The organism is Streptomyces sp. ID05-39B (assembly GCF_033794725.1).
Lineage (GTDB): Bacteria > Actinomycetota > Actinomycetes > Streptomycetales > Streptomycetaceae > Streptomyces > Streptomyces bobili.
Genome location: NZ_JARGEF010000034.1, coordinates 1 through 47,407, shown reverse-complemented (window position 1 = coordinate 47,407; position 47,407 = coordinate 1). Strand labels below are relative to the sequence as shown.

Here is a 47,407-nt window from a genome sequence, read left to right as displayed (position 1 = left end):
ATCCGAGACGACACTCGGGCCCTCAACCTGCCCAGCCTCAGCCCACAGCACGAAAACGGTCCACCGACTCCGTCGGCGGACCGTCACGCAAGATCGAGGTTAAGCGCGTAGGCGTAAGCCAGCATGGCATCGCGGTAGTTCCGATCATTGGCGTTCAGCTGGATGTAACAGCTGCGAAGTTGATCCGTCTTGCGCTGCTTCTCGGCGGCCTCTTGCTCAGCGAGGCTTCGCCGTTCCGCATGTTCCAGTTCTAGAGTTTTGGCCCGCTGCGACAAGTGCTGGGTGAAGATCGCGGACGCTAGCGTCCCGCACACCCCGACAATTGCAATGACGAGTGACACGATCGCACTGGACATTCCCACCTCGTCTAAACGCACCATAGGCGCTGTTGGCTGGACCGTAACTTGTTGCCCATCCGCGAGTCAGCTGATTCCCGTGGCAGACGGCTCATCGAACGACAGCCCCTTCGCTGAAAGACTCTGGACACCAGGTCTTGGATCTGTCGCGGCTGTCAGGTGGGATCCGTCGAGCTGTTTGGTGGGGGGTGTCGCAGTGCGGCCCGTGATCTCGCGGAAGGTCGGGATCCCGAGGCTGATGGTCGTGGCTCGGCGTCGACGGTCGTCGAGCTGAGCGAGCTTGCTCTCGGTAGCGGCAAGGCTGACGCGTAGACCCTCGGCCTCGCCGAGCCAGCCTTCGTGTTCGGCCTCAGTAGTCCGCTCGTGCAGGTTGCTGCGGATCTCTTCCAGGCGAGGTCGCTGGGTAGGGTCGACGCGGAGAACTGGGCAGCGGACGCAGCTGTTTTCATGCTGGCAAGTTGTGCCGTAGGCACGACCGCAGTCGCCCAGAGCGACCTTCCTCCGCTCGAAGTGGCCAAGGAACTCCTCCCACTCCGCATCGGTGGGAGTGCGGTACTCCTCACTGGGCCGAAGTGCCCTGCGGCGGGCGATGAAGGCCCGGTGGCCATTGATTGCTTCCTCGGGATAGACCGCCTTGTAGCCCATGGTGGTGTTGATGTTCTTGTGGCCGAGGACGAGCTGGGCGATGTCGGGTGGCATCCCGTTCATGATCGCTTCTGTGGTGAAGATCCTCCAGAAGTCGTGTGGCTGATAGTTCAGAGGCTGCCCGGCGGCGTTGGTAAGGCCAGTGGCTTGGAGGATCTCGTTGAGCGCCTTCCGGATGGTCTTGGAAGAGACAGCCGCCGCTGGCCACCGCTGGACCATTGGAAAAGCAGTGGAATTGGCGGATGCCAGATCTTCTCCAGGCCGTCGTAGAAGGGGATCAAGGGGATCGCCCCGCTGGCCTCACGGACCCGGCTGACGATCATGCTGAGGACGTCGGCGAGTTCCGGGCTGACAACCAGGAGCCTCTCTTCGTGGGTCCTGGACGGGGCGATCTGCAGAAGCGGGATGAGCTCGCCGGTCGAGGGGAGGGTGTACTGGGTGATGCTGGTGGTGACTGCTCTCCAGCATCTCCTCGATTCGGACGCCCGTGTGCCGGAGGAACTCGATCGTGGCCCAGCCCCAGAACGCGCGGTGCTCGGCCGGGGCGAAGTGGTGCCTGCGGCCCGACGCGTCATAAGCGCAGGCAGAACCACTGACGTCGAGCCGAGTCGACTTGCCGGCCTTGGTGAACGTCTCGCCGAGGACCGTGAAGACGCCGCCGCTTGGTGCTTGGCGGATCGCTTCCAGCCGGGTCCGCGCCTCCTGGAGACGGTTCTCGGCAGCAGCGACCAGGGTCGGCAGCACTGGCAGCGTTCGCGGGTGCGCTGGTCCATCCGCGCCTTGCGGCGTCGGATGTCCTTCTTGTAGGTGATCTCATTCCCGCTGATCGGGCTGGGCGCCGCCCACGGTCCCCATCTGGTCGGTTCTTCCAAAGCCCACTGCGAGATGTCGAGGTAGAAGGCGCGGACGTAACCCAGTAGGGATGCATAGCTGGCCCGCGGGGTCGTCACCTCGGCCATGGTTCCGTCGGCCATCCGGCGGCGGGCGGTCTTGGTCCGGAGCCGCTCGTTCCAGGCCGATGCGACGCTGCGGTCCAGGTGGAGAGAGGAGATGCCGGGGTGGTGAGTTTCCAGATTCTTCCAGAAGTACAGGGCGAGCACTCGCGCGAGATCTTCGAAGCTGGCGTAGTCCAGGGCCGGTTGGCGTTCGGCGAGGTAGTCGACGATGAGATCGCGTACTGGCTGGCATTCGAGCTGATAGCGGTCGACCAGCTCAGCGGGGGTGAACTGCCCGGAGAACACGGTCAGCGCTCGCAGGGTGGCGGGGGCGTCCGGCGGGAACTGCCCCATGTCTTTGAGGAGGGAGTAGAACAGGAACCGGCTGTCACCGCCCCTCTTCTCCAGGGCGACGGTCTCGGTCTGCCGCAGTTCGATGCAGTCACCGACGGTGATGTCGCTGACTCCACCGCCCTTGGCGAGGAGGATCATCGCGATCTGAGTGCAGGCCTTGAGCCCGGGCCTGGAATTCAGCACAACCGGGTCGGCGGATTCTTCGATCCGGGCGAATCCCGCTGGGTCGCGGTGTTCGACCACGGCCTCGCGCCAGTAGCGGGTCTGGACGATCCGCAGCAAGAACGGCAGGTCGGGGCGGATTACATCCGCGACGAAAAGGCAGAGCAATCCACTTCGCAGTGCCTCCTCCCGGGCGCTCTCTCCGCGCTCGGTCAGCCAGGGCAGCACCACGTCGGTCCACTTCAGGCCCAGCATGCTCGCCGGGCTGGCCTGCCATCGCTCCTGCCACGTCGCCCCCGGGAAGGTCTCGAGCCAGCTGAGGATCTTGCGGGCGCCGTACCAACGGATTTTGTGCGTCGTTTTGACGCGTGCTCGCAGTGGCGGTCGGTCGATCCTGGTCAGGACTGACTCGCGGGTCTCCTCGGTTGTGGCCCAGGTGGAGGGACGCGGCCGTGGCGGGAACTGCGTGAGCAGCCTCCGGGCCGCCTCGCCGTGTGACTCGGAGGTGGGGCTTCCCGCCCGAGCTGGTTGGGCAGCGATCGCTGGCGCTGTGGTCACGGGAGTCCTCCGAACAGGGTGTTCAGCGAGGCCGGGTTGTAGCCCGGGGCGGGCGCCGGCGGCTTCGCCGGTTGCTGTGCCCGGCGGGCGTGGTGGGCGAAAACTTGCTCGATGACCTCTTCCTGGCTCGCGGCCAGGTAGATCTCAGTGGTCGACAGATGCGCGTGTCCGAGGACCCACTGGACATCGGTCAGTGACATCTGCGGATCGTGGGCCATCCGATAGGCAGCGGTGTGCCGCAGGTCGTGAAGGGTCCAGTTCGACCCGAGCAGGTCGTTGGCTCGGTTCAACATGGCCCGGGCAGCGTGGTAGTTCAGCGGCCGCCATGGGCGTCGCAGGGTCCACCACAAGCTGTAGTTGCGACCGCGGGGTGCCCCTTTGCGCCAGGCTTCCTCCTGGGCCAGCCGCAGCCAGACAAACGCGTCCGTGGAGGCGAGGATCTGCTGGTAGGCGCGGGTTCCCTTGCGGACCACGCCGATGAGCTGCTGCCCGGGCGAGATGTCCCTCACCCGGCTGGTGAGCAGTTCCTCGGCGCGGGCGCCGGTGGAGACCCAGAACGCGAGCAGGGCCCGGTCGCGGTTGTACTTCAGCGCGGCGAACAACGCGTTGAACAGCTCATCCGGGATCCGCCGCGGGATGCGCTTGGGCACCTTCGGCCGGTAGCGGCCCTGCCGTTCGGGACGGAACGTCTCCAACGGATTGTGGTGTGCGTGAGCCCGAGAGTTGCGACGTGAGCGGTCCAGCGGGAAGGGGGTTGATGATCGGGCCGGTGCCTTCGTCGAGGTGAAAGTCGTAGAAGGTCCGCAGCACCGTTTCGCAGTGGGCCCGCGTGGAAGGCGCGTACTTCCGGCCCGGTGCGGCTCTGCCGGTGACCGGGTTCGGCGTCCCCGGCTCCATCCTCGGGGCCGGCACTGTGGGCGCCGTGATGCCTTTGCGCTGGTGACGCCAGTGCACGCGTACCGGCTTGTCGGCGAGCTGGGGCCACCGGCAGAAGTCACGAGCCTCGGCCCTGGTCGCCTGATCCCAGCACATTTCAACGGCCCAGAGGAACCGGTACCACCGCAGCAGGTCCATCCCGTATGAGCGGATCGTCGTTGCCGACTTCGACGCGGCCTGCAGGTCAGCGAAGAACATCGCCACCGGTACAACAAGCTGCCCGATCGGGATCGAGCAGTTGGTACGGCTCGACAGCTTCGCCGGTCTCCTCCAGGCGCCCGATCTGCGGCACGACGAAGGCCGCCACGTTCCGGCTCAGCCCTTCAGCATCCTTCATGCACCAGCTAACGCCAGCACTCCGAATAGGTCACTGAGCTGCAGAAACATCGGAACTAGTTCAGTCAATACACCCCTTCTGCCCGTCCCGGCCGGCCGGACCAAGACCGGCGGGCACCCGGAAAAGTGGCCGCGGCGCGAGATCGTCGACGGCATCCGCTACATCGTCGACAACGGCGCGAAGTGGCGGGCTCTGCCTGCGGACTTCCCACCCTGGGAGACGGTCTACGGGTTCTTCTGGAGGACACTCATCACCACGATGACCCGGCGGCTCACCCGCAAAAAGCCCCGCACCAACTGGACCAAAAAGTTCAGGTCAGCAGGCTAGCCGCTTGTCGTCCACGCCAAAATCAAGGGTGCCCTCCTCATCGGCCGGCCAGCCCAAGCTGGACGGATGCCGCGTCGACCGTCTGCGCCAGCAGGACTGCGATGGTCATGGGTCCGACCCCGCCGGGGACCGGCGTGATCAACCGGGCACGAGTGCGGGCAGTGTCGAAGTCGACGTCGCCCACGTTGCCGGGGTTGTATCCGGCGTCGATCACGACGGCCCCTGGCTTGACGTCCTCGCCGCGAATAAGACGAGGCCGTCCCACGGCCGCCACAACAACGTCCGCTTCCTGCACGATCGCGGCCAGATCGGTCGTACGGGAGTGGCAGTAGGTGACCGTGGCGTCCCGGGCGAGCAAGAGCATTCCGACGGGCTTGCCGAGGATCGCACTGCGCCCCACGACAACGGCATGCTGCCCAGCAAGATCGACCCCATACTCGTCCAGGAGCCGCATAATCCCGCCCGGGGTGCACGATGCGAATCCAGGCAGTCCGAAGCTCATCGCCCCGAAGGAGCTCATCGTGACCCCGTCGACGTCCTTCTCCGGCGCGATAGCCTCGAATGCCGCCCGCTCATCGATGTGAGGGCCTACCGGGTGCTGAAGCAAGATGCCGTGCACTCCGGCGTCCTGCGAAAGGGACTGGAGGGTCTCCACCAGCTCAGCGGTTGCAGTGGCGGCCGGCAGGCTGACAAGCCGGGACTCGATGCCCGCCTTCGCGCAACGGGCCCGCTTCATCCGGACGTACGTCACCGAAGCCGGGTCCTCACCTACCAGCACCGTTGCGAGGCAAGGCGTCACGCCGACACGTCGCGCAAGCTCTGTCGCCTTGCCTGACGTCTCCTCAACGATGCGTCGGGCAAGGCCCACGCCGTCCATGAGCCGGGCTGTCTGTGTCTGGGACATGGTCGCCTCCAGGCGTCGCTGACCACTCGCCCAGGCGCACGGCATCGACCGATTCGTCAGACCGCTCCCCGGTGGTGCTCCACCTCAGCGCCAGTCACGGCCCACGCACCACTCTAGTGGCACCCTTCCGTTGATCAGGAGCGGGAATGTCCCGTCTCAAATGATCTGGTCTGCGAGTAGGGCTGTGACCTGCGGCGACCAGATCAGTTGAGACGCCGGGCCGCCGAAAATCTCAAGTGATCTGGTCCCGGAAGCCGGGATGCCAGGTGTTGTCTCAGTTGTTCTGGTCTGTCCCTGCTGTTTCGAAGTGATACCAGCTTTGGGTGTTCAGCCAGGACTGGTAGTCCCTGAAGATCCTTGCGAGGCTGTCGGGTTGCTCTCGCTGGTCCAGAAATTCGCCCAAGAGCTGGAAGAGCGTCGCGACGGCTTCGATGTCGGCGTGGGGCGTGAGCGGATGGATCCATCCTGCTGGGGCGAGGTGGCGAACGAGGGCAGGCCAGGTGAGGTCGTGCCCCCTGCCGGGCCGGACGACCAGCCACTCGTGGAAGCCGGCGAGCATGCTCCAGGAGGTCCCGGCGTCGCAGCCCAAGACGAAGGCGGTGGTGGTTGCGAAGGAGCCGTCGATGCCGTGCATCGCGGGCTGTTGGCGAATGGCGGCCAGCAGGCCGCGGTGGTTCCTGATGACGTTGACCTGCAGGGCCTGATGGGTGGCGCCGAGGAAGTCTCCCGGTGTGCGCCGTGGGGTGCCGGCGACGCCGTTGGGGTTCGTGAGCGGATGACCGACGAGGAAGCGGCGCACGGTGGCATAGGAGACGTCGGCGTCGTGCTCGTCCAGAAGCCTTTCCCAGATCAGACGGGTCGGAGGGAGTTGGCCGCCGTTCGTTGCCGCGTATTCGTCGAGGATGGCGTCGAGGGCGGGCCGGATGCGGTCCAGGACCGGGTTCTCCTTGACGGTGCGCGGCTTTCGAGGCGGCGGTGTCGGGGAGGCGAGGGCTTGCAGAATGGTGCGGCTGTGCACGTGGTGCCGTTTCGACAACGCCGCGACCGACAGGTGTTCCTTGTGGGCGTCGCGTCGAATGGCGGCGAAGAGTGCGGGCTTTTCCGCGCTGAGGGTGACGTGTCTTTTGGGCTTCCCTGGCTCGTCCGGTTCAGCCGATTTCCTTGCGGCGAGGTCTGGCAGTGCCCGTTCGAGCGCGCCTTGCTGACGTCCGGTCACTGCGGCGAGCCGGTCGCCTCGTGGGCGAGTTCCGTAGCCGTAGTCGGGTGCCGGCGAGGTATCCACGCAGGTAGCTGGGTTTGAGGTGGTTGGCGCGGGCCAGGCGGCGGATGTAGGAGTCGGTGCTCTCCCCGCTCTTCGGGCGGGGCCGGGCTGGCAGTGGGCGGAGCCGGTCGCCATCGTCAACGCTGGTGGTCATGAAGCCGATTTGGTCGTGCGGGTCTGGGCGGCGCGGTCGAGTTTGACGCGTTCCAGCGAACTTCCGGGTGATCTTCTCTGTGCCGTCGAGGATGGCGTCGATGGCGGCCCCGCGGATGAGGTGGGACAGGCTGCCGATCATGCCGCCGGTGCGTTGGTGGAGGTAGTGGGCCAGCCCTTCCAGGGTCTTGTGCTGGTGGTGGTGCAGTCGCAGGGCCTCTTCGAAGGTGCTGACCAAGCCGGTCCATTCCGCAGTGCGGGGGAAGGGAATGGTGTCGATGACCGCGAAGCGCCCGGCGATCTGTCGGCCACGGGTGCCGTTGAACAGCCCGTTCGCCTCCAGGTCCACTCCCGCATAGACGAAAGTGGCCGGGATCCGCTCCGAGAAGTACTTCAGCGTGTCCGAGACCTCGGCGCCGTTCCTGGTCGCCAGTGAGAGATTGTGCAGCTCGTCGACACACACGACGCTCACTCTTGCGTCGATCAGGACGCCGCAGACGGCCTCGATGACGTCGGTGATGTTGGCGCGGGTGGTAACGGGCAGGCCCAGGAAGCGGGCGAACTCGACGGCCAGCATGCGTGAGGTCGCGGCGGGCGGGACGGTGACGTAGCCCACCGGGATCCGGTCGACGCCGGGGTGCTGGCGTCGGTCGATGACCTCGATGGTCTTGCCGAACTGGGTGAGCGCGGTGGTCTTGCCGGTCCCGGCCGCGCCGGACAGGATCAGGCCCCGGCGGGCGCTGATCGCGTGCCGGTCGAGCAGGGTCAACCGCCTGCCGGCATGGACGACGGTGCGCAAGGTGGAGGTCGCGGCCACGGTCAGGCGGGTGTGGTAGTCGAGGCGGACGTCGTCGTAGTCGAGCCGTCCGTCGTCGTCCAGGTCGGTGAGTTGGTTCTCGGTCAGGAGGTCAGCAGGTGCCGGGTCCTGGGTGGTGAACTCCCGCCAGCCCTCCAGGGTGGTGAGGTAGCGGTGCAGGTCTTCGCGGTCCAGGGCGCGTCGCCATCCGTGCTGCCGACCTGGGTTCGTGTCCTGGCCGGGGGTGGGTCCGGTCGCGGTCACCATCGCTTGTCCGCCTCCTTGAAGGGGTCGAAGATGCCGAGCGGGATGACCTTCGCGTTCGGCTCGTCATCTGTGCTGTCCACCGCCTCGTCATCGTGGAGAGACAGCTCGTTCTCGGTGGCTGGTGGTGGTTCTGGCCTGGGCGGACGCGGTCCCGTGCTCTCGGCGGCGGCTCGGGTCCTGGCGGCGACGCGCCGGTCGCGCTTGGACGGCCGCGCGGCAGGTTCGTCGTCCTGGTCGGGTGGTCCCTGGTTGGCTCTGACCAGCAGCTTGGCGACGGCCTGGGCGATCTCCTGTTCGGTCGGTGTCGGGTTGCCCTTGCTCCGCAGGTCGGCTGCCGCGTGGTCCCATGCCAGGTCGCCGAAGGGCTGCGGGACGCCGCCGAGGTGCTTCCAGGGGACCGGGATCCAGCCGGTCTCCCAGTGGTGGCGCATCCAGATCCAGGCGGCGTCGTAGGGGTCGCGGTGGATTTCCCACAGGTCCCGCTTGCGTGTGACACCGGAGGGCTGTCGCCGGAACGGGGCCAGGTCGGGGCAGTCGTAGACCCGGTTGTTGATTTTGATCCCGTAGGAGTTGACGGCCCGCCAGGTGGCGGGCAGCAGTTCGACGTAGTCGTCGCCGCCAAGAGCAAGGGGGACGTAGCCGGCGCTCTCGACCAGGGCGGCGTACTTCTGGTTCGGGGTGAAGGTGCGGCCGGGAACGCCCGGGTCGCGGAGCCCGTCATGGGGTCTGGATTGCCACTTGGCGACAAGCCACTCGTCGAGAAATTCCTGGATCTCCAGCATTGACCACAACGGCTCGTCCTCCACGCCTCGGCCGCGGTGCTCGGCGGTGCCGCCGAGGTAACCGGGCAGGAACTGGCAGAACAGCGTGGCCACTGATTCAAGTGTGCGTTCGATATGGGGATTCTCCGCCGGGGAACGTGGGTGCCAGGGCTGGAAGGTGATCTCCAGGGTGCGGCAGGCGGAGCGGGAGTTGTCCGAGATGAACGCCTTGCCCCGGTCGCAGACGATGGTCTCAGGGATGATCACAGGCCGGGCCGCGGCGTGCTCCAAGCGCTCGTCCAGGGTTAGCAGCCGGCGGTGCGGCAGCACCGAACGGGACATCGCCAGGGCCTGGACCCAGCCCGGCCGCATCGGCTCCGGGGTCAGCGCGCGGGCCAGCAAAAGGGAGGCGTCCACCGACTTGGTGGTCGGCCGCACCACCGCCGCGGCGACGGTCCGCGTCGCTAGGTCGATGAGCGCGCAGAGCTCGACTCTCCCGGGGACCCCGTGGTCCAGCCGCACCAGCACGTCCAGCGGGGTGGAGTCGATCTGCATCAGCTCGCCCGGGGCGGCGACCGACTCGTAGCGGAACGGCCCCTCGGGCTGGTCGGCCAACGAGCGGCGGGTGCGGGCCGAACCGGTGACATGGACCCCGTGCGACAGCTTGTCAAAGAGCTGGTGGAACGTGGCCCGCGACGGCATCTCCACCACGGCCAGGCCATGCTCGGCCTCCAGGATCCGCTCGGTTCGCCATCGCGCATGCTCGATCGTGCGGGTGGAAGCCGGGATGCTCTCGCCGATCGCCTGGCGGATCGCCGCCACCACCCGCGGGTCGGCCCGGCCGACCCGCGAGGCGTGCGGGGCGAGCCGGTGGTCCACCACCGCCGTGATCCCGCCGGCCTCGTACTGCTAGCGCTTGCGTTTCACCGTCCGCGCCGTGACCTCCTCGCCCAGCGCGACCAGTTCATCCGCCTTCGCCCGCTCGCGTTGCGCCAGCGATTGGCAGGCCGGGTCGTACTCGGGCTTGAGCCGGGCCCCGGCCGGGGCGTCGGGGGGCAGGCCGGTGAGGAGTTCGACCAGGTGCCGCTGCCACCACAGGGCGCGGGCGGCCACCGGGCCGGGCAGTCTGCTGCCAGAGCAGGTGGTAGAGCACCGGCAGCACGGCCAGCCGGTCGCCGACGTGCTCGGCCCCGGCGAGCAGGGGCAGGGGTTCGGCGAAGACTTCCCGTAGCCGGTCAGCCGATGGCGCGTGATAGCAGCGGCCGTGGCGGTAGCGGGACAGCCAGCGCAGGTTCACCCGGTAGGGCTGGCGCAGGTCGCCAACGTGACGAAACTGCCAGCCCACCTCCTCGCAGACCCGTGCGGTGAACGCGAAGACCTCGGCGGTGTCCTCGTCGACCAGATCTTCCAGTCGCACGTCGACAACGACACCGGTGCCGTCCCGTAACCGGACAAAGTAGTCCGGGGTATGCCCTCGCTCCCGCTTCCCGTCCGTCCAAGTAAGCCGGAAGGGCTGCGAGGACAGCGCGACGACAGCGGGATCGAAGTCCAGCGCCATCGCCGCGTCCCGCTCCACTCACGACTCGTAGCCCACCTGGGTCCGCGAGGTCGCCGCCCAGTACTCACCGGTGAAGTTCTTCTGCCCGAACGAGGCGAACGACCTCACCGGCGAGGCCGGCTCGAACGCCTCGGTCCAGCAGCGTGCCAGTGGCCCGGAACGCTCGACACCGTCGGCGTCGACAAACCCGATCTCGATGCCTGAGGCGTACTCCGGGGCAGAGGCCCTCAACGCCGATCCGTCCATCGACACCCCCAGCCGCGATCTCCCCGTCGCTGCGAGGGTGATGCACCCCGTGGGGGCCCATGGCGGAGAGTTGGTTGCCGTCACTCGAAAAGGTGACGACCCGTCTCAAACCATCTGGTCGACGCAGGCCAGCAGGGATTTGACGACTCCGTGCCGGGCCGTGGCCGCTGGGGAGTCAACGCCCGGCTGGAGAGAGGAGCGCGTAGTTCGACGCGCAGTCGGATGGACGTGTCGATGGGCAGTCCCAAGCCGGCGTGGCGAAGATCCTTTGAGTAGCGTGCGATGAGGTCCAGATCCCGTAGTTGCCGCTGGAGCTCGGAGGCGAGTGCCTCGTCCGTGTCGACAACGGGGAGTTCGTCTTCTTCCTGATCGGCCAGGTACTCAAGGTGCTGGTCGATCGCCTCAACCGCCCGGCTGCTGGTCCAAGCGGCGAATTCCTGGCAGCCGAACAGGTAGGCATGTGCGGCATACAACGCCGCCGCTGCAGCCGACTCGTCCGCGTCATCCGGCCCGTCCTGGCCGTCGTTGTGGCAGTACTCGCTGAGCATGTACTCGCCGACACCGCGCTTGACGGCCGAGAAGGCCGTCGAGTCGCCGAGGACGCCCTCCCATACGGAATTCAGCAGAGGTCGCAGGCTCACGGTGAACGGCGCCTGCTCGTCCTCGGGCAGTGCCTCGTGCCAACACATCAGGCGCTCCGCGACACCGGCGGCGAACACACCACGCTCGCCGGACGACACCGCCTTCAGACGCTCCTCCACCACCGCAGAAAGCTCCCGCCACCTATCCATTTGAAGCCACCCCAGATTCGCAATGCCAGCGTGCTCACGCCAGCCGAGGCGATCATCGCAGTCACCAGTGACAGCTCCACCCGTGAGCCCTCAGCGGCCCGTACTCTCGTCGACGCCGCTGTGTCCCACTCGCGCTTCTAGCTAGTCTGCGGGCATGACGGAGCACCCCGGATTCGGCACGATGCTGGCGTGGCTGCTGGACCACAGAGAGCTCGGCGCGCAGGAACTGGCCGACCGCGCCGGGCTGAACGCAGACGAGGTCCGCGCAGTGCTCGCGGGAGAGCCCCGGCGAGGAACTCCTCCGACGGCTCGGGCCCGCACTGGGCTTCCACGCCGTCGATCTGTTCATCCTCGCGAGGCTGGCGGTCCCGGACGACATGGCGCCATGCGGGGTGACTCCCACGACGCGCACCTCATGGAACCGCCCGGATCCGACACCTGCTGACAGTCCCGGCGGACCAGATCATCTGAGACGCCGAGAGAATGGAACCAGATCATTTGAGACCGGGACCAGATCGCCTGAGACGGGACACGGAAGTTGGACAACACCTACTCCGTGCACTTGAGCCGTAGCACGATAGTTGTCACCATCGGTCTCCGCTGACCTGCGACTTCGACTGGGCGAAGCACGATGATTGTCACCAGGGCGGCGCGCCATCTGGCACCAGCGGCGCGTAAAGGAGGATCGGTGTCACCCGCTCCGGCTCTCCGCCAGTCGTCTGAGCTGCCCAGCAGCCCTGACGGATGGAAGCTGTGGCTGTGTCAGAAGCCGTGCGCCCGGCCATGACAGAAGCCGCTTCAACCGGTCACAGACCGGGGACATCCCTGGCTCTCTTGAGCACCGAGCTGAACGCGTCCACCATGGCGTTGCGCCGCCTCGCGTGTGCCGCCCGGTCCGCCGACACCAGCCGCGCGGCCGCGTGCACGGCGTAGGCGTCCGGATCACCGAAGGCGGTCTGCGGGTGCTCTCCCGTATCCGCGCAATGCACCGTGACATCCTTGACCGCCCGGAGCACGACTGCCCGGTCCACGCCGGGCTGCATGGCCAGCCGTACTTGGAAACGCGCCATCCACTTCTCGCGGTCCTTCTCCCTTGCCGCGTGCGTCGTCTGGTCCTTCTTCGCCACGTGCTCTCCCGGGTGATCGGCTTGCCGTCCGTCGTGGAGTTGGACGCCGAGGCATCGACTTGGGTTGCGGAAGCGAGAAATGGTGACGGTATGGGAGGCGCACCAGCTCTACCGACCGGTCCACTGTTACGGAACGTCACAGACCACATGTTCTGGCGCTGCGTGCCCTGCCCGGAAGTCCTGGTGACCACAGCCTGCCTTGGTGACAGCTATCGTGCTTCGGCTCAGCACTCGGCCCCTCAGGCCGACGGCGCATGGCCGCTACAGGTCGAACTCGAGGTGCTCGATGTCGGTGAAGCGGACCTCTTCCAGCTGGCCGGCGCGGCGGCCGCCGTCCTGGAAGTACACCTCCTTGAGTGCCTCAGCGGCCAGCCCCTGCAGGCGTTGTTCGGTGGCGCCTTGGTCCTGGGCGTCGAGGAGGCGGGCGGCGTGCTGCGGGGGCAGGGCGACGGTGAGGTGGCGGATGCGGTCCTGGTCGGTCGATCCGATCGGCGCGGTGTAGCCGAGGCGGGCGCGGGTGTCGATGACGATGCCGCCGGTGGTCGCCGCCCGCTCCTTGGCCCTGGCCCGGATCTGCGGCTGCCAGCGGGCCTTCACCTCGCGTTCCAGGCGCGCGGCGAGGTCCGGGCGGGGCTTTTTGATCTGGTCCTTGACGTACCGCTCGACGGTGCGCTGGGAGATCCGCAGCATCTGGGCGACGACTTTGGTGCCTTTGTACTGTTTGACCAGGTACCGCATCTGGGCGCCGGCTGACTTCGGGATCGGGCGGGTGAACGCCTTCTGCACCGCGGCGTCCAGGCCTTCTGCGAACATGCTCATCGCCTGCTACTCCCCGCTGTCCTTGTCCGTGACCTGCCCGTCCTTGATGTAGCGGGCGAGGTTGAGTTCGGGGGCGTCGAACCGCTCGCGGACCTCTTCGCCCCACAGGACGGACTGGGTGCCCTCGTGCTTGACCAGGCCCGGGTTGATGCCGAGCTTGAAGCCGCCCGGCAGCGGCTTGCCGTCCTTGTAGGGCAGGAAGTCCAGGGGGCTCTCGCCGTTGGCGGCGTAGACGACGCAGTCGGAGAGGACCGCGACCGGGTACTGGCCGGTGAACGCCGCGTGCTTGACGATCTTGCGGTGCAGGTTGACCCTGGTGCGGGAGATGACCGCCGCCCGGATGTCGGGCCGCCACGTTGGGCGGGACAGCGCCCGCCACGGCTCGCCAGGCCGCCAGCCCTCGCCCCGCGGGCGCTCGCGCAGCTTGCCCAGGCCGCCCTTGACCGTCGCCTTGGCCGCCGAGACGACGATCGCCAGCTCCGGGTCACGGCTCTTGTAGTCGTCCATCGCGGCGAGGAAGTCGGCCGGCGACAGGTCTGCGTGCACGCCGAGGTCGGCCATCGTGGTCAGGAAGGCGTCACGGAGGCGGTTGTACCAGCCGTCCAGGTAGCGGCCGTTGTCGTAGCGGACCCACGCCTCGATGGGAGTGATGTCGTAGCCGAGCTCTTGGGCATAGGCGACGGTCGGCGTCGCATACCAGGCCGGACCCTGAGGCCGCTCGCCCGACGGCGTGAACGGGGAGGGCAGCAAACTGGCGTCCAGGTCCGCCCACTTGTCCTTGCCGATCTTCACTCTCGACAGGTCGACGTGGGAGAGGTCGACCAGCCACGAGCCCGGCAGCTTCGCATCGAACCCCGGCGCCTTCACATGCGTCGGGCCACCGAGACCGAGGACGAGACCGTTGGCGCCGGCGGCGAAGGCCATGTTCACGTCGATGCCGACCAGATGCCGCAGGGTGCACTCGTCATCGGTCATCGGCCGCGCCCAGTCGTACGCCTCCTCGAACAGCTTCTCCGCGGGGCCGCGGACGTGGAAGCGCGGCAGATCCTTGAGGAGCGGGTGACCGTCGGGGGCCTCGCACGGCGCGCAGTTCACCGGGTCCTTACCCAGGCTGCCGGGGTTGTGCTCGGAGTGCCGCTGGCCGTCGGCGTCGGGCTCGGAGGCGCGGGTCGGCGGGTGCAGCGCGGTCATCAGCTCCAGGCCGGTCACCGCGGTCGAGCCGCGCGGGGTCATCACCCGCGACGCGTACACACCCAGCACCCGGGCAAGGTCCGCCGGCGGGAGCTGTCCGGCGTGTCCCCAGCTGCGGGGATCGAGCGCGTTCCATGAGGGGATGCACAGCTGCACGCACTGGCGGTCCGAACCGGTCGCGGGGCGGTAGATCCTCGCCCACGGCCCCAAGCCCCGCTTGGTCAGCTTCCAGTCGGTGCGCACCAGCTGCTTGATGACCTTGTGGTCTTCGGGGAGCCGCCCGGCATGGCGCTCCTCATCGGTGAGGGTCGCGGGCAGGCCGTAACGCTTCAGCGCAGATGCGGTGAGGACGATCAGCGGATCGGCGTCCTTGCCCGGACCCGACAGCCTCGGCGCCCCGAGCTTCGCCTCACGCAGCGTCCACTCCACCAGAGCCGACAGGGACTTGGCGGGCACGTCCAGGACCAGACCGCCCGTGCAGTACGCAAGGACCTGCCCGTCGGTGTCGACGTCGACGACCGCCAGAGGACCGTTCTCGAACCGCGGATCCGTGCCACCCACCGGGCTTCCGGCGGGGGCCGCCTCGCTCGCGACAGGGCGGCGCGACGTCGACGACGGCCTGGCGGTGCCCGCCGGACGTGACGCAGCGGCCGGAGCTGGGGCGACGGGAGCAGGCGCAGAGGCAGGGGTCTGGGTGTTCCCGGTCTGGGTGTTCTCCGTCGCCGTCACGACCGCGGCCTCGGCGACCGGCGCTCCGGCCCGGACTTCCGGAGCGGGGGCGGGCTCGCCGGCGGAACCCTCGGGCACCGCCGTGTCCTTCTCAGGGGCGGCGGGGGTGGTGGGGTAGAGCTCCGCAAGCTTGTCCAGCAGTCGGGCGTACGCGTCGCGCTCCGGCGGCCGCGGCTCGGTCTTACCCGCCTCCCAGCCCGACACCGTGGCCCGGCGCACCCTCAGCGCGGTGGCCACTTCATCGATCGTCAGACCGTGCGCGGCCCGCAGCCGCTTACGCTCCGCCGGCAGCGGCAGCACAGACCGGGACGCCACCAGCGCGTCGACCGCGTCGAACAACTCCGACATACAACACCTCCTGAGCAACACCATATACCTCATGGAGCGTACATGCAGCGCACAAATGCCGTATGGAATGCGTACACATGGCGTGCAAGGTCGGCTCATCATGCCGTGCCCTTCGCTGCTGGCACTGCCGTAGCGCGTTGCAAGGCCGTGCCTGGCACAGGCCATCTCGGTCTACGAGTGAACACCATGAGGAGCACAGGACGCCCGGACCCCAGGGCTCAATCGCCAGTGCTCGGCCCTGGCCGCGCAGCGCCTAGATCGCGCTCCGCACGTCAAGGGCCCGGTCCCGCTTCCGCGCCGTACTCAACTCGGTGGCTGGCGGACGCCGGTGCGCAAAACCTCGCCAAGGTGGCCCGGGCTCGAGGGCGGCACGATCCGAGGGGCGTTCCGGTAGCGCTGGGTCCCGGTCTGCCAGGCGTGGTATCCGCTCATCCACGCGGTCATGCCCCGCACGTAGCTGGCGACGTCGGCCCGCTCCCGCTCGGAGAGGGCGAGCTGCGCGCAGACGGCGGGCACCTGTCCGGCCAGGTCCTGGAAGCGCACAACGCGCCGGTCCACCTCGTTCCGGGCCGCGATGAGGGCTTCGCCGCGGGTGAGGTGCCGGGCCCGTTCGAGGACGAGGACGAGGTTGTCCATGTCGCCGCGGGCCTCCTCCTTCTCCAAGGAGTACACGTCGTTGCAGATCAGGGTGACGTCGATGGCGGCCCGGCGCATGATGCGCAGCTCGGGACTGTGGAAGGCGGACGCGGGGAGGGTGAGGCCGGCCGCGCGTTCCCCGAGTGAGAGGGGCAGGTCGGTGGCGGCTATGCCGCGCCTGACCTGTAAGTAGGCGTCGAGGTCCGCCGGGGTGCCGCGGAGACGTCCCCGCGCTTCGTGGGCATGCGCGGCGAAGTAGTACTCCCATTCGTGTGCGGTACGGGTGGTCCAGGCCGGGTGGGCACCGTCGGTGCTGCGGGCCCGGATGTCGGCGAATGCCGTTGTGCAGGGGTCCGCTCCGGGCGGCGGCGGGGCGCCGTGCGCAATGTCGATCAGGGCTTGGCAGACGCGGGCGGTCTCGGCGGGGTCCCGGCCGAGGGGACCATCGAACTGGTCGTCGAAGACGAAGAAGAACCCCATCGCGTCCGTCAACAGGTTCAGGGCCGAGCCCCGGGCGGCCGGGAAGCCGAGCGCGGCCAAGCGCGGCATGTCCCAGGAGGCGTACCAGGCCAGAGACCGGTCGTCACCGGCTAGACCAGTGCGGCGTATCCAGTGCGAGTTGTGCCGCCGGGCGCCTTCGAGGTCCGGGCTGATTTCCGTGGCGGCGGGGAGGTCGAAGTCCATGTCCTGTGGCACGGGTCCTCCTGGAGCCGTAGAGGGCGGCGCGGCGCGGGTGTGCGCACGTCATGCGCTGGCGGCTGGGGTCGTAAGGTCGAGGGCCGACGGCCCGGCGGCCCCAGCGCCCAACCGGGTTGCGGGAGAAGTCCATAGACTCGCTGACGCTCCCCGGTGTGCGCAACGCTCCGATGTCGGGATCCGGATCCGCGGGAAGCCGTCCCGGATCATCTCCGGTGTGAGGGCTTCCGTCCATACCACGCCCTCGGTGGTCCCCAGGAAGATCCGGGCGGTGCGGCGGCTGGCCGCGTGGAGGAGTTCGCCGGTGCAGGAGGCGCGTTGAGCAGCGCGGTCGCCCGTTGTCGTCCCGGCCGCCTCCAGGGACGTGCGGGTTGCCGCGATGGGCACGATCGCGTTGGCCTTGATGCCGTACGCGGCGCCTTCCGCTGTCGAGGAGGTGGTCAGTCCAGGCACGGCGCCTTTACCCACTGCGGACGCGCTGAGTCCGGTGTCGCCGAACAGGGCGTCGGAGGACATGTTGACGATCCGCCCGTACCCGGCGGCGTGGTCCCTGGCGATGACCGAATTCCTGTCACCTCGTGCGAACCTCCGCCCGGCCTCCAGCCGGATCCCTTCACGCGCGGCCCGCCGCTCAGCAGTCAGGTCCCCACCATCCGCGTACCGCATAACACCGGCATACCCCAGGAATCACCCAACGTCACCACCCGACGGCAACCCTAAAGGTCAGTAGCTGTCCAGCGGGACCCAGGCTCGCTCCCCCGCGTCGTTCCTGCCGTACCAGTAGTGCGGCATGCCCTTGATGCTGGTGGTGTGGAACGGGCGGCCGTCGTCGTCGATGCGGATCGTGCCGGTGCGGCCCTGGGAGGACCAGTCGAGTTCAAGGTACCAGCGGGCGTTGTAGGCCTGTGTCGTCGCGTGGACCTCCAGCACCTCCGGGTCCTCGGCGGAGACACGGTACGGGAAGCGTACGGCCGGGATGGTGTGCCCGCCGTCGGCACTGTTCGCGCCGTCCTTTGGCTGGGCCAGGGGGCGGTCCTCGTCGAGGTTCACGGTGAAGTGACGGGGAGTGAGATCGCTGCCGCAGCCCTGGCCCATGGAGTAGGCGTTCCCGACGGCGGGAGTGCCGAGGCTGACGACCCGGACGTGGATCGCCTTCAGGACCACGGCCGTGGACGACCGTCCCTGCACCGAGATCTGCACCTTCGTCTGTCGCCCCTGCACCGCGCCTTGCGTCGTCGCCCACATCTCGGTGTCCTGCGGGAACGGCGGCGGAGGCACCTGCGCGGACGGCTTGTCGAGGACGTAGTCGTGGTCGCAGCCCTTGTCCCAAACCAGGGCATCGACGCTCCAGGTGAGGGGCGGGTCGGCGGCGGGCTCGGTGGCCGACGGTTGCGTGGCGGACGGTTGCGCCGAACGGCCGGGTGCGCCTGTGGCGGTTGGCCCGGCGCTCCCCCCGGGGCTCATGGAGCGGGACGACGTCTCCGTCCTGGAGGAGTTCCCGTCCGAGAGGGCGGACAGACCCGCGACGCTGATGACGAGCAGCGCGCAGACGGTGGTGGTGGACGCGAGGACCCGTCGACGGCGGTGTGCGGAGCCCTCACGGTCGCCGTACCTGTCTCGCTCCCTGCCGCCGCCCCCGTCCCCATCCCCGTCGGCGTCCGTTTCCCTGTCCGGTGCGGGTGACGGAATTGCTGCCTCCGGTGAGTCGGCCGTACGCACCCGCTGCCGGGCCGCCACCGCCGACAGCCACAGTCGGTGCAGTTCGAGCCGCTCCTGAGGCGTCGTCCCGCAGAAGGTCGCGAGCCGCTCGACGGGTGCGAAGTCCTGAGGAACGCCCTCTCCCATGCAGTACCGGTGCAGTGTGGAGGCGTTCATGTTCAGCTGGCGGGCGAGGGAGCCGTAACTCCGGCCAGTGCCGTCTTTGAGCTGACGCAGCAACGCCGCGAACTCCTCGGCATCGTCCCTAACCGACATCGTTCCCCTGTCGTCCGCCCGCGATTCCGCATCCCAGGCCCTGATATCACTGCACGTCAGGTGGGCATGGGATGGTTCCTTGTTGCCCGAAGGACGGCAGTCGTCGCGCCGGCCGCCGATGGTCGACGACGTCCGATACGCAGACGCCGACGGTCGCGTTCATGGCCGCCGCGCGCTGGCCTTGGCCGCTGCCCAGCCGGACGGGGCGGGTGCCCCGTCCGGCTGGGCAGGGCAGGGCGGGCTCCGCCGTCAGTGGGCGCTCTGGGTCGCGATGTCGCTGATGTGGTTGTACCGCTCCACCAGTACGAAGAGCTTGGTCTCTTGCGTGTTCCTCCCACTGCCGAAGGTCAGCGTGACGGTGACCTCGTGTGAGTGCCCGAAGGTGCCGTTGTCCTTCACCGTCCACCGCGTGGGAACGTTCTGGGCACGCAGAACGCCGTCCACCCCGTTCTTCTCCTCCCAGGCCACCAGCCGCTTGGCGAAGTCGGGCGTCAGGTAGTGCGTGCGGAGCGCCTTGGCCAGCGCGGCGTCCGGGTTCTCGTAGTCGCCCTTCGCGTCGATGTACGCGCCATAGAAGTCGGCGACCCGGGTCACCACCTGTCCGGTCGTACCGGTGACCGACTTCGGTGCCGCGGCGGCCGGCTTCACGGCCATGGCCGACTTCGAGGCGGCGGCGGGCACCTTCGCGACGGTATGGACAGACGCCTGCGCCGATCCCTGCGCCGACACGCCGAGCCCGACGGCCAGCACGAGGCCGGCAGCAGCCACGCGGAGGCTGCTCGGACGACGACGGCGTGCGGGGGACTTCCTGTTCATGAGCGTCTTCTTTCTCTGATCCGTGTGTGATGGCTCGCGGCAGGCTCCGGCTTTCACCCCGAAGACATCTGCCGCCGTTCACCACCTCGTCCCGCGCCCGATCCCGACCCCGATCCCGGTTGCCGAACTCCGCACCTCCGGTGCCCGGACACACAAGTGCCGGTGCGAGGGTGCGGGGTGGATGTCGTCGCCGTGCCACTGCTTGCGCCTCGGCCGGTGCGACACCCAGAGCTTCGAGGACGCCTGCGGTCCCCCACAACAGCAGCCCCCGCATCCCCGACGGCAGATCGATCCCACCCACGCTGACCTGCGGAAAAGGCAGTATCGGGAATGCCCTGGGACACGTCGTCAGTCCCCTGCGGGACCGCCCGATGGCATCGTCGTTCGGCTCACGAGCCGGAGGCCCTTCTCGCGGGCCCCTTTCGCTGGACTGTAGGAAAAACGGTGTAACTTCGATCATGGAAGAGTGCACCTGTGACCAGCGAGAACATAGCCAAGCCGTCCGGGGCGGGGGCCACGTCGACAGTTGTGGATGACCGGTTCCTGGACGAGCTCGTGGCCCGTGCTCAGGCCGAGGATCTGCAGTTGACCGGTGAGGGTGGTCTGCTCCAGGGCAGTTGACGAAACGGCTGTTGGAGTCCGCTCTCGAGGGCGAGATGACAGATCATCTCGACTATGACCGGCATGACACGACCGGGAAGAACAGCGGCAACTCGAGGAACGGGGCCACCACCGCCGCGGGGTATGCCGCGGCGCTGGCCTTCCTGACCGCGCACGGCCACGTAATCGTGATCGGCGTGGAAGGCACCGCCTCCTACGGGGCGGGCTTCACCCGGGCCGCCCGCGCGGCGGGCCTTCACGTGGTGGAGGTCAACCGGCCCGACCGGGCCGAGAGGCGCCGCATCGGCAAGTCCGACCCCATCGACGCCTACGCCGCCGCCCGGGCGGCCCTGTCCGGACGGGCCTCCGGCGCGCCCAAGGACGACACCGTCGCCGGGATACGTGTCCTGCGCAACGCCGCCCGCTCCGCCGTCAAGGCCCGCACCGCCGCGCTGAACCAGATCGGGCACATCCTCATCAGCGCGCCCGAGGTCATCCGCGCCAAGTACGGCCGGCTGAAGGGAACAGAGCGCACCGACGTCCTGGCCCCGCTGCGGCCGGGCGGGGACGCGGTCCACACCGCGCTCAAAAGCCTCGCCCGTCGTGTCAGAGAGCTGACCACCGAGCACGAAGCCCTGACCCGGGCCCTGGACAGCGAGGTCACCGCCCACAACCCCGGCCTGCGGGCCGTCTACGGAGTCGGCCCCGACACCGCGGCCCAACTGCTGGTCACCGCCGGCGGCAATCCCGAACGCATGCGGACCGAGGCTTCCTTCGCCGCCCTCCGCGGAGCCGCCCCGGTCCCCGCCTCCAGCGGCAGAACGAACCGGCACCGCCTCTCACGCGGCGGCGACCGGGCGGCCAACGCCGCCCTCTACCGCATCGCCCTGGTCCGCATGTCCAGCGACTCCCGCACCCTCAGTTGCGGCGGACGTGAGCGGACGGGACTCAACTGCGCCGGCTTCAAGCCGTTTTGGCCGAGACTCCTTGGTTAGGGTTTGTGACTCCCGTCACCTGAAGCTGCCTCACGAAGTGATTCTCCGCCTCCCCGTGAGGAGCGACGTCGCAGCTCGCGCAGGGTTCGCTTCCCGCTTCATGATCACTTTGCGCGACTGTTGAAGTTCGTACGGTCACATTGGGGGTCGTCCCCGCCGCCATAGGCCAAGCCGCGCCTGCCGCACGACCGCAGCCACGCGCCCTGTCGACCCAAGAGCGGGCCACCGTGCAGTCGCCGCTCAGCACCGGCGACTTCGCCGACACGGCCCCGGCATCGGTATACCACCAGCTGCTCGACCAAGGCGTGTGCGTGGCCGGCGTGTCCACCATGTACCGCATCCTGCGCGAGCACGACGAGGTCCGTGAGCGTCGCCGCTCCGCCGGTCATCCCCACCAACGTATGGATCAACCAGCCGGACGACCATGCCGCCACCCAGTGATCACCTCGGACGCCGGCGACCCCGGCTCACTCGACAAACCCTGAAACCGACCGACTCACCAGGCTTGACACGTTCCGCGTCTCGTGGTCGACCAGGACGAGGCCGCCACCATCCGGGTTCTCCACATGCACGGGCGGGCTCGGCCTTGCACCGAGCCCGCCGCTCCAACTCCACCGTTCCTGATCGCTCGCTGTGACGCTCACCTTGTTCGGCGTACGTCGTTGCCCGCGAACGTCAGGACCGGAGCCGGACCTGTGTCACGCCACCGGCTAGCGCTGCAGTGTCAGCACTCCCGGCCGGTACGGCAGGAGGCCGTAGTCCCCGCCGTCGGTGCTGGGGTCGCGCCCCTGGTAGAGGAACTGCAGATTGCAAGGGTCGATGGTCTTGGTCTGATCGGGGTTGGTGCGAACCAGATCGCCGTGGCTGATGTCCCTGGTCCAGGTCGCGCCGCTGTTGGCACTGCCGGCGAAGGGGCTGGTCACGGTGTTGGCCTGCGGTGACGGTATCCAGGCGCCGTTGAGGCTGGTGGCCGTGAACGCGCGGAAGTAGCGACCGTACCCCGTGTAATTCTGGGCCTCGACCATCATGAGGTACTGGTTCTGGCCCTGGACCTTGTAGACCTCCGGCGCCTCGAACAGGTCGAGCGACGATTCGCTCATGATCTTCGTGAACGAACCGAAGGTGCCTGGGAAGTTGCCGATGGGCATGCTGGCGCGGTAGATGCCGCCCTCGTCGTCGGCGAAGAACATGTACATGTTCGTGTCGTCGCCGATGAGGGTCACGTCGAGGGGGCCCCTCTTCCGGGTCGTGCCGTCGGGATCGACAACGTCCGGGAGGGTGGTCGTGAAGAGGTCCTGCTGCGGGCCCCAGCCGTTGGGGTTGGTGGGGTCGGCCGAGGTGCGGTAGGAGAAGCTGTAGGGCCAACCCCCGTTGTAGGCGAGCACCCAGAGGTTCTTCGGGGCGAAGTAGAACAGCGTCGGCGCGATGCCGTCGAAGGGGATCGTGGTCTGGGTGGCGGTGGCCATGTCGGACCAGTTCGTGAAGGGGCTGAAGGTCGCCAATCCCCAGCGACCGTCGTTACCGGCGAGGTTGTTGTGCGACGTGGCATAGACGACGTGCTTGCCGTTGTGGACGACACTGGTGAAGTCCTTCAGTGCGGACCACCCCGCCTTCGGCTGCGCCAACGGGCCGGTCGATGTCCAGCGGTACGTCGACGGAAGAGCACACGAGTTGCTCGCCCCGGCAAGGCCGGTCCACTTCTGGTTGGTGCCGCCGTGGCACGACCAGATCTGCACCGCCGTGCCGTTGGTCTTACCCCAGCCCGCGACCTCCAGGCACAGCCCGGACCGCACGCCGACGATCGTGCCGTCGGCGCTGACCCGCCACTGCTGGTTGTCACTGCCGTTGCACGACCAGATCTGCACCGGGGTCCCGTTCGTGGTACCGCCGCCCCGGACATCCAGGCACTTGTTGCCGTATACGGTCAGCTGGGCGCTGTCCGTCAACGTCCACTGCTGGTTGATCCCACCGTGGCAGTCCCAGATCTGCACGTTCGCGCCGTCGGCCTGGCTGAGGCCCGACACATCGAGACACTTGCCGGAATCAACACCGCGCACGTCGCTGGTGATGGCCGCCTGAGCCGGGCCGGCGACGAGCAGCGCCACCAACGCGGCCAGGGCCGCAACCACGGCGGCGAGCACCGCAGGCGGACGTCTGCGGCTGAAAATACGTCTGTGCATAAGGACCTCGTCATCCTTGAGCAAGCGACTCCGGTTTGGCCCGTCAGGGGCTGTCCGGAGGCGGTGAGGTGCGGCCCTGGAGTGTTCGACATAGCGAACGCGGGTCGAAGTGTCGAGCAACTGGATAATAGGGTTCCGGTGATCAGCGTCAATACCTCTCGCAAAAATCGCGGCACAAACGTTCGCAGGCTGAAACCAGGCGGCTTCAAGTTCCCTGGTTGTACGGGTCTTGGGCGTGAGGGGCAGGTAGCGGTGCGGGCACGGGCTTGGTGATCATTACGGACCCCGACCAGATCGCTCACCTGAGCCTCTGGTTCGGCTCGGTGCCCGACCCGCGCTCGCGGCGGGGCCGGTGGCACTCACTGACGCCGGTCCGGTCGACGTGTGCCTGCGGCGGTCGTCTGCGGAGCGGGGAGCGTCGAGAACTCGCCGAGCGAGGTGCGAGTGGCCGGGCGAGCAGTCCTGCTCATCCCGCACCGCAGCGACGCGGCCGATTAAGGCGCTGCCCGGCGACTACCGCAAGATCCTGGCCATCGTGCGGGAGGCCGACGGCCCGGTGCAAGTCAGGGCGGTCGGCGAGCGGATGGGACTGGATGCCTCGGTGCGCGGCAAACTGGAGCCGCTGCGGGCGAAGATGACCAAGCTCGCCGACCGCGGCCGTCTGCACAAGCGTCCCGACGGCAGGTTCACCGCACGCGCGCAGGCCTAGGGAGGCGAGCGCCGACGGGGCGTAACCCGCGGACCCCCGGCGGCAGTCAAGTTCGGTGTGAAGAAAGCAGCCATCCCGTCGAGGGCAGGGCCCACGGCGGGGCATCGACGCGCAGTCGGTGCGGGCCGCCGCGACGGTGTCGGCAGCCTCACGCGGATACGACGGTGGCAAGAAGGTGCCGGGCCGCAAACGGCACATCATGACCGACACCCTCTTGCGTCAGTGGCCGCATCATCGATGTCATCATCGGCCTCGCGGCGTCGTCGGCCGTGTTGTCAGTGGCCTGCGGCATGATGCGGGGCACGTGACGGCCTGCCCGACAGGGGCTTTGAGGTCGTCCTCGGCGAGGGGAGTGCTGTGCGTAGGCCGGTCGCAGGCGAGGTGCGAGTTCACGATCGTCAGATCTACGTCGAGAGCAATCCGGACTGTGCCAGACCTGACCTCGCCAAGGCGCTCGCGTACCAGATCGGGGGGTTGTGCGGGGCTGCGGTCCCAGGTGTGATCGTCCTGTCCACCGGGCTGTACGCGGGCGACGTCGGCTTTGTCGTGGAAGTCCACGACGCGGCCCCTGTGCTGGACCCGGTCTGGGATGACGTGATGGAGGTGTCCTTCCGCCCCGAGTCGGAACGCACAAGTTTGGTGCAGGGGGACGGCGAGGCCGCGTGGGACCTGGGTCTCGCCCGAACCGACTACCGGGTCCGGTACTGCGCCCGGGGGATGGACGAGGGACGGGAACTCTCCACCAGAGTGGCTGGGGAGTCCCGGGCGGACAGCTACCTCCTGCAGTTCTGGCCCGCCCCACCCCGCCCGGACGAGGTGATCCGCCACACCTCGCGGATGGCCGGGCAGCTGCACGGCTACGCGCGCGCGACGGCGCGTACGCCCGAGCAGCTCACCGAGGCCGAACGCCTGACTCGCCAGGTGTTCCAACGGGCGGCCGAGGAGCGGGCCGAACAAGCCGCCGAGGGGCGCCGCCTGCACCACGAGGAGTGGGAGTGGGGCGGGCGGCTGCCGAGCGAGAGGCTGCGCGGTGCCCGCGAGAGCAACGTCCTCGGTCTGCTCCGCTTCGACAGCGACCTGGTGCACGCCCTCGATGTCGTGGGTCCCGAGGTCCAGCGTGCAGTGGCATTGCTGGCCGCGCGGCGGGCCTGCGAGGCTGCGGGCCTGACCGATGTGCCGTGGGTCGCCCAGGCGCTCTCGGAGTCGGCAGAGGGACGCCCTCTGCCGCCGCCGTTCGACGACCCGGCCCGGATGCGGGAGGCCCTGCGCTCCGACCCTCGTGTACCGGACAGGACGGTGCTCGAAGCGATACCTCCGGAGTGGCCGCCGTACGTCCCGCCGCCGTTCGCGGACACAGGGCGCAAGGTCGTCGTGGTGCCCCTTGCCGTTACGCCGCGCATCCCGGGACGGATCTCACAGCCGCACTTCGCTCTTCCCGCCGTGCTCGCCGCCGCCAAACCCGCCCCGCTCATAGCAGCACTGGACGCGATGTGGCATGCGCTGAACACGTACGGCGAGCACTACCCCAAGCTGCTGGACGAGATCCGGTCGGTGTGCGCCGAGCGGGCAATGAGCATTGCCGCCGCACTCCGTATCCGTACCACCCCGCCGCGGCTGGTCGACGTCACTGCGGTCGCCCCGCAACTGGCCCCGCTGGCACGCACGGCGACCCGGCTGCATCCCCGCCCCGGGTCGCCCACACCGTACGACAGCTCCGTCGGCGGGCCGCTGCTGTGGCCCGCCGACGAGCCGTGGCCGCACTGCGAGGGACCGCACGGGTGGGACGGGTGGAACGAGATCCTCTCGCCCGAGGACGTGCGGCAGCGGCGACGCCTCCGGACAGCGGTGGCGAACCGGCCGGGCGGCGATCCCCCGGGGACCCGGCACACGCCCGAGGAGCTGGCGATCGAGGAGCGGATCAAGGCCGGCCGCCCGTGGCCCGAGGGCCCGATCGCCATGCTGCCCGTGGCCCAGTTGTACGTACGCGACGTCCCCTTGCTGCGCCCGCCCAAGCAGGCCGAGGCAGATCTGCTCCAAGTGCTGTGGTGCCCCTTCGACCACCCCGCGCAGCCCGAGACCGCGCTGTTCTGGCGGTCCGCCGCCACAGTCACCGACATCCTCGACACACCCCCCGAGCCGCCCGCGATCCAGTTCCCCGGCTACCTGCCGGAGCCGTGCCTGCTCGCGCCGGAGCAGATCACCGAATACCCCAACATCATGGAACTGGGCAAGGAGCTCCAGCGGCAGCTGGAAGACTGGCGCAGGTGGCAGACGGCCGGCGTTGCTCTGGACAGCTTTGACAACACGCCGTACCCGCTGGACAGCTCTGACACGCCCTGCTCGAAGGATTTCTACAACGAGCTCTACACGGGCAGGATGTCCGTCGCTCCCGGCTGGAAGGTCGGTGGATGGACCCGTTGGGGCCTCACCGATCCCCTACCCCGGCTCTGCCCCTCATGCGGCACCGAGATGGATCCGCTGCTGACCATCGCCTCGGGCGAATGGAACTCCAACTATCCCGACTGGATTCCCGACGAGGACCGAGCCCGCTCTCTGTCATCCACCACCCATCCCGAACCGCACAACCCGACCATGCTCGACCTCGCCCGAGGCTACGATCTGCAGCTGCACGTCTGCCCGGTATCCCCGGACCATCCGCACATCGAGCTGATCCAGTGAGCCGTTCCCCAGTCAGCGGCTGCGCCGCCGTCTGCCGGACTTCGGCGGCAGCCGCCAGCTCCAGTTCCAACAGGTGATGCTCTGGCGTCGGCGATCTCCAGCCGACCCGCCAGGCAATCCGTGGCCTTCACCGGTACCTCGCACGGATCCAGTAGGAACCGCGCGAGGTGAATGCCCGTCAGTTCAGGCGTCCGGCCCTGGCCGCGGAGGTCGACGAACGCGGACGCACCGCGGTCGTGATCGACGAGTCGCACCTGCTGGACCACCGGGAGTTGATGCGGACGATGACCACCAGGCCGCCCACCAGGAACACTGCTTTCCGCCGGGGTGATCTTCCTGTTGTGCGCGCACGGCGAACCTCACGCCGGATTCATCCGGAGTCACAGCTCCCGCCTCGTGGCGGTGTCCGTGTCGTCGACCGGTGCGGGAGAGCTCAGTCGGAGGCGAGTTTGCTCAGGGTAGCCGTGACCGGCCCTTCGGCCTTGAGCTTTCGAATCAATGCCTTCTTCGTCCGGTGGGCGACAACGAACTGGTCGTAGCTCTGAGCGAAAGCGCGCACGGCGCCGTCTCGTTCGGCCAGCGCAGCCAGGTCCCCCAGGAGCCGGACGACTTCGGGGTAGTGGCGGGTGCCTCGGATGGAAAGGAGTTCCGCGACGCGGGCCCATGCGGCTTCGGGATCGTGCTGCAGTTCAGCCACACGCTGGTCCCGGGCGTGCTGCGCCTCACGTTCTGCGCGCTTCCCGGCTTCGGCTTCCTTCTCTTCCTGAAGGGACTTGCGGCGTTGCTCATGCTCCATACGGGTTTCCGCCCGGGCGCGGCTCTCTTCGCGGATCGCGGCCACCGTACGAACTGGCGGAGAGGAAGCGAGAGCCGTCTGATCATGCAGAAAGTGTCGTCGCAGTACGGACAGAGCCTGGTCGCCTTCGTCGTGGAGCAGTCCGGCCAGGACCCTGTCCTTCTCCTTCGGGGCAAGGACGGCAGCCCAGTCCCGGGAGGCGCCGAGAGAGGGACGTGGTGCGGGGGGTGGGGAGTTCCTGGCTGCGGCTTCGACGAGGTCTTCATCGATGCGCAGGAACGTGGCCAGGTCGGACAAGGGTTCGGGCAGTTGAGCCAACCCCGGTGGTACCGGGGGCTCGTGTTCGCCGTCATCGAGTTCGTCGTTGCTCAGGCCCAGGAGCCAGGCGAGGTAGAGCAGGCACAGGTCGCCTTCGGCAACCTGTTCGCGGGCGCGGGTGATGGAGGGCAGCCATTCCTGACTTCTGTCTTCGTCGTATTCGTGGTCGAGGCCGAAGAGGTCCTCGAAGTCCTCGACACAGTTCTCGGGGTCGGAAGTGAGGGTGATCAGGACGTGCGGTCCGCTCTGCCGGCTGGTCGCTGAGCCGCCGGCGCAGTACGTTCTGGCGACAGCCAGGGGCAGGACGGTGGCGGGCCAACGCAGGATGACTTGACGGGTACCCCAGTTGGCGAAGTACAGATGGGCGTCGTAGCAGTCTTCCACGAGTTTCTGCGGGTCACCTTTGAAGTCGCCCCACTGATAGGTGTTCACGAAGCTGTGCCGCGTGAGGTCGGCACGCGTCGACAACGCCCGGACGTGAGCGAGCTGCCCGTCGGTCAACGGCTTGTCCGCCATGAACTGATAGTGCTGGTACTCCGACACCAGTGATCCTCCGCCTGCCGTGCTCCACTCCCCCGGTAATTCTGCTCCTTCACGGGCGGAGGATCTCAGCCTCGCGCCTGTCAACAGCTCGGGCCTCACGGCCTGCTGGTGTCGACCGGGTCGACGAGGGCGAGCAGGTGCATGGCCTTGTCGATGCGGCCGTACTCGGCGAACGCCGCCCCGAGCGGGGGTGGGGTGGCCCTCGCGGACGAACATCCGCAGACGCGGCGCCGCGCCCCGTCATCGACGACAGCCGATCCCTTCGCTGATGTATCCGGTGTCGTTGTCGGACATGAGGCAGGTCCGGTAGGGACCAAGATTCTGTCCACTGCGATCAGAGGCAATGCTGCTGGCCAGGAAGGGCGCACCGGCGTCATCCACGCGGACGGTTCCCGTCGCGTCTCCCGATCTCACCTGGACGGCAAGCCTCCATCGACACTGGCGTCGAGTCAGGGCCCGCACTTCATACACGACTGATTCTCCTTTGCCCAGCTCGTAGAAGTTCTGCGAGAAATAGGGTCTGTCGTCGAGGGAGCCGTCCTTGAGGAGAGCCTTCGCGTCGTGGTGTCCGTGATCCAGATCGACAGCAAGCGATGGGATCTCTCCTCCACCCTCCAGACCATGCTTCACGATCCCGCCGGTCGGAGCAGGAACGCACTCGAGGTTCTCCGCCTTCATGCCCTCGATCAGCGTCGGCTCTCCCCTGGCCCCACGCAGCACCAGTCGGATACGCAAAGAAAAGCCACTTTCGCTGACGCGCACACCCCCATAGGAACGTGCCATGTGATCCGCCCTGTCAACGTCCAAAAAATCGAGAGACTCGATCTTGCGCACCTGATCCGGCTTCAGTTTTCTGTGGAAGACCCAGGTCGCGCCGTCCATGTCCGGGTCCCACGACACCTGCGCGCTGGTATGGACGAGGGGGGAACCTGCCTCCTGCACATAACTCTGCAACGGCGAAACAAGCAGGAATACGAGGCCGACCGCCATGCCACCGACAAAGCCGTTGCTCCTGAGTGACGTCCTGGAGCGGGCAGCCGCCGAGGCCGCGCTTCGCCCCGCACGGCGTACGCCCGTACTGCCCCGTTCGCGCAGTGACCGCCGTCCCGGTGTTGCGTCCCCATCGGGATTGCCGTCGCTATCGTCGCTGTCGCTACCTGACACCGCTTTCTCCCCTTCGTACAGGCTCCGGCAGGTTCTTCACCTCGATGCTGCCGGAACACGACGTCCGTGACCCTACGGTGTCCAAATGTGACGGAGGGTATCGTTTCTTTCGTCACACCAGGCTGGCTACGACCGCCCGAGCGCCGGCGCAAGGGGAGCGATCGCGGCCGTCTGACCGAGCGCCACCATCACCACGCTCCGCCTGCTCAGTGCTTCCAGAAGGCAGAACACGCGCCTGGGCGTATGAGCCTGCCGGCGGTACTTCCGCTTCATGGAGGAACGCCGTGCATATCCGAGTGACCTGTCCGACGCCCGGTGGGAGTTGGTCGAGCCCGTGCTGGCGGCCTGGCGGGCCGAACGGAGCCGGCATGCCCTGGACATCGGACGCCCGCCCGAACATGACCTGCGCGAGATTCTGAACGCGATCCGAGTTTGTGGACCTCACCGGGGTGCAGTAGCGCTACCTGCCGCACGACTTTCCGCCCTGGGAAGCCGTCTACGGATACTTCGCCAAGCGGCAGAAGGACGGCGTGTTCGCCCAGCTCAACGGGCTGCTGCGAAAGTTGGTACGGCAGAAGGAAGGCCTCAGGGCCAGCCCGTCCGCCTGTGTGATCGACGCGCAGAGCGTCAAGACCTCCACGAGCGTGCCAGCCGCAAGTCAGGGCACGGACGCGGGCAAGAAGATCGTGGGCAGAAAGCGCAGTCGTCACCGACACACTCGGACTGCTGCTGGCCGTGCTGGTCACCGCGGCCAGCGTTCAGGGCTCCGCGGCCGGCGCCCTCCTCCTCGGCCAGGTCGCCACCGACCACCCGACCGTCCGCAAGGTCTGGGTCGACTACGGCTCGAAACGCTGGGCGGTCGAGCGGACCTACGGATGGCTCATGGTCCACAGGCGTCTGGCCCGCGACTGCGAATCCCTCCCGGCCCGATCCGAAGCCATGATCCAACTGGCGATAGCCGATCTCATGGCCCGACGCCTCACCGACGAGAGCACCATCTCCCGGCGCGACCCCGCAAAGCCCCACCAACTACAGAATCCGGGATGAAACAACGGGAGAAAACGACCTCTAAAGGCGCGTCACTCCTATCGTTGAGCATTAGCGAAGTGACGGTCGGCACCGAGGCGGGCAGTACATGAGGAAACAGCAGATCGACTACGCGGCGGTCTTCCACGCTCTGCCCGGCATGGTGGCTCTACTCACTCCCGACCTGGAGTACGCCGACGCCAATGAAGACTTCCTCCGCCTGGCCGGGCGTACGCGCGAGCAGTTGCTGGGGCGATACATCTTCGACGTGTTCCCGCAGAACCCCAACGATCCGGCCGCAGCCGGTCTGCGGGAGACGCAGGCATCGATGCTGCGGGTGGTGGCCACCGGAGAGCGCGACACCATGGCGCTGCTGCGCTACGACATCGAGGACCGTGAGCGGCCCGGCCATTGGGTGGAACACTTCTGGAGCCCGGTCAACGCCCCCGTGCTGGGCCCGGACGGGGATGTGGTGCTGATCGTGCACCGGGTGGAGGAGGTCACCGAACTCATCCGCGCCCGCGGTGGCACAGGCAGCGACAGCAGCCGGGCCCGCGTACTGGAGGCCGAGCTCTACACCCGCGCCCGTGAGCTGCAGGAGCTCAACGAACGCTTGCGCCGGGCTCAGGCACGCGACCGCGAGGTCGCCCTCGCCCTGCAGGAGGCCATGCTGCCCGCTCCCACTCCGGTCGGGCATCACAGGGCAGCCGTCCGATACCGGCCCGCAGTTGGCTCCCTGAACGTGTGCGGCGACTGGTACGACCTGGTCGACCTGCCCGGCGACCGCATCGCGGTCGCCGTCGGCGACGTCGTCGGCCACGGCCTGAGAGCCGCCGGCGTCATGGGGCAGCTGCGCAGCGCGCTGAGCGCCGCTGCCCGTGTCGCCGACGGCCCCGCCCGGGCGTTGGAGGCCGTCGGACTGTACGCCCGCCATGTCGAGGGAGCCGAGTCGACCACCGTGGTGAAGACCTACATCGACTGGGACACCCACACCCTCACGTACAGCAGCGCGGGCCACCTTCCTCCCGCCCTGCTCCACCTCGACGGCACCGTGACCTTCCTCGACCGGGCCACCGACCCGCCTCTCGCCGCACGCCCCGAACACGTCCCGCGGCCGGAAGCCCGTACGGCCTTCGCCGAGGGCTCTACCCTGGTCCTCTACACCGACGGTCTCATCGAACGCCGGCACGAGGACATCGACACCGGTCTGGCCCGCCTCGCCGACTCCCTCGCACGCCATGGCGAAGCCGACCCCGAGGCTTTGGCGGACGCCCTCCTGGCCGACCTCCTCCCACCCGCCGGCAACACCGACGACACGGCGCTGGTCATCATCCGCCTGTGACCCGCGGGGTCCAGAGTCCATCGATCCGCGCGCGTTCGCCGATCGGAACCTCCGTGATGCGGCGGGCGAGCAGCAGGATGCCGAGCACCATGCCGACCTCACCGGCGCACACCCAGCGCCAGGAGAAGTACGTGGTCGCGAGACCCCCGATGAGCGGCCCCACGCGGCGGCCACGGCCTTGCGGCCGCTCGTCGATCCCGCCAGCACAGCCCGGCACCTCGTCGAACTCGTCACTGCGACTTGATCCACTTCCGATACCCGCCAGGGGTCTTCGCATGCCCGCGCAAAGGCCCTGTGCGGCAGGAACTATCGAGCGTGCACCCGCGCGCCTCGGCCTCGCGAAAGGCGAACCGCACCGCCTCACCGCCGGCTGCGGACTCCGCTTCGTGCCGGCCGCCGCGGGCGTTCAGGCGTCGTCGGCGGGAGTGATACGACGACCGGTCAGTTGTTCGACGACGATGACCACCCACAGCGTGCGCCGTCCGCCGGCCCACGGACCCGTGTGTGCCCGCTCGTCGAGCCGGCGTACCGCGTCAGGATCGGTGACGGCCCCCGCCCGGCCCACCGCCAGCACACTCCAGCCCTGGCTCATGGCCTCGTCGATCTGGTCGGCCTCGAAGGCCACCTCGTGGCCGGCCGCGGCGGCGGGGGCGGCGTCGGAGGACGTACGAAAGGCGATCGTCCGGTCGACCACCTGGTAGTTGACGGGGAACACGCCGGGACCGTGTGACGTGGTCAGTGCGACGCGCCCCACGCCCTGCGTGGACAACAGGGACCGGCACTCGTCCTCGGTGAGGTCCCGCAGGCGGGGGTGGTGGAGCGCCTGGCCCTGTCCCGGAGGCCGTTCCTGGCCACCGCCCTTGAGTTCGAGGAGCGTGGTCCCGAGCGCGTCGGCCAGACGAAGCAGAGTTCCGTGGCTCGGGTCGGACGGCTGCGTCTCGACGTAGTGGAGGTAGTCCGGTGAGATGCGGGCGCGGCGGGCGGTCTCCTCCAGGCCGAGGCCCTGCCGACGGCGCGCCTGCGCCACCCGTCGGCCCGCGTCACCAGGGCCTCCGGCGGTCATCTCACCCACCGCGGGCTCGGCGGGCGTGTTCGCCGACATCGGTGTGCCCGCTACCGCCTGGTCCTGCCCAGGGTGGCGGATGTGGGCGTCCGACCCGGGAAAGATGAGCGTGACGTCGCCCGTGTCCGACCACCGGACGTCGTACGGCGGCGTCCCATCCTGGTGGTGCAGGCCGACAATCTCCCCGTCGCGCCGGACGGCACCGGCGGCCGGGCTCCCGACGAGCAGCCGGTCGCCAACATGTGCGCGCATGACCGTACCCTCTCCGTCCCTGCGGATCTCCTTCCAGCATCACTCCGCGACGCCGCCGACACCACACGGGCGGTCCTCAACCGTTCCAGACCGCCGGTCACGTGATGTGCGGAGACGCGTCCCGGCGACATGGGACGCCCATGCCCCGCGCCGGCCAGCCACCTCGGTCATCCGGTCGATCTCGTACGACGGGTCGCCGACCACGGCGGTGCGCTCGCCGCCCGCGCTACAACTCCGCTCACCGATACCCGGCGGAGCAGCGTCCTTCTCGGCGCAGTCGCCTGTCTGCGCGCAGTTGTGCCCCGGGCCGGCGGCTCCGGTGGTTCGCCAGGCTCCCGCACTGCTCCACCGTGCCCTCGCGGCGTCGGGCGGAAGCCGCCAGGCTGGTCATGAGCCCACTCGGCGACACGTACGCCGGGGCAAAGGAGCTGATCACCATGACGAACCCAGTGGGATTCCAGGAGCGCCCGGTCCGGGTCCATGCCCGTATCGACTCGCCACTGTCCCGATGGCTGTGGCTCGTGAAGTGGCTTCTCGCCATTCCGCACTACGTCGTGCTGTTCTTTCTCTGGATCGCTTTCACCGTGGTAACCGTGATCGCCTTCTTCGCCATCCTGTTCACCGAGCGCTACCCCCGTGCCCTGTTCGATTTCAACCTAGGGGTATTGCGCTGGAGTTGGCGGGTCTCGTACTACTCGTACGACGCCCTTGGCACCGACCGGTATCCCCCGTTCAGCCTGGGCGAGGAACCGGACTACCCGGCACGGCTGGACATCGCCTACCCGGAGCGGCTCTCCCGCGGCCTAGTGCTGGTGAAGTGGTGGCTCCTGGCCATCCCGCATTACATGGTCATCGCCTTCTTCCTCGGCGGCGCCCACCTCGGCTGGTGGTCCGGTGGCCTGATCGCCCTGCTGACGGTCATCGCGGCCGTGACCCTGGCCTTCACCGAGAAGTATCCGAAGGATCTGTTCGACCTGATCATCGGCCTCAACCGGTGGGTCCTGCGCGTCACCGCCTACGCCGCCCTGATGACGGACAAGTACCCACCGTTCCGCCTGGACCAGGGCGGCTCGGAGACGACCGATCCGCAAGAGCGGACGTGATCGCCGCGCTGGTGGCCGCATTGCCTCCTCAGCGAAGTCGACGCAAGTACGGGTCCTGGGCCCGACGCGGTAACAAGCGAACGCATGCGTCGAGCGCGGCAAGCTGTGGCGGGTCGCTCGCCATCCGGGACAACCGCAGGAGCAGCTGTTCGAGCCCTTCGAGGTCGACCGGTTCGCCCTCGTGCGTGCCGAACAGCAGGGAAGCGAGCGCGGTGCGGTGATGAGGTCGTCCACGTCGTGTTCGGTCAGCGGCGCGAGCCGTGCGGCATGGTCGGCGAGGACCCCGGTCGCGGTGCCGCCGACCCCGAAGAGCACGAGCGGGCCAAAGACCTGGTCCTGCACGACACCCGCGAACAGCTCGGTGCCGCGCGCGGCGCGCGGCTGGACCACCACGCCCCTCATGAGCCCGGCGAATCAGGTCTCGAAGTCCCGGAAGGCTGCACGCACCTGGGCGTCGCTCTGCAGATCGAGATGAACGTCACGCTGTCCACTCCTGTGGAGCCGGCCCGGCCAGTGTGCCTTCAGGACCACCCGGCCATCGGCACCGCGCAGCCACTCGGCTGCCAGGACTGCGTCAGCGTCGGTCTCGGCCCACGCCCAGGGCAGTTGTGGGATGCCGTAGCAGGCGAGCAGTTCGGCACGGATGCGGGCGTCGAGCCGGCCGTCGTCCGCGTGCGCGATCAGATACGTCTCGGCCGCCGCGTGCCCGCGCGCCGAATCGACCTGGCCCAGTGTCGGGATCGTGCCGTCCGCGAGCAGCACGTGAACCACGGGTCGACCGCGCTCACCGTCCGTCATCGCGGGCTTCCTCACAACCTCTCCCGCCTCGAGCGTCCAGCCGCCCGAGGCACCGCCCAGGGGCTGGTCGGGGGAACACCCATGTGGACTGGCTGAAGCGCCGCAGGGACGTCGACGAGCGGCGCATCGCGCTGACCGGGCTGTCGATGGGCGGCCACCTCGCGCCGCGCGCAGCGGCCTTCGAACGCAGGATCGCAGCGCTGGCCGCGATGCCGGGAGTGCTCTCGCCGTGGCTGGGCTTTCCGCGGGAGCTCCGGAGCATCGTGAGCCCCGACACGGCGGAGACCAACCGCATCTGGAACGAAGAGGTCGTCCCCGAGCTGAGCCTGGAGGAAGCGGCGACGTTCGAGAAGCGGGTCGAACCGTTCTCGATCCCACCGGTGCCCAACTGCACTGCTCACCGTGTACTCCTGGGTCGCTGCGGTGCCTCTGGCCGCGCTCGCGGACCGCTTGGCCCGCCGGCAGGGAGGCTGAAGCCAAGTGGAGGAACTGCAGAGCGTCCTAGGGGCGGAACGGTTCCTGACCTGCACATAAGCGCAGTTCAGGGGCCGTCCCGGGCTCACTGGGCCGTCAGCGGGCCGTGATCTTACCCACCGATTGTTCAGGCTCCGAGGTGTCCCCCGTCTCCGGTGCCGAGGAGGGAGTTCGTGAGCCGGCGTTCGACAGCGGAGGGCAGGGACCACAGCTCGGCACGCCGCCTGCGGTCCTCCAAGCCCTGGCGGGCGGCGCGGCGGATACTGGACCCGGCCAGGACCAGGGCGACCAGGGACACGGCGAGCCCAGTCCCGAGGAGTGCACCGGCGAGTACGGCGCCGTCCGCCAGGGCGTACGGCAGCGCGACCCCGAAGCAGAGCGTGCCGAGACCGCTGAGGACGGAAACCATCCACGACAGTGGCGTGAGCGGGTGCTCGTCGCGCAAGTGGTCTACCATCTGCCGGTCGGTGGGACGCTGCCGCGGGTGCTTTCCGGCAGCGAGGAACAGCTCGGCCCTCCCACGCAGCGCCCACACCGCGTGCACTCCCACCCATACGACGGGCAGCACGAACAGCGTCACCAGCACCGAACCCGCCTGGAGCGCCCGCGGCACCGACACCCAGCCGAAGGCGTCGGCGACCACGGACGCCACGGCGGCTCCCACGAACACGGCACCCGCCGCGCTCGTGGCCACGAGCCGTCGCCGGGCCCCACGCACCCGAGCGCTGAGAGGGAACTCGACCGTGTCCAACGTCTTCTCCAATCGATGATCGCAGGTACTTTACGCAGCCCGCCGACGTAAGCCCCGTCTGCGCGCGCAGTATGTGCGGTCTCTGCGGCATATGTGGACGTGACAAAGCAAGAAACATGATCCTCGGCGATCTCAAGCCTATATAGCATACTCGCCCAATAAGAACAGGAATCAGTAGACAGATTGCCTGCGACGAAGAGCCGGATCGGGTCTGCCCGTCACCCGACCGGGGAGCGCCAAGAAAAACTCAGAGCTGTCGGACGGACGGCATAGCCAATCTCGGACAGCATGATGCAACACACTCATCCCCGCGACCTTCGTCCTGGTCAGGTGTATTCCTTGGTCGATCACATGATCACCCGAAAGTCGCCTGCACGTACGGCAGTTACCGACAGCTTGACCACCTGAACCGCTCCGGGATCGGTGGAGGCTCTATGCGTTGACTCCAGCCGCCGGTCGGGGTTGGTGTCGCAGTTCGGCGTTCTCCGCCTTCAGGCGCTTGATCTCTGCAGCCTCGTCCGAGGTCACGCCCGGACGCCGGCCGGCATTGACTTCGGCCTTGCGGACCCAGGTCCGCACCGTCTCAGCAGCACCGATGCCCAGCTTCGCGGCGACCGCCTTCATCGCGGCCCACTCCGTCGGGTAGTGGGGGCGGCTCTCTCCGCGACCGTGCGCACCGCACGCTCGCGACACTCGGGAGGGTAAGGGGACGGACGTGCCATGACTCGATCCTCTCAGGGAATCGAGCCCCCATCAGACCCGGAGCGGTTCAGCCTGCACCTCCGGTCACCTCGCGGGTGACGATGAGCATCGTGCCCCACACCACCAAGACGTGCGGCAGGTCGAGCGCGGCAGAGGGTAGGGAACCAGCCTCCTGCGCCGATGGGGCGAGTCGTCGAACACCTCCCGCAACGGCGCGGGAGCCTCGTGCGTTGCGTCCCTGCTCTCCCTTACCGCCGTGGCCTGAGCAGTGACCACGCCCGAAAGGCTCACGGCCAGCAGGAGACCCGCAGTACTCCCTGTAGCCGCTGGACGGACGGCCTCTCCTCACGCTCCGGCGACAACAGCATGCGAAGCAGGATGTCGCGAAGCTCAGGAACGGCGTCCAGTTCCGTGCCGTGACGCACGGCGGACATCACGTGCTCGGCTCGGCGCCGGCCTGTCAGGCATCGTGCCACCAGTAGGGCGAGACGGTAGCGGTCGACGTATGTGTCCGCGTCATCGCCGCTGGACGTCAGGGGGTCCTCCCATCCCGGTTGGTGCACGTTCGGCCCGCTCGTGGGCACGCACCCGTCGATGTCGATGACGTACGCGGAGCAGTCCTTGGGGCTCCAGAAGGAGTTCGAGTACGACCAGTCCGAGTAGACCAGTCCGTGTCGTTCCAGCACTGCGGCGACGGTGGCCAAGTCCTGGCACACCTCTGCTCTGGCTCTCAGGCTCTGCGCCGGGAGCCCGCGCTTCTCCAGCACCGCGTTCGGGTTCGCGAGCCAGTCGATCTCCAAATACCGGACTGCAGAGCGGCCCGAGGGGGCCGTGAGGTCGACGAGGAACTTCGCCGGAGCCTTCGGCAGGAGGCAGCCCACCACCGCGCCGTCGTCGTCGGTCAGTACGGCCAGCGGCCAACAACTGCCGGACGTGACGATGTCACGGTCCGGCGCTCCCATGAGGTCTGGGAGGCCAATCAGTTGGCGCAGGTGCTCGCTCTGGTCTGGTCTGCACGGTGCGCGGAAGATTTTCGCCACAAGGCGCTCCTGCCCTGGCACGTCGACCACCCCCCCACGAGCGGGAGCCGAAAGCAGGGAGATGTTCATGTCCTCGACCGGCCGCTGTGCCACGAATCCCTCGTCAATCTATATCTTCCAGGGGGATACCTGGATACCCGTCGGCCTCCAGGGAAGTCTGTAATGACCGGCTCCGAACGGACGCGACCATGGATGTCATCATGGCGTTTATCGCATCACCTAACTCATCACCGGGAACCCCCTCCGGGTTGTTCAGGTCGGCCGAAAACGCCGCAAGCGTGGCGACCTGCTCCACGAATTCGAAAGCGGCCGAGGAGAATCCGTAGCCGATAATATGCGGCCGGGTCCTGCGCGTGGGGTCGACGAGCCGACCATACGCCTCGCACCAGGAGTCGTCCCGAGGCGCCCCGTTGCTCAGCAACAGCACTATTGGCCTTCTTACGGCCCACCCCTGCTCGCTGAGAGCGGCGATGTCGGCCTCGATTCGTCGCTGCAGCAACGTGAAGGCGGCCGGGTAGTCCGCGTCGCCTTCACAGGCCACCTTCGGCATACAGATCAAGTCGCCGACGTTCGTCAGTTCGACCGCGACGAACGGACGCGCGGAAATGGCCAGCACGCTGGCGTGCACCAGGTCCGAAACCCGGGGCGATGAGGCCAGTTGGTCGAACAGTTCGACCAGTACCCGGTCGAACAAGACGTCTCTCGACTTGGGCGGGGCAGGAGCGTCCACGGCGATATAGACCGGGAGGCACAACTGCTGCGGCAACCTCGGGATGGACCGCGCGGTGGGGTCCGTGCTCGGGGCCGATGACGACGTCCTCTGTGTCCAGCTCGTCGCCACAGGCCAAGCAGGGCCGCCGGGCGGATGCACCGAGGACTTGAGATGTTCTCCGGGAGACAACGACGCCGTGAGCCACAGAGCATGAAAGCGCTCCACCTGCGACTCGGGATCGCGTGAGCCGACCGCATGCACGGCGAGGACGTGAACGACGCATTGCCACTTGGCCCAGCTCGACAGCACCGATCCGAGCAGCATCGTACGAAACGTCGTGTGGCTCACGGAGTCGGTGCAGAGAGGGTCCCTCCTGACCCAGTTCTCCACCTCCCGCCCCGACGGCAGTCCGGCCTGCTGGTACAGCCGGTGCAGCTCCGCTGTGAGATTCCGCAACGGACCGGGTGGCAGCGCATCCGGACCGGGCAACTCGGTTACGGGCAAAGGCTCCTCCCCAGGGCGCCACGGCTGAACCGCGGCTCAGTATGGCACGCCGTGCACGACCTCGGCAGGATGTGCGAAGTCCCGTTACTTTCCGGCACTTGCTGCTTCCTTGCATCGCTTTCCAGGCACGCTGAGACCGCCGCCGCAGGTCGGGGGCACCACTCAGGAATACGGTGCGATGCGGGAGGAATTCAAATGCAGCACGGCAAGGAAATGTGGCGCACGATTCGGTTGGCGATCAGCAGTACAGGCATGACAGTGCGGTTGTGCGTCATCCTCTTGGTGATCGGCGCCATTCCGTGGCTGTTGTCACGGGGGTGAAAGCAGGTTATCCCGCTCAGCGGTCCGAAGCGGTCGGGCGGGGGTGCGATCCCATACCGAGCGTTCCCGGAGGCCCTGCTACTGAGGCCTTTCAGTGTGGCCACTGATCGAATGACGCCGCTGGGGCGCGCAACGCACGAGGCTCCCGTGCCGTTGGGGGAGGTGTTCGAAGTCTCAACCCACAGGCACAGGAGCCACGTTGGTTCCCAATCCTGCTGCACTCGACCTGCCTCATGCGCTGGTCGAGTGGGTCACGATGCTCATCGTCACCCGCGAGGGTGACCGCCGCTGCAAGCTCCCGCCGCACCAACGTGCCCTGGTCGGTCTGGTGTACCTGCGTCGGCACGACCCCCTCGGGCAGATGGCCGCCGGCTTCGGCATTTCCGTCGGCATCGCCCACGCCTACACGGCAGCCGTCATCGCCCTGCTCGCCGACCGCGCCCCCGGGCTCCTGCGGACCCTGCGCGAAGCCGACCCCGACTACGTCCTGCTGGACGGCACCCTCGCAGAGTGACGGTGAGGTTGCGGCGGAGCAGCTTGTCGGCGCTGACCGGCCGGTACCGCACGCCCTTCAGGGAGAGCGGGACCAGCGCGATGATGATCAGCGCGTTGAAGATGACCGCGGAGAGGATCGCCGAGTCCGGCGAGGACAGGTTCATGATGTTGAGCTTGTCCAGGCTGGGGTAGACGGCCGCGAACAGCGCCAGGATGATCGCGAAGTACTTCGCGACGTCGTTGGCGATGGAGAACGTCGTCAAGCGCCCCGGGTGATGAGGAGTTGCTTGCCGATCTCGACGATCTCGATGAGTTTGGTCGGGTGGGAGTCGAGGTCGACCATGTTGCCGGCCTCCTTGGCGGCCGATGTGCCCGTGTTCATGGCGACGCCGACGTCCGCCTGGGCGAGGGCCGGCGCCTGGGGATGCAGTTCGCCCTCACTCTCGTGGCCGGCCTCCTGTCTGCGCTGATGATCAGCGAAGGCTCGGACGCCCCGCCGTCCAAGGCCCTCCCCTCATTGCCGCCAGGCATCAGCATGGTCAACGAAGGCACCAGCTGCGGTTCCGTCGGCTGCTGGCGCGTTGCGACGGTCACCAGCGGGGACGGCCTGTCCCGCCCGGAGATCATCCGCGAACTGGGCCTCCAGCAGGAGAGCTGCCGCTCCAGCGGCTGGCTGCTCGACTGGCGTGACGTGTGCGTCGGAGCCAGAGACAACGGCGAGAACGTCACCATCTACGCCGGCTGGGAATACTGAGAGGCCGTTTCTGGTCGGTCACGGTGGTCCTCAACAAGGACCTGTGACAAGCCGCATGCCTCACTGGTGACAATCAGGCTGCTTCGACCGGTCTCCTGCACCAGCTCAACCAGCTCTGCCGGTGACAACTGCCGTGCTTCGGCACACGGTACGTTCCATATCAGGCGATGAATTCCGCGTGTTCAGAACTGGAAATCTATCGACAAGCTGGTGCCTCATACGGCGGTCGTCCTGAATCCGCTAACAGCTGAGCTCACGGAGCTGGTCAACGATCGATGATTCACGGAACGCGACACGCGTCGAAGTGATGTCTGAAAATTCGTACGCCCGCGGTATGGACACGCCAACTGGCCCCTACCAACGGCAGGTCGGCGTACCGTCCGGATCCAATCCGTGCGGCCATCGATCTTGATAGCCACCTTCCCCGTTGAGGCTGCTGCCGGTGTTCGCGGCCTGCTGGCAGAGCGCTTCTGCACTGTCATGGTTCCCGGCCTCTTCACGCATCCGCGAAAGCACGCCCACGCCACGGGCGTCACCAGCCTGAGCAGCTCGCAGAGCCAGGGCTTCGGCCTCATCGTGGCTCCCGCCTTCCTCACGCATCCGAGCCAGATGGACCATAGCGTCGATGTCACCAGCGTCGGCTGCGTGACGGAAGAGAGCTTCGGCTCCGTCACGGTCCCCGGCCAACTTCCGGATCCCTGCCACAACGGCCAGGGCATGGGCGTTGCCGGCGTCGGCAGCACGGTTGGCCAGGGCTTCGGCCTCGTCGTGGTCCCCGGCCGACTCCCGCCGCAGTGCCAGCCAGGTCAAGGCGTGGGTGTTGCCGGCATCGGCAGCCCGCTGGGCAAGGGCTTTAGCCCCCTCGTGGTCCCCGGCCAATTCCCGCGTCAGCGCCACCCAGCCCACGGCGTCGTTGTTAGGGTCGTGGAAGGCGGCACGCATGGCCAGGGCTTCAGCTTCGTCGCGGTCCCCTGCCTCATCCCGTATCCGCGCCAGAATCCCCAGAACGTAACCCTCGCTGGTGCGGCTAGCCTGCTGGTAGAGGGCCTCGGCCTCGTCGTGGTCCCCGGCCATATCCCGCCTGTGTGCCAGAAGGATCAGGGCATGCGTGTCGCCGGCGTTTACGGCCTGCCGGTAGAGAGCTTCGGCTGAGTCGTGGTCCCCGGCCATACTTCGCTTGTACGCCAGATTGGTCAGCATGTTGAAGTCGCCGGCGTCGGTAGCGCGCCGGGCAAGGGCTTCGGCACCCTCACGATCCCCGGACGCCTCCTTTATCCACACGAGCTCGCCCAAGGCGTGGGTGTTGCCGGCGTCGGCTGCCTGCTGGTAGAGGGCCTCGGCCGCGTCGTGGTCCCCGACGTCTTTCCGCATCCGAGCCAGATTGGTCAGGGCGTGGGTGTTGCCAGCGTTGGCAGCTCGGTTGGCCAGGGTTTCGGCACCCTCACGATCCCCGGCCGCCTCCCGCATCTGCGAAAGCTCGCCCAAGGCATGCGTGTTGCCGGCCTCAGCGGCGCGCAGGCGGAGGTGGTGGGCCCATTGGAGCCGATGGCGGGAAGTGGCGGCGTGGGCCAGGTTATAGAGGTCGTCGGGATGAGGGAGCTGGGTGTAGCCGGCGTCCCAGAACGAAGCGGGAGGGCATAGGCCTCGGCGCGTGGTGCGGCCGTGTTGTTCGAGGTAGTCGGCGAGCCGGAACATCGTGCCCACAGGCTGGGGCGAGGGATGGTCGGCTGGTTGGGACGGCCCGGGTGGGCGTCGTTGCGGGCGAGGTCGCACCCGGCGTAGCGGGGCTTGTTTGCCGTGCGCCGGTGTGGCGAGTTCGGCGTAGGCCTGCTCGAACAAGTCGTCGGTGAGCTGGTCGTAGTCGTCCTCCGCAAGGTAGTCGGGGGCCGCGTCGGTCAGGAAGGTCAGGGGGAGGTGAAGGCCGACGCCGAGGCGCCGAGCGTCCATTGCCGCGTGCAGCAGGGCGCGGGCGAGTGGAGTGGACTGCTCGTAGCGGCGCAGGAGTTCAGGGGCTCCGGCCAGTTCCTGGGTGATCCGTCCGCCGTCGCGTGCACGCGTGAGGGCATCGGACAGCAGTGCATCACCCCTATCGGCCAGGACGGTCGCAGCGGCCAGGGCCGCAGCGTCGAACGCGTCGGGGACGGCAACGGTGCGTCCGGTGAGAAGTTCCCGCACCCGGCTGTGCGGATCGTCCCCGCCGGGGGCGGGTAGGGCGGTGTACCGGTCGGCGTACTCGGGCCACAGTGTGCCCAGCACCAGGACAGGGCCGCGCTCCTCCTCGGTCAGCAGCCGGTGCACGGCCGCCGCGATCCGCTCGCCGGAGGCCCGGTCGCCGAAGTAGTGCTGGGCCTCGTTCAGCCACACCACGGTGCGCGGCCCGACCTGATGCAGGTCTTCCAGCGCAGCCTCCGCCCGGGTCGGGTCGAAGGGATGCCACAAGCGCCACCGCGTCTTCGCGAGCGGCTGCACGGCCTGCCAGCACGCCCTCGTCTTGCCTGTCGATGAGCTGCCTACCAAGATCACTATCCGGCTGCGGCCCTGTGCCGCTTGCCGTACCTCCTCAGCCAGCACCTCGTCATGGCTGCGCGCCACGTATCCGGGCAGGGCCTGTTCCCCGTCCGCCATGGTGCCCGGACCCGCGGGGTGGACTTCCAGCCCGTACGGCTCCCACTGCCCGACCGGACGGCCCGGACCCGGCATGTCGGCCAGGTGCCCGTCCGATTCCTCGACCGCGCTCCGCTGCAACTCCAGCAGTTTCCCCACGGACAGCTTCAACGCGCCTGCCAAACGGGCCACCGTCTGCACCGTCGGAATGCCGCCACCGGGCGAGAGCGCCCTGGATACTGTCCCGCGGCTCAGACCAGCCTTCCCGGCGAGCTCTGTCTGGTTCAGCCTGGCCCGGGCCCGGGCGTCTTCCAGTCTTCCGCGCAGCTCAGCGAGTGCCGGACCGCGGCCGTTGTCCGTCTTGTGCATGTGCTGGCCCCCCGGGTGGTGTGTGCGCCCGTGTTCATCTTCGTCTCGCTGAACCATGGCGCACAGGCATTCCGGAAGGTTCGTCCCTGTCAACACCCCACCGTGTACAGGGAGCTTGCCGTGACTGTCGCCGTCGTCCTCCTCACCGTCGCAGTCGTCACCGTTGTCGCGTTGATGGCCGCCGCGGGCGCTGCAACGCTGGCCCGCCTTGATGGTGGCACCTGGCCCACCGCCCTCACCCACGCCGCCACCTCGTTCGCTGCGGTTCTCATCCTCGCGGCCACCCTGGCCGCCGCACTCGCCGCAGTCCTCTCCTGACTTCCAACGACTTCGCCCACGCCTCACCTGGCACCATCCCCCCTTCCGGAATCAAAGCCATTGCGGTCCTCTACGCACGCCCAGTCACCCGGTGGCATCCACCTCTTCGTCCGCTCATGCGACAGCGGTGGTAGTTCGCATAGACGGGGAGCTGGTGGTGTGGGAGGACGGACGGCTTGCCTTCGAGCGGCTCCACGGACGGTTGCAGCGGCGCGGCGCCGGCGCTGCCCGGCTCGCAGTGCAGTGGCCCGCTCACTTCGTCGTCTTCGACCTGCTGCGCATCGCGGGCACCGACACGACCAGGTGGCCCTACCTGCGCCGCAGGGCCGCCCTGGCAGGCCTCTTCGCCGAGCACACGCTCACCGCGCCCTGGGCGCTGTGCCCGTCGACCACCGACCCGGCCACCGTGCGCGAGTGGCTGACCAGCTGGACCGCGGTCGGTCTCGAAGGCGTGGTCCACAAGAGGCTGGAGGACCCCTACGTGCCGTCCGTGCGCGGGTGGCGCAAGTACAAGGTGCGCGATACCGAGGAGGCCGTGGTCGGCGCGATCACGGGCCCTGCGGCCGATCCCCGCAAGCTGCTGCTGGGCCGGTACGACACCGACGGGCGACTGCGCTACGTCGGGCGCAGCACGACCCTGCCGCAGACCGCGGGCCGGGCGGTCGCGGACCTCCTCGCTCCGGCCGGGGACGACCACCCCTGGACGGGCTGGTCCACCGGCACGGCGATCCACACCCTCACCGGCCACACCGGCCAGGTGCGAGCGGTGACGTGGAGCCCTGACGGTATGCAGCTTGCCACCGCCTCCTTGGATCACACCGTACGCATCTGGGACCCCGCCACCGGCTCCGCGACTTCGACATCACCTTCGACGGCCGCCTCTCCGCAGCACGTCAGTAACCCCAACAACCGCATTTGCACCGCTCGTTTGACAGACCGGGTCACGGAAGGGCCGGTGTCCCGGGCCGGTTACCGTCTCGGTCCCGCGAAGGCGTAGGCCGCGGTGCCGACGACCGCGAGGACCAGGGCCGTCCAGGTGCCCGTCGCCGTGCCGGGCGGCAGCAGCATCCAGCCCGCCACCTGCATCGGCACACCTGTCGGGAGCGGCGCGTAGAGAGCGAACGACACCCAGGCAATCGGCAGCGTCCACGCGTACTGCGCCCCGCACAGCGTCGTCCCGATGGCGACGAGTCCCATCAGCCCCGCGCTGTTCCGGACGACGAACGCGGTGGTGGTGTCCGGCTGCGCACGTTGCGCGTCAGCTGGGATGAGCTGCCCGATTGTCTCGATGGGTCCCCGCCCTTCGATGTGGTCTTCTGCGTGGGCAACTCGCTCGCCCATGCCGAGGGTGCCTCTGCTCGGTTCGATGCACTCACCGCCATGTCGCGGCTCTTGAGTCGCGACGGACGTCTCGTCCTCACATCCCGCAACTGGGAGCTCGTACGAGCGCGTGGATCTCGTCTGGACGTGGGTCATCGACTCGTCCGGCGCCAAGGACGCGATGCGGTCGTCGTCTACAACTGGCAGATCGAGCAGCGCTGGGACGAAGAGCACCATCTGGAGATTGCTGTGGCGCAGGTGGCGTCAGATGGGTCGGTACTGACGTGTTCCGAGAGGCTGTCGTGCTGGCCGTTCCGGCAGGAGGAGCTCGTCTCGCAGCTGCATGCGGTCGGACTTGGGGTGGAGTCCAACACCTTCGACCCGGACGCAGAAAACTACACGGTGGTCACCGTAAAGGGGGACGTGCCCGAAGCTGACCAAAGAGATGGGCCTTAGAGACCATCTCATTTGGCGAGTCTGCGATAGCAGATGAGGGTGCAGGCGATGCTGGTGAAGGCCAGGAAGTGGTCGCCGCCGGCGGAGCAGGTGGGCACGACAGCGGCGCGCCCGGGTTCCGGCCGCGCCGCTGTCGAGCTGTGGTCAGCCCTCGGGGGAGCCCTCGGGTCAGTGGAGCTTGTTGACCGCGGTCTTCGTCGTGGTGCGGAAGGCGGTCAGCGGGGCGTCCTCGAGGTCGCCCATCTGGCCCCAGCGGACGACGGTGACGGTGCGGCCGTCGCGGCCGACGGAGAACAGGTGGATGTCGGAGATGCCGATCTGCGGGTCGGCGGTGTCCAGGCTGTAGACCCAGGCGCCCTCCTCGACGGCGAGCTTGCCGTGGGAGGCGCTGACGGCCTGCAGGCCCGGGTTCTGCTGCTCCAGCAGGGGGCCGCAGCCGGCGAGGGCCCCGCGGAGGGTGTCAACCAGCTTCACGGCGTCGGCCTCGGTACGGGCGACGGTGGTGACCTGGACGCCGTTGGTGTCGAGCTCGGTGCTGAACTCGCGGTAGCGGGTGTTCTGCGCCGGGATCTTGTACGGGGCGCAGAGGACGCCGCCGTTCTCCGGGACGCCGGTGAAGACCTGGGTGGCGGTCCACGGCGTCGACGACGGCGGCATCTGGGAGGCGGCGAGGAAGGCGGGCTGGGCAGCTGCCTGCGCCGGGGCTGTGGCGAGGGCCGCGAGGCCCAGTGCGGCAGCGGCTGCGGTGGCGAGTGCGGTGCGGAGCTTGTTCATGGTGGTGGATCCCCCGTCGGGTCGTTCGTTCGGTCAGTGCTCAACCAGCGTGGGGCCGGCGCCCGCCGACTGCAACGATCACGCGCCCACCAGCCGTCCCGGAACCATTCCACCCCCGCTGACGTGCAAGGACGTGAAGAATGGGACGCAGGGTCGAGGGGGATGGAATGCCGAAGGACGCCACCGTCGAGGAGTTCGCGGGGCTCGTGCGCGCGCTGAAGGCGCGGGACGGGAGGAGTTACGAGGCGCTGGGCCGGCGGCTGAGCGTCAGCGCGTCCACCCTCCACCGCTACTGCTCGGGCGCGACCGTCCCGGAGGAGTTCGCCGTGGTCGACCGCCTCGCCCTGCTGTGCGGGGCGGACGAGGAGGAACGGCGGAGCCTGGAGGCGGCCTGGACGGAGGCGGACCGCGCCCGCCGCCGAGCGGTCTCGCCCGCGCCCACGCCTGTGCCAGCCGTGTCGGCCGCGCCGGAATCGAACCCGGAACCGTCCGAGCCAGAACCGGGCCCCGGCCCCGCCCCGGACCCGACCGCGCCGGACCCGTCCGCCGCGGATCCGTCCGC

41 protein-coding genes, 13 pseudogenes and 1 riboswitch are annotated in these 47,407 nt (G+C 68.2%); of the genes and pseudogenes, 19 read left to right on the top strand and 35 right to left on the bottom strand.

The window, feature by feature from the left end; translation table 11 throughout:
* Positions 1–83: 83 nt before the first annotated feature.
* The 6 genes from P1P75_RS11090 to P1P75_RS11070 all read right to left on the bottom strand — a co-directional run bounded on the left by P1P75_RS11090 (position 84) and on the right by P1P75_RS11070 (position 4,283).
* Complete coding sequence (locus P1P75_RS11090; RefSeq protein ID WP_319254062.1) at positions 84–356, bottom strand: hypothetical protein; 273 nt, start codon at positions 354–356, stop codon at positions 84–86.
* A gap of 66 nt (positions 357–422) precedes the next feature.
* Positions 423–1,220: a site-specific integrase gene (locus P1P75_RS11085; protein WP_319254060.1), complete on the bottom strand. Its 798-nt coding sequence runs from the start codon at positions 1,218–1,220 to the stop codon at positions 423–425.
* Positions 1,112–2,707 (bottom strand): hypothetical protein, encoded by a 1,596-nt coding sequence (locus P1P75_RS11080; RefSeq protein ID WP_319254058.1) that lies wholly within the window; start codon positions 2,705–2,707, stop codon positions 1,112–1,114. Before P1P75_RS11080 ends, P1P75_RS11085 begins: the two co-directional genes overlap by 109 nt.
* Positions 2,708–3,006: 299 nt before the next feature.
* On the bottom strand, positions 3,007–3,705 hold the full coding sequence (locus tag P1P75_RS11075) for a site-specific integrase (RefSeq protein WP_319254056.1): 699 nt from the start codon (positions 3,703–3,705) through the stop codon (positions 3,007–3,009).
* Positions 3,626–4,084: a hypothetical protein gene (locus P1P75_RS42005; protein WP_369076334.1), complete on the bottom strand. Its 459-nt coding sequence runs from the start codon at positions 4,082–4,084 to the stop codon at positions 3,626–3,628. Before P1P75_RS42005 ends, P1P75_RS11075 begins: the two co-directional genes overlap by 80 nt.
* Before the next feature lie 46 nt (positions 4,085–4,130).
* The gene (locus tag P1P75_RS11070; RefSeq protein ID WP_319254072.1) at positions 4,131–4,283 is read right to left on the bottom strand and encodes a hypothetical protein; all 153 of its coding nucleotides are present in this window, start codon (positions 4,281–4,283) and stop codon (positions 4,131–4,133) included.
* A 78-nt stretch (positions 4,284–4,361) separates the two neighbouring features.
* Between P1P75_RS11070 and P1P75_RS11065 the strand changes: the two are divergent.
* Positions 4,362–4,520, top strand: a pseudogene (locus P1P75_RS11065) (transposase); the annotation flags it as partial.
* Positions 4,521–4,647: 127 nt separating this feature from the next.
* Here the strand turns inward: P1P75_RS11065 and P1P75_RS11060 are convergent.
* The 15 genes and pseudogenes from P1P75_RS11060 to P1P75_RS10990 form a co-directional block, all read right to left on the bottom strand.
* On the bottom strand, positions 4,648–5,514 hold the full coding sequence (locus P1P75_RS11060; protein WP_319254054.1) for a bifunctional 5,10-methylenetetrahydrofolate dehydrogenase/5,10-methenyltetrahydrofolate cyclohydrolase: 867 nt from the start codon (positions 5,512–5,514) through the stop codon (positions 4,648–4,650).
* 21 nt (positions 5,515–5,535) lie between these two features.
* Positions 5,536–5,622, bottom strand: a riboswitch (ZMP/ZTP riboswitch).
* A 166-nt stretch (positions 5,623–5,788) separates the two neighbouring features.
* The gene (locus P1P75_RS11055; protein ID WP_319254052.1) at positions 5,789–6,730 is read right to left on the bottom strand and encodes a hypothetical protein; all 942 of its coding nucleotides are present in this window, start codon (positions 6,728–6,730) and stop codon (positions 5,789–5,791) included.
* Positions 6,663–7,991, bottom strand: coding sequence for a TniB family NTP-binding protein (locus P1P75_RS11050; RefSeq protein ID WP_319254050.1), 1,329 nt, complete (start codon positions 7,989–7,991; stop codon positions 6,663–6,665). Before P1P75_RS11050 ends, P1P75_RS11055 begins: the two co-directional genes overlap by 68 nt.
* Positions 7,985–9,634, bottom strand: a complete 1,650-nt coding sequence (locus P1P75_RS11045) for a Mu transposase C-terminal domain-containing protein (RefSeq protein WP_319254048.1) — start codon at positions 9,632–9,634, stop codon at positions 7,985–7,987. Before P1P75_RS11045 ends, P1P75_RS11050 begins: the two co-directional genes overlap by 7 nt.
* 27 nt (positions 9,635–9,661) lie before the next feature.
* Positions 9,662–9,865 (bottom strand): hypothetical protein, encoded by a 204-nt coding sequence (locus P1P75_RS11040; RefSeq protein WP_319254045.1) that lies wholly within the window; start codon positions 9,863–9,865, stop codon positions 9,662–9,664.
* A gap of 73 nt (positions 9,866–9,938) precedes the next feature.
* Positions 9,939–10,310 (bottom strand): annotated as a pseudogene (locus tag P1P75_RS42000) (TnsA-like heteromeric transposase endonuclease subunit); the annotation flags it as partial.
* An 18-nt stretch (positions 10,311–10,328) separates the two neighbouring features.
* Positions 10,329–10,541 carry a hypothetical protein gene (locus P1P75_RS11030; protein WP_319254041.1) on the bottom strand — a complete coding sequence of 71 codons (213 nt, stop codon included), beginning with the start codon at positions 10,539–10,541 and terminating at the stop codon, positions 10,329–10,331.
* Between the two features lie 95 nt (positions 10,542–10,636).
* Positions 10,637–11,347: a hypothetical protein gene (locus P1P75_RS11025; RefSeq protein ID WP_319254038.1), complete on the bottom strand. Its 711-nt coding sequence runs from the start codon at positions 11,345–11,347 to the stop codon at positions 10,637–10,639.
* An 806-nt stretch (positions 11,348–12,153) separates the two neighbouring features.
* On the bottom strand, positions 12,154–12,474 hold the full coding sequence (locus tag P1P75_RS11020; protein ID WP_319254036.1) for a hypothetical protein: 321 nt from the start codon (positions 12,472–12,474) through the stop codon (positions 12,154–12,156).
* A 261-nt stretch (positions 12,475–12,735) separates the two neighbouring features.
* The gene (locus tag P1P75_RS11015) at positions 12,736–13,293 is read right to left on the bottom strand and encodes an XRE family transcriptional regulator (RefSeq protein ID WP_319254034.1); all 558 of its coding nucleotides are present in this window, start codon (positions 13,291–13,293) and stop codon (positions 12,736–12,738) included.
* Between the two features lie 6 nt (positions 13,294–13,299).
* Positions 13,300–15,561 carry a helix-turn-helix domain-containing protein gene (locus tag P1P75_RS11010; RefSeq protein ID WP_319254032.1) on the bottom strand — a complete coding sequence of 754 codons (2,262 nt, stop codon included), beginning with the start codon at positions 15,559–15,561 and terminating at the stop codon, positions 13,300–13,302.
* Between the two features lie 303 nt (positions 15,562–15,864).
* Entirely contained in the window at positions 15,865–16,893 is a 1,029-nt protein-coding gene (locus P1P75_RS11005) for a terpene cyclase (protein WP_319254030.1), read from the bottom strand.
* A 48-nt stretch (positions 16,894–16,941) separates the two neighbouring features.
* Positions 16,942–17,409, bottom strand: coding sequence for a hypothetical protein (locus tag P1P75_RS11000; protein ID WP_319254028.1), 468 nt, complete (start codon positions 17,407–17,409; stop codon positions 16,942–16,944).
* 207 nt (positions 17,410–17,616) lie between these two features.
* Positions 17,617–18,867 carry a helix-turn-helix transcriptional regulator gene (locus P1P75_RS10995; protein WP_319254026.1) on the bottom strand — a complete coding sequence of 417 codons (1,251 nt, stop codon included), beginning with the start codon at positions 18,865–18,867 and terminating at the stop codon, positions 17,617–17,619.
* 249 nt (positions 18,868–19,116) lie between these two features.
* Positions 19,117–19,683, bottom strand: a complete 567-nt coding sequence (locus P1P75_RS10990; protein WP_319254024.1) for a hypothetical protein — start codon at positions 19,681–19,683, stop codon at positions 19,117–19,119.
* A gap of 474 nt (positions 19,684–20,157) precedes the next feature.
* Between P1P75_RS10990 and P1P75_RS10985 the strand changes: the two are divergent.
* The 4 genes and pseudogenes from P1P75_RS10985 to P1P75_RS10970 all read left to right on the top strand — a co-directional run.
* Positions 20,158–20,408 (top strand): annotated as a pseudogene (locus tag P1P75_RS10985) (transposase); the annotation flags it as partial.
* Positions 20,409–20,435: 27 nt separating this feature from the next.
* A pseudogene (locus P1P75_RS10980) lies at positions 20,436–20,699 on the top strand (transposase); the annotation flags it as partial.
* Positions 20,682–21,278: a transposase gene (locus P1P75_RS10975; RefSeq protein ID WP_319254066.1), complete on the top strand. Its 597-nt coding sequence runs from the start codon at positions 20,682–20,684 to the stop codon at positions 21,276–21,278. The pseudogene P1P75_RS10980 and the gene P1P75_RS10975, both read left to right, overlap by 18 nt.
* 176 nt (positions 21,279–21,454) lie before the next feature.
* A pseudogene (locus P1P75_RS10970) lies at positions 21,455–21,652 on the top strand (IS3 family transposase); the annotation flags it as partial.
* A 336-nt stretch (positions 21,653–21,988) separates the two neighbouring features.
* Here P1P75_RS10970 and P1P75_RS10965 read toward each other — a convergent pair.
* Positions 21,989–23,458: a non-reducing end alpha-L-arabinofuranosidase family hydrolase gene (locus P1P75_RS10965; RefSeq protein WP_319254022.1), complete on the bottom strand. Its 1,470-nt coding sequence runs from the start codon at positions 23,456–23,458 to the stop codon at positions 21,989–21,991.
* Between the two features lie 352 nt (positions 23,459–23,810).
* On the opposite strand from P1P75_RS10965, the gene P1P75_RS10960 reads away from it, so the two are divergent.
* The 3 genes and pseudogenes from P1P75_RS10960 (at position 23,811) to P1P75_RS10950 (ending at position 26,846) form a co-directional block, all read left to right on the top strand.
* Positions 23,811–24,167: a hypothetical protein gene (locus P1P75_RS10960; protein ID WP_319254020.1), complete on the top strand. Its 357-nt coding sequence runs from the start codon at positions 23,811–23,813 to the stop codon at positions 24,165–24,167.
* A gap of 100 nt (positions 24,168–24,267) precedes the next feature.
* Positions 24,268–24,378 (top strand): annotated as a pseudogene (locus tag P1P75_RS10955) (transposase); the annotation flags it as partial.
* A gap of 1,358 nt (positions 24,379–25,736) precedes the next feature.
* On the top strand, positions 25,737–26,846 hold the full coding sequence (locus tag P1P75_RS10950) for a hypothetical protein (protein WP_319254064.1): 1,110 nt from the start codon (positions 25,737–25,739) through the stop codon (positions 26,844–26,846).
* A gap of 433 nt (positions 26,847–27,279) precedes the next feature.
* Here P1P75_RS10950 and P1P75_RS10945 read toward each other — a convergent pair whose 3' ends face one another.
* Both P1P75_RS10945 and P1P75_RS10940 read right to left on the bottom strand, forming a co-directional pair.
* The gene (locus tag P1P75_RS10945; protein ID WP_319254018.1) at positions 27,280–28,503 is read right to left on the bottom strand and encodes a hypothetical protein; all 1,224 of its coding nucleotides are present in this window, start codon (positions 28,501–28,503) and stop codon (positions 27,280–27,282) included.
* Positions 28,504–28,743: 240 nt separating this feature from the next.
* A complete protein-coding gene (locus P1P75_RS10940) occupies positions 28,744–29,667 on the bottom strand; it encodes a hypothetical protein (RefSeq protein WP_319254016.1) in 924 nt (307 codons plus the stop codon).
* Positions 29,668–29,938: 271 nt separating this feature from the next.
* Here P1P75_RS10940 and P1P75_RS10935 point away from each other — a divergent pair.
* Both P1P75_RS10935 and P1P75_RS10930 read left to right on the top strand, forming a co-directional pair.
* Positions 29,939–30,714 (top strand): annotated as a pseudogene (locus tag P1P75_RS10935) (transposase).
* Between the two features lie 88 nt (positions 30,715–30,802).
* The gene (locus P1P75_RS10930) at positions 30,803–32,035 is read left to right on the top strand and encodes a SpoIIE family protein phosphatase (RefSeq protein WP_319254014.1); all 1,233 of its coding nucleotides are present in this window, start codon (positions 30,803–30,805) and stop codon (positions 32,033–32,035) included.
* Here the strand turns inward: P1P75_RS10930 and P1P75_RS10925 are convergent.
* Entirely contained in the window at positions 32,022–32,312 is a 291-nt protein-coding gene (locus tag P1P75_RS10925; RefSeq protein WP_319254070.1) for a hypothetical protein, read from the bottom strand. The genes P1P75_RS10930 and P1P75_RS10925 overlap by 14 nt on opposite strands.
* Positions 32,313–32,441: 129 nt before the next feature.
* Positions 32,442–33,350, bottom strand: coding sequence for a pyridoxamine 5'-phosphate oxidase family protein (locus tag P1P75_RS10920; RefSeq protein ID WP_319254012.1), 909 nt, complete (start codon positions 33,348–33,350; stop codon positions 32,442–32,444).
* A gap of 437 nt (positions 33,351–33,787) precedes the next feature.
* On the opposite strand from P1P75_RS10920, the gene P1P75_RS10915 reads away from it, so the two are divergent.
* Complete coding sequence (locus tag P1P75_RS10915; RefSeq protein WP_319254010.1) at positions 33,788–34,453, top strand: DUF4389 domain-containing protein; 666 nt, start codon at positions 33,788–33,790, stop codon at positions 34,451–34,453.
* 28 nt (positions 34,454–34,481) lie between these two features.
* Here P1P75_RS10915 and P1P75_RS10910 read toward each other — a convergent pair.
* A pseudogene (locus tag P1P75_RS10910) lies at positions 34,482–35,200 on the bottom strand (acetate--CoA ligase family protein); the annotation flags it as partial.
* A gap of 134 nt (positions 35,201–35,334) precedes the next feature.
* On the opposite strand from P1P75_RS10910, the pseudogene P1P75_RS10905 reads away from it, so the two are divergent.
* Positions 35,335–35,472, top strand: a pseudogene (locus P1P75_RS10905) (alpha/beta hydrolase family protein); the annotation flags it as partial.
* Positions 35,473–35,852: 380 nt separating this feature from the next.
* Here P1P75_RS10905 and P1P75_RS10900 read toward each other — a convergent pair.
* The 4 genes and pseudogenes from P1P75_RS10900 to P1P75_RS10885 all read right to left on the bottom strand — a co-directional run bounded on the left by P1P75_RS10900 (position 35,853) and on the right by P1P75_RS10885 (position 39,278).
* Positions 35,853–36,488, bottom strand: a complete 636-nt coding sequence (locus P1P75_RS10900; protein ID WP_319254008.1) for a hypothetical protein — start codon at positions 36,486–36,488, stop codon at positions 35,853–35,855.
* Between the two features lie 456 nt (positions 36,489–36,944).
* Positions 36,945–37,198 (bottom strand): annotated as a pseudogene (locus P1P75_RS10895) (transposase); the annotation flags it as partial.
* 267 nt (positions 37,199–37,465) lie between these two features.
* Complete coding sequence (locus P1P75_RS10890; protein WP_319254006.1) at positions 37,466–38,140, bottom strand: hypothetical protein; 675 nt, start codon at positions 38,138–38,140, stop codon at positions 37,466–37,468.
* A gap of 181 nt (positions 38,141–38,321) precedes the next feature.
* Positions 38,322–39,278 carry a hypothetical protein gene (locus P1P75_RS10885; protein ID WP_319254004.1) on the bottom strand — a complete coding sequence of 319 codons (957 nt, stop codon included), beginning with the start codon at positions 39,276–39,278 and terminating at the stop codon, positions 38,322–38,324.
* A 351-nt stretch (positions 39,279–39,629) separates the two neighbouring features.
* Between P1P75_RS10885 and P1P75_RS10880 the strand changes: the two genes are divergently transcribed.
* Together P1P75_RS10880 and P1P75_RS10875 are read left to right on the top strand one after the other, a co-directional pair.
* Positions 39,630–39,755: a hypothetical protein gene (locus P1P75_RS10880; RefSeq protein WP_319254001.1), complete on the top strand. Its 126-nt coding sequence runs from the start codon at positions 39,630–39,632 to the stop codon at positions 39,753–39,755.
* A 199-nt stretch (positions 39,756–39,954) separates the two neighbouring features.
* Positions 39,955–40,266: pseudogene (locus tag P1P75_RS10875) on the top strand (transposase family protein); the annotation flags it as partial.
* Positions 40,267–40,273: 7 nt separating this feature from the next.
* On the opposite strand, the pseudogene P1P75_RS10870 reads toward P1P75_RS10875, so the two are convergent.
* Positions 40,274–40,668: pseudogene (locus tag P1P75_RS10870) on the bottom strand (potassium-transporting ATPase subunit B); the annotation flags it as partial.
* A 6-nt stretch (positions 40,669–40,674) separates the two neighbouring features.
* On the opposite strand from P1P75_RS10870, the gene P1P75_RS10865 reads away from it, so the two are divergent.
* Positions 40,675–41,004, top strand: coding sequence for a hypothetical protein (locus tag P1P75_RS10865; protein ID WP_319253999.1), 330 nt, complete (start codon positions 40,675–40,677; stop codon positions 41,002–41,004).
* Positions 41,005–41,358: 354 nt separating this feature from the next.
* On the opposite strand, the gene P1P75_RS10860 is transcribed toward P1P75_RS10865, so the two are convergent.
* Complete coding sequence (locus tag P1P75_RS10860) at positions 41,359–43,977, bottom strand: helix-turn-helix domain-containing protein (protein WP_319253997.1); 2,619 nt, start codon at positions 43,975–43,977, stop codon at positions 41,359–41,361.
* Positions 43,978–44,097: 120 nt separating this feature from the next.
* Here P1P75_RS10860 and P1P75_RS10855 point away from each other — a divergent pair, with 120 nt between their 5' ends.
* Positions 44,098–44,295, top strand: a complete 198-nt coding sequence (locus tag P1P75_RS10855; protein ID WP_319253995.1) for a hypothetical protein — start codon at positions 44,098–44,100, stop codon at positions 44,293–44,295.
* 127 nt (positions 44,296–44,422) lie between these two features.
* A complete protein-coding gene (locus tag P1P75_RS10850) occupies positions 44,423–45,292 on the top strand; it encodes a hypothetical protein (protein ID WP_319253993.1) in 870 nt (289 codons plus the stop codon).
* Here P1P75_RS10850 and P1P75_RS10845 read toward each other — a convergent pair.
* A complete protein-coding gene (locus P1P75_RS10845; protein ID WP_319254068.1) occupies positions 45,265–45,636 on the bottom strand; it encodes a hypothetical protein in 372 nt (123 codons plus the stop codon). The two genes, P1P75_RS10850 and P1P75_RS10845, sit on opposite strands and share 28 nt — an antisense overlap.
* On the opposite strand from P1P75_RS10845, the pseudogene P1P75_RS10840 reads away from it, so the two are divergent.
* Positions 45,529–46,071: pseudogene (locus P1P75_RS10840) on the top strand (SAM-dependent methyltransferase); the annotation flags it as partial. The gene P1P75_RS10845 and the pseudogene P1P75_RS10840 overlap by 108 nt on opposite strands.
* Positions 46,072–46,239: 168 nt before the next feature.
* Here the strand turns inward: P1P75_RS10840 and P1P75_RS10835 are convergent.
* A complete protein-coding gene (locus P1P75_RS10835; protein WP_319253991.1) occupies positions 46,240–46,845 on the bottom strand; it encodes a hypothetical protein in 606 nt (201 codons plus the stop codon).
* Positions 46,846–47,012: 167 nt separating this feature from the next.
* Between P1P75_RS10835 and P1P75_RS10830 the strand changes: the two genes are divergently transcribed.
* On the top strand, positions 47,013–47,407 hold a 395-nt coding region (locus P1P75_RS10830; RefSeq protein ID WP_319253988.1), incomplete at its 3' end, for a helix-turn-helix transcriptional regulator.

Coding starts and splice junctions, on each gene's coding strand:
- P1P75_RS11090 (WP_319254062.1), bottom strand. CDS start 356: ATGTCCAGTGCGATCGTGTCACTCGTCATTGCAATTGTCGGGGTGTGC.
- P1P75_RS11085 (WP_319254060.1), bottom strand. CDS start 1,220: ATGGTCCAGCGGTGGCCAGCGGCGGCTGTCTCTTCCAAGACCATCCGG.
- P1P75_RS11080 (WP_319254058.1), bottom strand. CDS start 2,707: ATGCTGGGCCTGAAGTGGACCGACGTGGTGCTGCCCTGGCTGACCGAG.
- P1P75_RS42005 (WP_369076334.1), bottom strand. CDS start 4,084: ATGGACCTGCTGCGGTGGTACCGGTTCCTCTGGGCCGTTGAAATGTGC.
- P1P75_RS11070 (WP_319254072.1), bottom strand. CDS start 4,283: ATGAAGGATGCTGAAGGGCTGAGCCGGAACGTGGCGGCCTTCGTCGTG.
- P1P75_RS11060 (WP_319254054.1), bottom strand. CDS start 5,514: ATGTCCCAGACACAGACAGCCCGGCTCATGGACGGCGTGGGCCTTGCC.
- P1P75_RS11050 (WP_319254050.1), bottom strand. CDS start 7,991: ATGGTGACCGCGACCGGACCCACCCCCGGCCAGGACACGAACCCAGGT.
- P1P75_RS11025 (WP_319254038.1), bottom strand. CDS start 11,347: ATGGATAGGTGGCGGGAGCTTTCTGCGGTGGTGGAGGAGCGTCTGAAG.
- P1P75_RS11015 (WP_319254034.1), bottom strand. CDS start 13,293: ATGAGCATGTTCGCAGAAGGCCTGGACGCCGCGGTGCAGAAGGCGTTC.
- P1P75_RS11010 (WP_319254032.1), bottom strand. CDS start 15,561: ATGTCGGAGTTGTTCGACGCGGTCGACGCGCTGGTGGCGTCCCGGTCT.
- P1P75_RS11000 (WP_319254028.1), bottom strand. CDS start 17,409: ATGTCCTCCGACGCCCTGTTCGGCGACACCGGACTCAGCGCGTCCGCA.
- P1P75_RS10995 (WP_319254026.1), bottom strand. CDS start 18,867: ATGTCGGTTAGGGACGATGCCGAGGAGTTCGCGGCGTTGCTGCGTCAG.
- P1P75_RS10990 (WP_319254024.1), bottom strand. CDS start 19,683: ATGAACAGGAAGTCCCCCGCACGCCGTCGTCGTCCGAGCAGCCTCCGC.
- P1P75_RS10965 (WP_319254022.1), bottom strand. CDS start 23,458: ATGCACAGACGTATTTTCAGCCGCAGACGTCCGCCTGCGGTGCTCGCC.
- P1P75_RS10950 (WP_319254064.1), top strand. CDS start 25,737: ATGAGCATTGCCGCCGCACTCCGTATCCGTACCACCCCGCCGCGGCTG.
- P1P75_RS10930 (WP_319254014.1), top strand. CDS start 30,803: ATGAGGAAACAGCAGATCGACTACGCGGCGGTCTTCCACGCTCTGCCC.
- P1P75_RS10925 (WP_319254070.1), bottom strand. CDS start 32,312: ATGCGAAGACCCCTGGCGGGTATCGGAAGTGGATCAAGTCGCAGTGAC.
- P1P75_RS10920 (WP_319254012.1), bottom strand. CDS start 33,350: ATGCGCGCACATGTTGGCGACCGGCTGCTCGTCGGGAGCCCGGCCGCC.
- P1P75_RS10915 (WP_319254010.1), top strand. CDS start 33,788: ATGACGAACCCAGTGGGATTCCAGGAGCGCCCGGTCCGGGTCCATGCC.
- P1P75_RS10890 (WP_319254006.1), bottom strand. CDS start 38,140: ATGGGAGCGCCGGACCGTGACATCGTCACGTCCGGCAGTTGTTGGCCG.
- P1P75_RS10880 (WP_319254001.1), top strand. CDS start 39,630: ATGCAGCACGGCAAGGAAATGTGGCGCACGATTCGGTTGGCGATCAGC.
- P1P75_RS10865 (WP_319253999.1), top strand. CDS start 40,675: ATGCAGTTCGCCCTCACTCTCGTGGCCGGCCTCCTGTCTGCGCTGATG.
- P1P75_RS10860 (WP_319253997.1), bottom strand. CDS start 43,977: ATGCACAAGACGGACAACGGCCGCGGTCCGGCACTCGCTGAGCTGCGC.
- P1P75_RS10845 (WP_319254068.1), bottom strand. CDS start 45,636: ATGGGCGAGCGAGTTGCCCACGCAGAAGACCACATCGAAGGGCGGGGA.
- P1P75_RS10835 (WP_319253991.1), bottom strand. CDS start 46,845: ATGAACAAGCTCCGCACCGCACTCGCCACCGCAGCCGCTGCCGCACTG.